This is a genomic window from Apilactobacillus intestinapis (genome assembly GCF_049166695.1).
Classification (GTDB): domain Bacteria; phylum Bacillota; class Bacilli; order Lactobacillales; family Lactobacillaceae; genus Apilactobacillus; species Apilactobacillus kunkeei_C.
This window is the reverse complement of the sequence record NZ_JBMHFD010000003.1, coordinates 57,672-115,342: the sequence shown is the minus strand read 5'-3', so window position 1 is coordinate 115,342 and position 57,671 is coordinate 57,672. Positions and strand designations below refer to the sequence as shown.

Annotated in this window: 47 protein-coding genes and 1 pseudogene (1 of these 48 only partly in view); 16 read left to right on the top strand and 32 right to left on the bottom strand. The window is 35.6% G+C overall.

The genetic code is table 11. The features are described from left to right. Positions 1–36: 36 nt before the first annotated feature. The 6 genes from ACOMA7_RS03360 to ACOMA7_RS03335 all read right to left on the bottom strand — a co-directional run bounded on the left by ACOMA7_RS03360 (position 37) and on the right by ACOMA7_RS03335 (position 4,381). Positions 37–474, bottom strand: coding sequence for an acetyl-CoA carboxylase biotin carboxyl carrier protein (locus ACOMA7_RS03360; protein WP_034532418.1), 438 nt, complete (start codon positions 472–474; stop codon positions 37–39). 46 nt (positions 475–520) lie between these two features. Next, positions 521–1,261, bottom strand: coding sequence for an SDR family oxidoreductase (locus ACOMA7_RS03355; RefSeq protein WP_421391973.1), 741 nt, complete (start codon positions 1,259–1,261; stop codon positions 521–523). 2 nt (positions 1,262–1,263) lie between these two features. Next, positions 1,264–2,163 (bottom strand): ACP S-malonyltransferase, encoded by a 900-nt coding sequence (gene fabD / locus ACOMA7_RS03350; protein WP_034534262.1) that lies wholly within the window; start codon positions 2,161–2,163, stop codon positions 1,264–1,266. 33 nt (positions 2,164–2,196) lie between these two features. After that, entirely contained in the window at positions 2,197–2,439 is a 243-nt protein-coding gene (locus tag ACOMA7_RS03345; RefSeq protein ID WP_034532415.1) for an acyl carrier protein, read from the bottom strand. 38 nt (positions 2,440–2,477) lie between these two features. Continuing rightward, positions 2,478–3,452, bottom strand: a complete 975-nt coding sequence (locus tag ACOMA7_RS03340; RefSeq protein WP_054606926.1) for a beta-ketoacyl-ACP synthase III — start codon at positions 3,450–3,452, stop codon at positions 2,478–2,480. A gap of 272 nt (positions 3,453–3,724) precedes the next feature. Next, a complete protein-coding gene (locus tag ACOMA7_RS03335) occupies positions 3,725–4,381 on the bottom strand; it encodes an NAD(P)H-dependent oxidoreductase (protein ID WP_301945352.1) in 657 nt (218 codons plus the stop codon). A 161-nt stretch (positions 4,382–4,542) separates the two neighbouring features. Between ACOMA7_RS03335 and ACOMA7_RS03330 the strand changes: the two genes are divergently transcribed. The 4 genes from ACOMA7_RS03330 (at position 4,543) to ACOMA7_RS03315 (ending at position 10,284) form a co-directional block, all read left to right on the top strand. Beyond that, the gene (locus tag ACOMA7_RS03330; RefSeq protein WP_421391966.1) at positions 4,543–6,276 is read left to right on the top strand and encodes a phospho-sugar mutase; all 1,734 of its coding nucleotides are present in this window, start codon (positions 4,543–4,545) and stop codon (positions 6,274–6,276) included. A gap of 91 nt (positions 6,277–6,367) precedes the next feature. Beyond that, positions 6,368–7,165 (top strand): methylenetetrahydrofolate reductase, encoded by a 798-nt coding sequence (locus tag ACOMA7_RS03325; RefSeq protein WP_421391963.1) that lies wholly within the window; start codon positions 6,368–6,370, stop codon positions 7,163–7,165. Positions 7,166–7,179: 14 nt separating this feature from the next. Next, positions 7,180–8,391, top strand: coding sequence for a DUF2075 domain-containing protein (locus tag ACOMA7_RS03320; protein WP_421391960.1), 1,212 nt, complete (start codon positions 7,180–7,182; stop codon positions 8,389–8,391). Positions 8,392–8,478: 87 nt separating this feature from the next. Beyond that, positions 8,479–10,284, top strand: coding sequence for a M3 family oligoendopeptidase (locus ACOMA7_RS03315; protein WP_421391958.1), 1,806 nt, complete (start codon positions 8,479–8,481; stop codon positions 10,282–10,284). 37 nt (positions 10,285–10,321) lie between these two features. Here the strand turns inward: ACOMA7_RS03315 and ACOMA7_RS03310 are convergent, their stop codons facing one another. The 8 genes from ACOMA7_RS03310 to ACOMA7_RS03275 all read right to left on the bottom strand — a co-directional run bounded on the left by ACOMA7_RS03310 (position 10,322) and on the right by ACOMA7_RS03275 (position 17,561). Continuing rightward, entirely contained in the window at positions 10,322–11,203 is an 882-nt protein-coding gene (locus tag ACOMA7_RS03310) for a C39 family peptidase (RefSeq protein WP_301945349.1), read from the bottom strand. Positions 11,204–11,376: 173 nt separating this feature from the next. Next, on the bottom strand, positions 11,377–12,999 hold the full coding sequence (locus ACOMA7_RS03305) for an ABC-F family ATP-binding cassette domain-containing protein (protein WP_034532404.1): 1,623 nt from the start codon (positions 12,997–12,999) through the stop codon (positions 11,377–11,379). Between the two features lie 135 nt (positions 13,000–13,134). After that, the gene (locus ACOMA7_RS03300) at positions 13,135–13,785 is read right to left on the bottom strand and encodes an SDR family oxidoreductase (RefSeq protein ID WP_421391953.1); all 651 of its coding nucleotides are present in this window, start codon (positions 13,783–13,785) and stop codon (positions 13,135–13,137) included. Positions 13,786–13,940: 155 nt separating this feature from the next. Beyond that, positions 13,941–14,285, bottom strand: coding sequence for an iron-sulfur cluster biosynthesis family protein (locus tag ACOMA7_RS03295; RefSeq protein WP_034532401.1), 345 nt, complete (start codon positions 14,283–14,285; stop codon positions 13,941–13,943). Between the two features lie 102 nt (positions 14,286–14,387). Next, the gene (locus ACOMA7_RS03290) at positions 14,388–15,854 is read right to left on the bottom strand and encodes a PH domain-containing protein (RefSeq protein ID WP_421391949.1); all 1,467 of its coding nucleotides are present in this window, start codon (positions 15,852–15,854) and stop codon (positions 14,388–14,390) included. Next, positions 15,844–16,311: a PH domain-containing protein gene (locus tag ACOMA7_RS03285; protein WP_301945346.1), complete on the bottom strand. Its 468-nt coding sequence runs from the start codon at positions 16,309–16,311 to the stop codon at positions 15,844–15,846. Before ACOMA7_RS03285 ends, ACOMA7_RS03290 begins: the two co-directional genes overlap by 11 nt. 22 nt (positions 16,312–16,333) lie before the next feature. After that, entirely contained in the window at positions 16,334–16,822 is a 489-nt protein-coding gene (locus tag ACOMA7_RS03280; RefSeq protein ID WP_301945345.1) for an MGMT family protein, read from the bottom strand. A 100-nt stretch (positions 16,823–16,922) separates the two neighbouring features. Further along, positions 16,923–17,561: a C40 family peptidase gene (locus ACOMA7_RS03275; protein WP_421391945.1), complete on the bottom strand. Its 639-nt coding sequence runs from the start codon at positions 17,559–17,561 to the stop codon at positions 16,923–16,925. 203 nt (positions 17,562–17,764) lie between these two features. On the opposite strand from ACOMA7_RS03275, the gene ACOMA7_RS03270 reads away from it, so the two are divergent. The 3 genes from ACOMA7_RS03270 to ACOMA7_RS03260 all read left to right on the top strand — a co-directional run bounded on the left by ACOMA7_RS03270 (position 17,765) and on the right by ACOMA7_RS03260 (position 20,337). Next, positions 17,765–19,072 (top strand): DUF3290 family protein, encoded by a 1,308-nt coding sequence (locus tag ACOMA7_RS03270; protein ID WP_301945344.1) that lies wholly within the window; start codon positions 17,765–17,767, stop codon positions 19,070–19,072. Positions 19,073–19,186: 114 nt separating this feature from the next. Then, positions 19,187–19,492, top strand: coding sequence for a transposase (locus ACOMA7_RS03265; RefSeq protein WP_034534761.1), 306 nt, complete (start codon positions 19,187–19,189; stop codon positions 19,490–19,492). Further along, entirely contained in the window at positions 19,486–20,337 is an 852-nt protein-coding gene (locus tag ACOMA7_RS03260) for an IS3 family transposase (RefSeq protein WP_263518577.1), read from the top strand. Before ACOMA7_RS03265 ends, ACOMA7_RS03260 begins: the two co-directional genes overlap by 7 nt. 91 nt (positions 20,338–20,428) lie before the next feature. Here ACOMA7_RS03260 and ACOMA7_RS03255 read toward each other — a convergent pair whose 3' ends face one another. Beyond that, positions 20,429–21,031, bottom strand: coding sequence for a nitroreductase family protein (locus ACOMA7_RS03255; protein ID WP_421391940.1), 603 nt, complete (start codon positions 21,029–21,031; stop codon positions 20,429–20,431). Between the two features lie 164 nt (positions 21,032–21,195). Between ACOMA7_RS03255 and ACOMA7_RS03250 the strand changes: the two genes are divergently transcribed. Further along, on the top strand, positions 21,196–21,519 hold the full coding sequence (locus tag ACOMA7_RS03250) for a DMT family transporter (protein WP_041153081.1): 324 nt from the start codon (positions 21,196–21,198) through the stop codon (positions 21,517–21,519). 37 nt (positions 21,520–21,556) lie between these two features. Here the strand turns inward: ACOMA7_RS03250 and trhA are convergent, their stop codons facing one another. Both trhA and ACOMA7_RS03240 read right to left on the bottom strand, forming a co-directional pair. Beyond that, positions 21,557–22,246, bottom strand: coding sequence for a PAQR family membrane homeostasis protein TrhA (gene trhA, locus ACOMA7_RS03245; protein ID WP_081006933.1), 690 nt, complete (start codon positions 22,244–22,246; stop codon positions 21,557–21,559). Positions 22,247–22,356: 110 nt separating this feature from the next. After that, the gene (locus ACOMA7_RS03240) at positions 22,357–22,929 is read right to left on the bottom strand and encodes an aggregation-promoting factor C-terminal-like domain-containing protein (protein ID WP_301945341.1); all 573 of its coding nucleotides are present in this window, start codon (positions 22,927–22,929) and stop codon (positions 22,357–22,359) included. Positions 22,930–23,169: 240 nt separating this feature from the next. Between ACOMA7_RS03240 and ACOMA7_RS03235 the strand changes: the two genes are divergently transcribed. The 7 genes from ACOMA7_RS03235 (at position 23,170) to ACOMA7_RS03205 (ending at position 31,412) form a co-directional block, all read left to right on the top strand. Continuing rightward, a complete protein-coding gene (locus ACOMA7_RS03235) occupies positions 23,170–24,084 on the top strand; it encodes an ABC transporter ATP-binding protein (protein ID WP_301945340.1) in 915 nt (304 codons plus the stop codon). Beyond that, a complete protein-coding gene (locus ACOMA7_RS03230) occupies positions 24,084–24,830 on the top strand; it encodes an ABC transporter permease (RefSeq protein WP_301945339.1) in 747 nt (248 codons plus the stop codon). The genes ACOMA7_RS03235 and ACOMA7_RS03230 overlap by 1 nt, the downstream gene beginning before the upstream one ends. Positions 24,831–24,956: 126 nt before the next feature. After that, entirely contained in the window at positions 24,957–25,772 is an 816-nt protein-coding gene (locus ACOMA7_RS03225; protein WP_054608451.1) for an ABC transporter permease, read from the top strand. Between the two features lie 156 nt (positions 25,773–25,928). After that, positions 25,929–26,375: a MarR family winged helix-turn-helix transcriptional regulator gene (locus ACOMA7_RS03220; protein ID WP_041153085.1), complete on the top strand. Its 447-nt coding sequence runs from the start codon at positions 25,929–25,931 to the stop codon at positions 26,373–26,375. A 362-nt stretch (positions 26,376–26,737) separates the two neighbouring features. Continuing rightward, positions 26,738–28,060 (top strand): amino acid permease, encoded by a 1,323-nt coding sequence (locus ACOMA7_RS03215; RefSeq protein ID WP_034532440.1) that lies wholly within the window; start codon positions 26,738–26,740, stop codon positions 28,058–28,060. A 368-nt stretch (positions 28,061–28,428) separates the two neighbouring features. After that, positions 28,429–29,751, top strand: a complete 1,323-nt coding sequence (locus ACOMA7_RS03210; protein WP_054608458.1) for an amino acid permease — start codon at positions 28,429–28,431, stop codon at positions 29,749–29,751. Between the two features lie 200 nt (positions 29,752–29,951). After that, positions 29,952–31,412, top strand: coding sequence for an APC family permease (locus ACOMA7_RS03205; protein WP_054608452.1), 1,461 nt, complete (start codon positions 29,952–29,954; stop codon positions 31,410–31,412). Positions 31,413–31,458: 46 nt separating this feature from the next. On the opposite strand, the gene ACOMA7_RS03200 is transcribed toward ACOMA7_RS03205, so the two are convergent. The 12 genes and pseudogenes from ACOMA7_RS03200 to ACOMA7_RS03145 all read right to left on the bottom strand — a co-directional run bounded on the left by ACOMA7_RS03200 (position 31,459) and on the right by ACOMA7_RS03145 (position 53,624). Beyond that, positions 31,459–32,973 carry a hypothetical protein gene (locus ACOMA7_RS03200; RefSeq protein ID WP_421391932.1) on the bottom strand — a complete coding sequence of 505 codons (1,515 nt, stop codon included), beginning with the start codon at positions 32,971–32,973 and terminating at the stop codon, positions 31,459–31,461. Positions 32,974–33,078: 105 nt separating this feature from the next. Next, complete coding sequence (locus ACOMA7_RS03195; protein WP_421391929.1) at positions 33,079–34,416, bottom strand: FAD-dependent oxidoreductase; 1,338 nt, start codon at positions 34,414–34,416, stop codon at positions 33,079–33,081. A gap of 221 nt (positions 34,417–34,637) precedes the next feature. Then, positions 34,638–35,450 (bottom strand): CPBP family intramembrane glutamic endopeptidase, encoded by an 813-nt coding sequence (locus ACOMA7_RS03190; RefSeq protein WP_263506552.1) that lies wholly within the window; start codon positions 35,448–35,450, stop codon positions 34,638–34,640. 78 nt (positions 35,451–35,528) lie between these two features. Beyond that, positions 35,529–39,878, bottom strand: coding sequence for a glycoside hydrolase family 70 protein (locus ACOMA7_RS03185; RefSeq protein ID WP_421391926.1), 4,350 nt, complete (start codon positions 39,876–39,878; stop codon positions 35,529–35,531). Positions 39,879–40,111: 233 nt separating this feature from the next. Further along, complete coding sequence (locus tag ACOMA7_RS03180) at positions 40,112–44,818, bottom strand: glycoside hydrolase family 70 protein (RefSeq protein WP_421392079.1); 4,707 nt, start codon at positions 44,816–44,818, stop codon at positions 40,112–40,114. Positions 44,819–44,866: 48 nt separating this feature from the next. Next, positions 44,867–44,974: pseudogene (locus ACOMA7_RS03175) on the bottom strand (KxYKxGKxW signal peptide domain-containing protein); the annotation flags it as partial. A gap of 135 nt (positions 44,975–45,109) precedes the next feature. Further along, entirely contained in the window at positions 45,110–45,331 is a 222-nt protein-coding gene (locus ACOMA7_RS03170; RefSeq protein WP_421391924.1) for an IS3 family transposase, read from the bottom strand. A gap of 60 nt (positions 45,332–45,391) precedes the next feature. Next, positions 45,392–45,955 carry an IS3 family transposase gene (locus ACOMA7_RS03165; RefSeq protein ID WP_421391921.1) on the bottom strand — a complete coding sequence of 188 codons (564 nt, stop codon included), beginning with the start codon at positions 45,953–45,955 and terminating at the stop codon, positions 45,392–45,394. 20 nt (positions 45,956–45,975) lie between these two features. After that, on the bottom strand, positions 45,976–46,464 hold the full coding sequence (locus tag ACOMA7_RS03160; RefSeq protein WP_421391919.1) for a helix-turn-helix domain-containing protein: 489 nt from the start codon (positions 46,462–46,464) through the stop codon (positions 45,976–45,978). A 74-nt stretch (positions 46,465–46,538) separates the two neighbouring features. After that, positions 46,539–50,495, bottom strand: a complete 3,957-nt coding sequence (locus ACOMA7_RS03155) for a glycoside hydrolase family 70 protein (RefSeq protein ID WP_421391916.1) — start codon at positions 50,493–50,495, stop codon at positions 46,539–46,541. Between the two features lie 222 nt (positions 50,496–50,717). Beyond that, entirely contained in the window at positions 50,718–51,518 is an 801-nt protein-coding gene (locus ACOMA7_RS03150; protein WP_053796927.1) for a 2-keto-4-pentenoate hydratase, read from the bottom strand. A gap of 468 nt (positions 51,519–51,986) precedes the next feature. Further along, positions 51,987–53,624: a peptide ABC transporter substrate-binding protein gene (locus tag ACOMA7_RS03145; RefSeq protein ID WP_301945335.1), complete on the bottom strand. Its 1,638-nt coding sequence runs from the start codon at positions 53,622–53,624 to the stop codon at positions 51,987–51,989. A gap of 401 nt (positions 53,625–54,025) precedes the next feature. Between ACOMA7_RS03145 and ACOMA7_RS03140 the strand changes: the two genes are divergently transcribed. Further along, a complete protein-coding gene (locus ACOMA7_RS03140) occupies positions 54,026–54,373 on the top strand; it encodes a hypothetical protein (RefSeq protein ID WP_053792079.1) in 348 nt (115 codons plus the stop codon). Positions 54,374–54,545: 172 nt separating this feature from the next. On the opposite strand, the gene ACOMA7_RS03135 is transcribed toward ACOMA7_RS03140, so the two are convergent. The 3 genes from ACOMA7_RS03135 to ACOMA7_RS03125 all read right to left on the bottom strand — a co-directional run. Next, complete coding sequence (locus ACOMA7_RS03135; RefSeq protein ID WP_414827061.1) at positions 54,546–55,955, bottom strand: oligosaccharide flippase family protein; 1,410 nt, start codon at positions 55,953–55,955, stop codon at positions 54,546–54,548. Between the two features lie 36 nt (positions 55,956–55,991). Then, positions 55,992–57,209 (bottom strand): MFS transporter, encoded by a 1,218-nt coding sequence (locus tag ACOMA7_RS03130; protein ID WP_421391912.1) that lies wholly within the window; start codon positions 57,207–57,209, stop codon positions 55,992–55,994. Positions 57,210–57,277: 68 nt separating this feature from the next. Further along, positions 57,278–57,671, bottom strand: partial view of an O-antigen ligase family protein gene (locus ACOMA7_RS03125; RefSeq protein ID WP_421391909.1) — the 3' end only. The gene runs 713 nt beyond the window's last position; 394 of the gene's 1,107 nt are visible here — the last part of the coding sequence; its start codon lies beyond the right edge, outside the window; it ends in the stop codon at positions 57,278–57,280.

The following is a 57,671-nucleotide window of genomic DNA, read 5'->3' as shown; positions in this document are numbered from 1 at the left end:
TTTGAGGAATGAAATCTTGTACGTTATAGTCCAAAATTAGTCCTCCTCAATTTCAAAAATTGGTTGATCGTATTCAACCATGTCACCATTTTCAGCAACCTTCTTAGTAATAGTTCCAGAAACGGGACTCTTAACTTCGTTGATAACCTTCATGGCTTCGATTACACAAACAGTGTCGCCCTTCTTAACGTGATCGCCCACTTTTTTGTAGACTGGTTTTTCAGGACTTGGGGCAAAGTATACGATTCCAACAAGTGGAGCCTTAATCTTTGCACCTGAAGCTGCTGGTTTAGCAGCTGGTTGTTCACTTGCAGTTGCGCCAGCAGCTGGAGCTGGTTGAGCAACGTTTTGAACTGCAGCGTGTTCTAACTTACTGAAGTATAAGTCAGTACCATCATCGGCAGTAATCTTAAATTCTTTCATGCTGGACTTATCGAACTTGTCCATTAACTTTTCAATGTCTTTTTGTTCCATGTTTTTATATCTCCTGTTAATTAAGAATGTTCTTACTTAACTTTGATTACATAGTTAATCCACCGTCAACGGTGATTACTTGTCCATTCATGTATTCGTTCTTGATTAAGAATTCAACAACTTGAGCAACTTCGTCTGGAGTACCAAAACGTTTTGCTGGGATCTTTTCTTCCCAATCAGCGATGTAACTGTCGCCTAGTTTAGCTGTCATAGCAGTCTTAATCATACCTGGAGCAACCGCATTACAACGGATTCCACGTAGAGCACCTTCTTGGGCTGTAGTCTTAGTTAAACCTACGATACCGGCCTTAGTAGATGAATAGTTAGCTTGACCTAAGTTACCGTGTAGACCTGCGATACTTGAAAGGTTGATAATGCAACCCTTACGAGCTCTTTGCATCTTCTTCATAGCAAACTTAGTCATGTTAAATACACCAAACAAGTTAGTGTCTAATACTTGTTTGAATGAATCACCCTTCATTCTAGTTAATAGAGTGTCTTGGGTGATACCGGCATTGTTAACCAATACGTCTAGTTTGCCGTATTTTTCAATAACAGTGTCAATCATTGCTTTAGCGTCATCTTCTGAAGCAACGTCTCCAACCAATACATCAATTTCTGAATCGAAGTTAGCTTGGAAAGCTTTCAATTCTTCTTCATTCAATTGACGGTGTGAGTTAGCGATTACGATATTGTTTTCATCCTTAGCTAGACGAACTGCGTCAGCTAAACCTAATCCCTTAGTAGCACCAGTGATTAGAATTACTTGTTTTTCGTTATTTTCCATAATTATTCTCCTAACTTATCTAATAAGGCATCTAGAGTTTCAACACTTTCTACATTGTATGTATCAGCCTTTAATGTCTTTTTAGCAAGCTTACTTAGCGTATTTCCTGGACCGATTTCGATAAAAGCGTCAATGTTTTTGTCTTCCAATGAAGCAACATCTTGCATGAAGTGTGTAGGATTGATTAGTTGGTTAACTAATGTTTCCTTGATGGTGTCCTTAGCAAATGGTTTTACGGTTGTATTACTGATTACATCTACTTGAGGTTCATCAAATTCAACACTTTCAAGACGTTTAGCTAATTGATCTGATGCAGGTTGCATCAATGGAGTATGTGAAGCGACGGCAACTTGTAGTGGAACTACACGTTTTGCGCCTTTTTCCTTCAATACTTCCATGGCGTTTTGAACCCCTTCTTTAGTACCACCAATAACAACTTGTGACTTGTTATTGTAGTTAGCTGGGTAAACGTCATCAATTTCATCACAAACGCTCTTCACAAAATCAGGGCTAAGACCCAATACAGCAGCCATAGAACCTGGATTTTGCTTACCTGCTTCATCCATGTAATGTGAGCGATCGTGTACTAGCTTTAGCCCTGATTTAAAAGATAGTGCTTTAGCAGCAACTAAAGCACTATACTCGCCTAAACTCAATCCCATCATTGCAACAGGTTTCTCTATTTTGTCTTCTAAAATACGATGAATAGCTACACTCATCGTCAAAATAGCGATTTGAGTATTATTAGGATTATCAAAAATTTCCGGATCAGCTAAGTTTAAATTCAATGTTTCTGAGGCCTCGTCAATTGTACGTTTATACACAGGGTTTGACTTGTACAAATCCTGTCCCATTTCCTTAAATTGACTACCTTGGCCACTAAATAGATAACAAATATTCAAACTTAAACACTCCTAGTTAATTAAAACTAATTATTATTCTTCAACTTTACCAGCAACGTAGTCAACTAATTGTTGTACAGTTGCGATGTCGTTGTCACTGTCAATTTCGATGTCGTATTCGTCTTCTAAAGCATCGATGATTTCAAATAAGTCTAAACTGTCTAGGTCTAGTTCTTCTTTGAAGTTAGTGTCCATCTTGATGTCTTCAGCCTTAACGTCTGATTGATCTACAACGATTTCTTTTACCTTGTCAAAAATTGCGTTCTTGTCTGCCATAATATAATTCACTCCATATATAAAATTAAAATAATAAATTAATACCTTAAAATAATAGTTCCTGTGGTTAGGCCACCACCGAAACCAGAAAGGGCGATAATATCTCCCTTAGCTATTAAACCATTTTCCATCATTTCTGACAACAAAATAGGTTCACTAGCTGCAGAGGTGTTCCCATAAAGATTAATATTGATAGGGAATTTGTCCTTACTAACGCCTAATTTACGGGCTACTGATTTAATAATTCGAGCGTTAGCTTGATGTAACACAAAGTGATTTATGTCACTTAACTCAATCCCAGCTTTTTCTGCTGCTTCTTTAATTGATAATGGAACATTCTTGGTTGCGAAGTTAAATACTTCTCTACCATCCATATGCAAATAACGATCTGTGTCGTCATCATCTCGTGGCCCAAATGTTTCATTTCCCAATATATGACCAGCAAGAAGAGCTTCTCTTCTATCTCCATAATTCTTCAAGTTACTGGATAATACTTCTCCATCACCTTGGTTCGAAACTAGCATTCCACCAGCACCATCACCGAATAACACGGCGGTGGTTCTGTCTTCCCAGTTAATCAAGTTACTCATTTTTTCTGAACCAATTACCATCCCTAAAGCATTAGGCTTTAGTTCAAATAATGAGTGCATCACATGAGTAGCGAAAACAAATCCAGAGCACGCAGCACTGATATCAAATGCAACAGCATTCTTAGCACCAACAATACCTTGAACTGCAGAAGCAGTTGATGGCATATGGTAGTCTCCAGACATCGTAGCTACAATGATAAAATCAATATCATTCGCATCAACGTTTCCGTTCTTAAGTAATTGCGAAGCAACCTCAGCACTTAAAGAAGTGTTAGTTTCCTTAGTGGCGATTCTACGTTGCTTAATCCCGGTTCTTTTACTGATCCATTCATCAGAAGTATCCATGATTTTAGCTAAATCGTCATTGGTAACTATCTTTTCAGGAACAGCTTTAGCAGTAGCTAAAATTGAAAAACTGCTCATGATATCTCCTCTAAACTGAATTTAGTTTACTTTCTCGATAGTATCTATAAAATACCACTCATTTATTTTTAATTAATTTCCCCTTTTTTTCAACTGATAAAAACTCATATCGACGTCTTGTCAATCGACAAACATTGATATATCAACGGTTTAGCTATACTTTTTATCCATATTTTTAAAAGTTACGCATTATATATTATGTAACTCATTAAATATTGGTGTTTCTTATAAAATTAAAAAGCCACCTATAATAGGTGGCTTTTTGTTTTTGATTATTTGATTACTTTATATACTTCATCCATTGGTTGGCGTTTCTTTGGAGTAATGTCTTGGTCACGGTAACCGAAACCAGCCATCACTGAAACACCCCATTCTTTAGGATCTAAGATACCCTTTTGAGTTAAGATATCTTCAATCTTTGAACGGTTGAATCCTTCAATTGCACAACTATCGATATCTAATTCTGCAGCTGCAGTCATCATGTTAGCTAATGCAATGTAGGTTTGTTTGCATGCCCAGTCAAATTGCTTTCTGTCATCAGTTAAATCAAATTGGGTCTTTTGGAAATCATCAAACTTCTTTGAGAATGGTGAGTCAGGTGCAAAATGGTGTCCACTAACATCTTCAGTAATGTGTTGAACATACTTACTTGTAGCAGTGATGCCCTTCTTAGCTAAAATGATTAAGAAGTGGCTAGCACCGTTTAGACTGTTTTGAGCACCCCATGCATCTTCATAGATGTCTTTTTTTACATCATCATTTTCAATTAAAAGGAACTTCCATGGTGAAAAACCAAAGGCACTAGGTGAAAGTCTACCAACTTCCATGATTGTATCCCAGTCTTTGTCAGAAATCTTCTTGTCAGCGTCGAACTTCTTTGTAGCGTAACGACGGTGAGCAGTTTTAATAATTTCTTCGTTTTTATCCATTATTATCTACCTCTTTTACGTATATAGTAGATGTAACTTAACATAAAGATTTATTTAAGTTCAACAATATACACTTAACAGAAGCGTAATAGAATTGACGCGCTATGCTGATTTAACTATACTTAGAATGTAATTTAAATAAGTTTATTGGAGACTTTATTATGAACGCACAAGACTTATATCAAAAATGGGTTGCTCAACCCAACCTAAATGAATCCGTAAAACATGACCTAGCAAAAATCGCTAATAATAATGAAGAAATTAACGATGCTTTTGGTACTAACATGTCATTTGGTACTGCCGGTATGCGTGGATTAATTGGTGCTGGTATCAACAGAATGAATATCTACACCGTTAGACAAGCTACCGAAGGTCTAGCATCTTACATGGATACATTAGATGAAGAATCAAAAAAACGTGGTGTTGCCATTAGTTTTGATTCAAGATATCACTCAAAAGAATTCGCATATGAAGCTGCTCGAGTATTAGGACAACACAACATCAAAACTTACGTGTTTGATGATATTCGACCTACTCCTGAATTATCATTTGCAATTAGACACCTACATACTTTTGCCGGTGTTATGATTACTGCAAGTCATAATCCAATGCAATACAATGGATACAAAATCTACGGCCAAGACGGTGGTCAAATGCCTCCAAAGGCTTCTGACATGATTACCGACTACGTTAGAAAAGCCGATGATGTATTTGCAATCGACGTTGCTGACGTAAAAGACTTAAGAGATAAAGGACTTCTATCAGTCGTTGGTGAAGACGTTGATGATGCATATCTAGCAAACGTCAAGACAGTTAACGTTAACCACGACCTAATTAAAGAAGTTGGTAAGGAACTAAAATTTGTTTACACCCCTCTTCACGGTACAGGTAAGATCATCTGCCGTCGTGCCTTAGATAATGTTGGTTTTAAAAACTACTCATTAGTTAAGGAACAAGCAATTGCTGATCCAGAATTTCCAACTGTGGACTTCCCTAATCCAGAATTCCCAGAAGCATTTAACTACGCTATCAAGTTAGGTAACGAAGAAAACGCCGACGTTTTAATCGCAACCGACCCTGATGCTGATCGTTTGGGTGCTGCCGTAAGACAACCAGATGGTTCATACGAATTAATGACTGGTAATCAAATCGCATCAGTACTATTGGACTACATCCTAACCGCTAAGAAGAATGCTAACGAACTACCAGCTGATGGAACAGTTGTTAAATCAATTGTTTCCACTGAACTAGCTACTAAGATTGCTAACAACTATGGTGTTGAAATGCAAAACGTTCTTACTGGATTCAAGTACATCGCTGAAAAGATTAAGGACTTCGAAGAAAACAAGGATCACACATTCCTATTCGGTTTTGAAGAAAGCTTTGGTTACCTAATCAAGCCTTTCGTTCGTGATAAGGATGCTATCCAATCAACTGTATTACTTGCAGAAGTTGCTGCTTACTACAAGCAAAAGGGTCAAACTTTATACGACGGTCTACAATCAATCTACAAGAAATACGGTTATCATGAAGAAAAGACCATCTCAAAGACCTTTAGCGGTATTGAAGGAAAAGAAAAGATGGCTAACATCATGAACGAACTACGTTCAAACCCATTAAACGAATTCAACAATCAAAAAGTCGAATCACTTGAAGACTTCCAAACATCTATCAAGACCAATGCTGATGGTTCTACTGAAACAATCGAACTACCAGAAGCTAATGTATTAAAATACTGGCTTGATGATGGCACATGGTTTGCTATCCGTCCTTCAGGAACAGAACCAAAGATTAAGTTCTACTTAGGAACTGTTGATGATTCTGCTGAAGCTGTTAACAACAAGCTAAAGACATATGAAGATGCCGTTGATCAACTAATTGAACAACTCGTTTAATATCAAAGCGTTATTAACATAATGTTAATAACGCTTTTTTTATGTTTCGTGATAGAATGTTAATATAAATTCAAGTTGAAAGGAAATTTCCATGAGAAAGCAATCATTCTCTGTTGAAATTGAGGCCAATCCAGGTGATTTGCGACAAATGAAGCATTATTTGCATAAATGGCAACCTGATTTTGTTTCAATTAGCAATCTTAGTCGCTATTCATATGAAGAAATGGTCCAATGTGCCAGATACATTCAAACGGATTTAAACATCCCTGTTGTCATCCACTTAACTGGACTAACGCATACAAAAGAACAAATCAAAAAAGCTTTTAATGAATTAATGGACCTAAACATCCGTAACTTCTTATTAGTTCGTGGAAATATCCATCATAATATGCGTATCGAAAATGATTTTAATTACGCTAGTGATTTGATTAAATACGTGAATCAACTAGACACAGATTCAAAAATCAATGTCGTTGCCGGTTGTTATCCTGATATTCACGTACTCGCTGACTCACTTACAGAAGACATCGAGTATTTAAAACAAAAGGTGAATTCTGGAGTCGATAGCCTAATATCATTAATGTGTTTCGATAACAAACGAATCTATAAGTTTCTAGATAAGTCTCGTGAATTCGGCATCAATGTGCCAATCCGTATTGGTATTATGCCAATCACCGATCCGTTTAAAAAAGATTACCTAGCGCATAATGATGTTAAGATGCCCGAATTCTCTAAAGAAGAGGACAATCTACTCGAGGATGGAATTGATTATGCCGTTAATCAAATCAACGATTTGTACGAACACAACGTTAACGGTATTCACCTATATACTCACAATGATTGGATGGTATCCGATCGAGTATTTGAAAACATCAAGCAAAACCTATAAAGGAGCATCATCCAATGGACAACAGTAATGCTGCTGACAATAAGCTTGCACCAACCAAGCAACTTACTGACGAACAATCTCGCCTAGTCGAACAAATCAAACAGTTTGCAATCAATCACTTAAATGATGACACCCACGCTGTCTTCACCATTTACGGTGATGCCGGAACTGGTAAGTCCGTCATTTTAAGTAAGTTATTCTACGACATCCAACAAATGTCGCATGAAAAAAGCAGTCCGTTATATCAAACTAGTAACTATTTCTTGGTTAACCATCCCGAAATCCTAAAGGTTTACAAGAAGATGGCCGGAAGTCAGGATAATGTCTTAAAGAAGAATTTTAATCGTCCTACTTCCTTTATTAACCAAAACGACAAAAACCATCAAAATGTGGATATCACAATTATCGATGAAGCCCACCTATTATTATCACGTGGGGATCACTACAATAATTTCTATTACGATAATCAACTATCTGAAATCATTAAGCGTTCTCAAATCACCATCTTGGTATTTGACCACCGCCAAGTTCTTAGAACTAAATCGTTTTGGAACTTAGACAGATTGCACCACATAATTGATCCATACACCAATGGTGAATATCACCTAACTCATCAATTCAGAATGACCGCCAGTGACTCGTTGGTCAAATGGATTAATACCTTTACTGATGGTAAACTCACCCCACTTCCTGCTGACGCTAAGAAAGATTACGATTTTCGTATCTTTGATAACGCTGAGGAAATGCGGAAGGCCATCTTTGCTAGAAACCAAGAAGTCGGCCTTTCTCGAATCGTTTCTACTTCTGGATACCCATCAACACTTGATGGTGGCAAACACTATGTCACTGAACCAGACTTCAAGATGCCATGGGATCAATACAACTACACACAAACCCCATGGGCAGAAATTCCAGAAACCGTAAACGAAGTCGGTTCCATGTTTACCTGCCAGGGATTTGACTTGAACTACGTTGGAGTCATCTTAGGACCACCAATCTATCTAGATGGTGATGACGTCCACGTTGAAATGAGTAAGTTCACTGATGTGGAATCACTCAAGAAACGTAAGGACATGGATGATCCAGTCGAGTTTGAAAAGATTAAGGAACAATTGGTATTGAACTCAGCCAACGTCTTACTAAAACGTGGTGTGAAAGGTTTATACATCTTTGTTCATAACCAAGAACTACGTAAACGTCTCTTAGACGACTACAAGAAGTTATAAAAAATGTCACTCAGATAATCATTTCTGGGTGGCTTTTTTGCATAAACTGATATAATTGTTTCAATTAAGTTTTTTGGAGGGGAAAATATGAAATACTCGCTTAACTGGGATTTAGATTCAATCTTTCCCGGGGGATTACATGGTAAGGAATTAACGGATAAACTAGCTGTCATCGGCGAATCCATCGAAACATTTCGCCAAGCGATTAACGACTACGAATTCGATGATGATGACGCGCAATTCTCTAGATTTTCAGAACTAACCGACTTCTTACAAAAAATTCAGGCCGGAATTATTCAAGCTTCAATGTACATAAACGGTAAACATTCCGACGATGTAAACAATGAGGAAGTTCCACCAATGATTGATAAGGTTCAATCACTAGATGTTAAAGCCGCCCAAATCGCCCAACTACTTCAAAAGAAGTTAGCCGATTTATCAGATGATCGTTTCAATGAACTAATCAAACAACCTGGTCTAGACACCATTGCCTTTTCTTTGCATGAAAACAGACATTTTGGAAAAGAACTACTGGATGACACCCAAGAAACCATCATTTCAGAAATGAACCTAGAAGGTTTAAGCTCATGGTCCAACCATTACAGCACACTAATTGCCGGCGTTAACGTCGACTTTAGAGACGAAGACGGTAACCCTAAGACCCTATCAGCTGGACAAGCCGATAACGAAATCTTGGGTAACTCAGATGCCAAATATCGCCAAGACCTAATGCCTAAATGGGAAGCTGCCTTTGAAGAAAAACAAAACCTATTTGCGGACACATTAAACCACCTATCTGGTAGTCGTCTTCTAGACTACAAGTTCCATGGTACTGACGATTTCTTGAAGTACCCTTTGGAACTTAACCGCATGTCAAAGCAAACCCTTGATACAATGTGGAAGGTCGTTGACGACAACAAGGACGTCTTAATTAAGTTCTTAAATCGCAAGGCCCAATTAATCGGTAAGGATAAGATTGGCTGGGAAGACGTCGCTGCCCCAATCAACATTGGAAACGAAAAATCAAAGACATTCACATACGATGAAGCTGCCGAATTCATCATCAAACAATTTAACAGTTTCTCACCTAAGATGGCTAAACTAGCTCAAAAGGCGTTTGAAAACAGATGGATTGAAGCAGAAAACCGTCCAGGAAAAGAACCGGGTGGATACATGCAAGACCTACCGGAAACTGGCGAAGCTCGTATCTTTTTAACCTTCACCGGTTCACCAAACGATGCATCAACCATCGCACACGAACTAGGACATGCCTTCCATAGTAGTGTGATGAATGATCTACCATACTTCCGCCAAGACTACGCAATGAACGTTGCTGAAACCGCATCAACATTCGGTGAACTAATCGTTTCTGACGCCAACGTTAAGGAAGCAAAAACTGATGAGGAAAAAATTAGCCTACTAAACGCCAAGATGGATAATCCTGTCGCAATGTTTCTAAACATTCGCGCTCGTTTCCTATTTGAAACTCGTTTCTACGAAAGAAGACAAGACGGCGTTCTAACCGCTAATGAAATTAACGACTTGATGGTACAATCTCAAAAGGATGCCTATGGTGAATCGCTATCTACCTACTCACCTCACTTCTGGGCAAGTAAGATGCATTTCTACATCGACGATATTCCTTTCTACAACTTCCCATACACATTCGGTTACCTATTCAGTCTAGGAATCTACGCCAAAGCGCAAACTACCGACGACTTCGAAGATCAATACATCTCGTTACTAAGAGATACTGCTAACATGACTACCGAAGAGTTAGCAAGCAAGCACTTAGGTGTTGATTTGACCAAACCAGACTTCTGGGAAGCCGGAGTTAAGTTAATCGAAAAAGACGTTGATGAATTCATCAAACTAACAGAAAAATATGTATAAAAAAAGAAGCGCTCTTATCGAGTGCTTCTTTTTTTGATTAACGAACTACAACGGCCATCTTACCTTCGTAGTTGTATAGGCTCATAAATTGTGAAGTTGAAACCCAGAATACTGGATTACTCTTACCAGTCTTGAATTGGTATCTCCATGATGATGGATCTGCCATCTTGAAGAATCCGTTCTTGTATCCAACAACCACTAGAGTGTGTCCAGTAGGCTTCTTCATACGGTATCCAGTGTATGCGATCACTGGGTTACCATGTTTGATTTCATTGATAATTTGGTTCTTTGATGCACCACTGAAATTGTAAACGGTCTTTCTGTAAGTACGACCGTACTTAGCTAAAGCTCTTGGGAAAATTGTCCAGTTTTGGCTCGTGTTGTTCTTAGCGAATGGGTCTCCTACGAAACCGTAGTTTTGATTGGTAGATCTTGGCATTCTATCTAAGAAGTATTTAATTCCCTTGTCCAAGCCGATGCTTCTAGTTGAAAGAGCCATCTTTAAGGCAGTCCCTTCACAACCGTTTGGTGCATCGAATGGGAAGTGTTGACTTGTATATACGAAAGGAATTTCGTAGACACTAGTCTTGCTTAAATCTCTTGAGTTAATCCATCCTTGGTTAATTCCTTGGTAACTAATCTTGTAGTAAACAGATTTATTTAATTTAGCTACTTGAGTTAGTTGAACAAGTTGGTTTTGAAGATTGATCTTCTTCATCACCTTTACTCCTTCTTTGTAAGGAGAAACGTAAGTATCTACGTTGTTTTTGTTAACGATTCTTGCATTTTGGTTTCGCGCTGAACTAATGGTATAGTTCTGACTTTCTGCGTTTGATGTATCAGAATGAGCTACGCCCAATGCGACGATAACTACACCTAAAAACATTATCACACCAAGTGCAGATAATATTTTCTTCATTATGTCTCCACTCCATCCATAAATTATTATTTATATTAATAATATAATACAAACTAATTTCAAATACTTAGAATAAACTGTTCTGTAAATAAGTTTTAACATTTTGGTAATATTTTTGATATTTCATTAAAAAAAGACATGATTAGTAAGATAATCACGTCTTTTTTACTACATTAGTATAATTCTTCGACTTGCTTTTGAACGTCTGGATGATTTACGAAATCATCGTAGTGGGTGTCGGCTCTTTGAACCATCCCTTTATCAGACACTTCAATGATGTGGTCAGCGATAGTTTGAACAAATTCTCTATCGTGAGAGGTAAAGATTAGTGATCCATCGAATGGAATTAAAGCATCATTTAGTGCAGTAATTGACTCCATGTCCAAGTGGTTAGTAGGATCATCTAGCATCAATACGTTCCCCTTTTGTAGCATCATCTTGGATAGCATACAACGGACCTTTTCTCCCCCTGATAATACCTTGATTTGTTTTTGGATATTATCACCAGAGAATAGCATTCTACCTAGGAAACTACGTAGGAATGGATCATCACTTTCTTCTTTAGAAGCGAATTGTCTTAACCAATCAATGATGGTTAATGAATCATCTTCGAAATCAGAGTTGATATTCTTTGGCATGTAGCTAGTACGAGTAGTTTGACCCCATACTACTTCACCTTCATCAGGTTCCATCTTACCGGCTAAGATTTGCATTAAAACAGTAGTAGCAACGTCGCTTCTACTGATAATGGCAGTCTTTTCACCAGGACGTAGTGTAAATGTGATGTTGTCTAGAATCTTCTTACCATCAATTGTCTTTGAAACACCCTTTACAGAAACTAGGTCGTTTCCTAAATCACGTTCCTTTTCGAACTTGATGAATGGGTATTTACGTGATGATGGTTGAATATCATCTAGTGTAATTTTGTCTAATTGTTTCTTTCTAGAAGTAGCTTGTTTTGACTTAGAAGCGTTAGCAGAGAATCGAGCGATAAATTCTTTCAATTCTTTGATTTGGTCTTCCTTCTTAGCGTTAGCATCTTGGCGCATCTTAGCGGCTAATTGACTTGATTTCAACCAGAAGTCGTAGTTACCAACGTATAGTGAAATCTTCTTGAAGTCAACGTCACACATCATTGTACATACTTGGTTTAAGAAGTATCTATCATGGGATACAACGATGGCGATATTTTCGTAATCAGCCAAGAAGTCTTGTAGCCATTCAATGGTATGGTTATCCAAACCATTGGTAGGTTCGTCAAGAAGTAGAATGTCTGGGTTACCAAATAAAGCTTGAGCTAATAAGACCTTCACCTTTTGTCCTTCGGAAAGTTCACTCATCTTTTCGTAATGTAGTGATTCATCAATTCCCACGCTTTGTAGCAATTGTGATGCGTCGGCTTCGGCGTTCCATCCGTCCATTTCGGCGAATTCACCTTCTAATTCAGCAGCCTTAACACCATCTTCATCAGAAAAGTCTTCCTTAGCGTATAAGGCATCTTTTTCCTTCATGATTTTGTATAGCTTTTCGTGTCCTTGAATTACAGTATCTAGAACTTCGCAATCTTCAAAGCCATAGTGATCTTGGTTTAAACTAGAAATTCGTTCATTCTTACCGATTGAGATACTACCACTAGTGGGTTCAATCTTTCCTTCTAGCATTTTTAGAAAAGTTGATTTACCAGCACCATTGGCCCCGATAACACCATAACAGTTACCAGGTGTGAATTTTAGGTTTACATCTTCATATAGTTTTTTACCTGAAAAATGTAATCCCATATTAGTTACAGTTATCATTTCATACCTCCATCCAATCAATTAAGATAAAAAGGGCCCTTGTTTCTCAATTGAATCAAGGGCGTTTTTATTTATTGATTCTATTAATAACTCAGATAACCATATCATATGAAAACTACTTAGACAAGTTAATTATTATAGAACAGCGTTAATGTCGCTACTTCCACTTGTGATTTCATAAATGTGGTTAATGGTCTTGTCGTCGTGTAATACAGCAACAACGAAGTTAGCAACATCTCTTCTAGGAATGTTCATTCCAGCTACTCGTTGTTCGATTACATCGACCTTACCAGTTTCTTCATCGTTGGTTAAAGCTGATGGTCTAACAATGGTGTATTCTAGGCCACTATTTCTTAGTTCAACGTCTGCGTAGTGTTTGGCGATGTAGTAGCCATGCAAACCAGAATCAGCCCAGAAGCTTCTATCGTCAGCACCCATGGCACTAACCATGACGTAGCGAGTAATGCCAGCTTGTTTAGCAGCTAGCATTGACTTTACGGCACCGTCTAAATCGATAATCAACGTTTGATCATCTCCGGTAGCACCACCTGAACCAGCTGAGAAGACAATCTTATCAATGGCGTTGTCAGTGTAAACCTTAGCCATGTCTTCAATTGTGCCGTTTAAATCAAAGATAACTGGTGAAACACTTTCCATATCCTTGTATTCAGCGAATTGCTTGTCGCTTCTTACTCCGGCAAAAACGTTATCTCCTGTTTTACCTAACTTTTCTACCATATGAATCCCAACGTGACCATGGGCCCCAATTACTAAAACGTTACTCATTATATTCATCCTTTCCATACTTACTTATTAATAGTAATTCTATCAAGAATGGTAATACTCATAAAACGATTTGCTCAAAAAAAGACGACCATCTAAGATAGTCGTCTTTTTACCATAATTGTTTTTTTAAGCGTTTTGTCTTTAATTAATTGTTTTTATTTTCTCTTATCAATAACTGGAACGTTACCATCAATCATACCTGAGTCACCAGATAGGATTAATGCATTGTACATAACGTCGAATTTCAAGTTTTGTTCTAGGAATGATCCACTGTAGTCTTTGTAGTAGATAGGTCCTAAGTCTGAATCCATACTTGCGTTAAAGTCTTTGTCTTCTAAATCAGGGTCAACTGCAATCAAGTCAAAAGATGTATCAATCGCACATGAACCTGCGTCAGAGTAATTTCCAACACCATCATCTAAGCTCAAGAAGAACTTTGCGTCGCCTTGTACTTTGTTTTGAATCTTTTCTTTTGCTGCATCTGTAATAGTTAGTTTCATAAAAATGAACCCCCTTCATTTATATTACAAGTACCTATGATACTCGAATAAAATCTTGTGTCAATAGTTTGTACACGATTTAATTAAATTTTACGCTATTTTTTATTGGCGGTACCAATCATAAATCTTTTTAGCACCGTCATAATCAATATAATGAACTCCAGCAATTTGCGCAGAGTCACCTTTTCTAATCCTGATAACGATGTGGGCCAGTTTATTTCTCTTCATAAACACGCTAGATTCAAAGCGCATACTTTGAATTTCGTGCCATCCAACATAATAAGTCCTTTGTTTGAATAAAAAGCCGTTGGATACAATCAGGTAATCATCTTTAGTATCACCTGTTAACCCAATTGAACTAACCCGGTACTTAAAGTATGCATTACCTAAAGTGTAAAAGAAAGTAAAAACACCGATTACAACTAAGGAATCTGATAATGTTGTCCAACCAACAAAGTAAATCACGATTGGTATGATTAACAATATCCAATCAAAATTTCTGAAGAACAACCAGATTGATCGTTTACGGGAATTGAATTTTTTGACCGTTTTTAACGGTATCCATTCAAAGAAATCATTCATCATTTCAGTGTACTTGTGTGAATTTAGGATTGGTAATACCACCGCTTGTGATGATTCAGCGTCATTCCCGTCTGAAGCCATGATAATCTTGACGGTCATAATCTTTAGCAGCTTTCCCATCACATTTTGCTCTACCAAAACACTTTGAATTCTGTCGGTGGATAGTCGAACCTTGTTTCTAGTAAATAGTCCTTTTTCGTATTCAAGATACTTACCCTCTTTTACCAGGGTAAAATCATAGAATTGAAACATCGTGTAGATAAACGATAGTAATAACGCGATTATAATCGCCATGATTGAGAAGGCAATCAAGCTAACCATGTTAGAGCCAAAGCCCTTTTGGTAGATGCTAATAGCGAAATCTAACACTGCCCCATGGGTAATGTGGGCAATCAAAAACATCGTAATGAAGACCCTAAAACTAGTAAAGGTATATAGCGCAATGTCCTTAGTAGAAATCTTGTATTGAGCATAATCACTGCTTTTAGTTGTTTCTTCTTCGGCCTTATCCTCAATCTTTGCAACCTCAGTCTTTTCTACTTCATCGTTAGCACCAATATCTTGGTTTTGGTATTGTTTGTGCTTTTCTTCTAAAATCGCACCAACATTAGTCTTAACAGCACTCAAAATGATTTGATCGCGAGAACCACTCTTGCTAGCGTTGTTAATTTGTAGTTTTTCAACGTCAAAGGGTCTAAATAAAAAGAACTGACTGTGTTCAATCGATTGGATTCTGGCGTATGGAACGTGGATGACTTTTTTGAAGATAACACCCTTCTTGATTACGATTTGTTTATCTTCAATTGAATAGGTAAAACAAAGGTATGAAAGAATGTCCCATATTATCGTAACAATTACGAATATAATTCCTAATTTAAAGCTATTAATGTGTAATGGATCGCCAATAAAAGAAGCTAAAAACATCGCTAACAAGGTGTCTTCAAGACGACTCACTAAGTTTAATGGACTTAGGTGCTTATCTTGCATTTCTGGCCTCCATCGCTAATCTCATCACTTGGGTCTTAATGTTTTCTGATTCTTCCTTGGTTACTGCAGCAATTTCATGACTGTCAGCAGAAGTATAAATGCTAATCTCATACAGGTTCTTATGTCTTAGAATTGGGCCTTGTTCGATATCAACGTTTTGCACACGAGCAATCGGAACAGTGGCTTGTTCTCTAAAGATAAAACCTTTTTTTATTTCAACACGATCTTCATAGATGGCGTATTGATGAAAAGCATAACGGTATGGGATTGAAATCATGTCCACTAGCGCCAATAACACTAAAATGATTCCTAAGACAGGTAGGATGTATTCAACGTATTTCCAGTCCAAATACTTCACGACAATTGTGGCAATGGTGAAGATAATGATTTCGACAATAATGGTAATAATGGCTGAATATAACCATACTGTTTTGACGCTCTCAGGTAGTTTCTTCATTTATATTCTCTCCTCGATGTTGCTATTTTATTCTCTCTAAATCTAGTAACAAGTTGTTAAAGTCGGCTAACTTACGGTAGCCTTCTGAATAGTCGACGTTTAAAATACGATGGGTTGGAATAATCAGAATTAACGGATTAGTAACCACTGCATCTTGTACGTCTGACTCCTTAAAGCCATATGTATCACAGAACTCCTTGATATCCATGGTATCGCCATAATTGATATCATCAATCTTTTGATAGATTTGTTCGTTTAATTCGCTAGTTGATAAATCGACTGGTACCTCAAAGTGTCTGCGAGTTCCATCGATGTATTCGCGAAGTTGAATTTTGTATTCTTCTGTTTTCCTACGATTAAATACGAATTCAGCATCTAATTTAGGGTAAAAGTTATAAATATTGGAAATTCCTGTATTGGGGTTATTAATGAAGTTAATCCCCTTTCTGGTACAGGTAAAATAGATTTTTTGCTTTTTGTATTCGACTTGATCCCAGTATAGTTTTTCCATTGGTATCCTTCCTATCTCTAGTATTATTAATATCTTACCATAACTTAGTTTTGGTTTTAGACAAAAAAAGACACGACGCTATGTCGTGTCTTTTAAAGTATTAAGCTACTCGAGCGTAGCCAGCAACTGGCCACCAAGGTTCATGAATCTTTTCTGTAATAACACCACGGTTTTGTGCATCGATCATTCTGTCATGACCAATGTAAATACCTACGTGGTAAATTGAATTACGACTGTAACCAAAGAATACCAAATCACCTTTTTTGATGTGTTTTCTACTTACATGTCTGTTGGTGTTGTATTGCATTTGGGCTGTTCTTGCCAAGTATTTGTGCGCACCATGACGGTAAGCATATTGGGTAAAACCAGAACAATCAAAGCTATATGGACCCACGGCACCATATACATATGGGTGACCTAACTTACTTGAAGCTGATCTATATAGACTTGAGAATCCTGACTTACGAGCCTTCTTGTGTGTAACCTTCTTAACAACCTTACGTGCTTTCTTCTTAGCAGCTGGTTTCTTGTAGGCCACTTTTCTGATTTTCTTCTTATGATTAGGCTTCTTTGCGACGTGACGCTTCTTAGCCTTCTTCTTTTTGTATACCTTGTGTGTTCTCTTATGATGAACTTTGCTAGCGCTTGCGTTGGTAACATCGGTTGCAAACAATGTAGCCATCGCCAAAACAGTCAACATTATTAACATGATTGTCTTTTTCGTTTTTGTTTTGTTCATAGCACTTTATTCCCCGCTTTTAAAAATTTTATACTTTCTTAACTTATGACTAAAGTATAGCTACAAAATGCTACATAACAGGAACAAAAGTATTTCAAAAACATGAAAAAATGTTACCTAAATGTTACATCCAATGGTTTTATAATATAAATCGTTCTATAATTAGAACTATACTTAACAACTTTTAAGAATAAGGTGATTTCATGGATTTATATTCATATGACTACTTAATCCATCCAAATACTATCGTTACATATTTGTTATTAGCACTAGCGGTAATTGTTGGATTAATGATTATTTTTAACGGTTTTAAATACATGCGCGATAGAACCAACTTAAAATATCGTGACATATTTATTACCATGATTTTGATTGCGATACTATCAATCAGTATCGGATTCAGTAATATTTTGCAACAACGCAACTCTTCGTCGCAAAATTCTCAAACTACTGAAATGGTTAAGGCCATTAGTCGAAGCAAACATATTTCTACATCAAAGATTTACGTTAGCTCCCCTCAATTAACTAATGGCATGACCGTTAAGGTTGGAGATAAGTTCTACCAAGCAACTTTCAACTCCAGTTTTAACAGTTACCAACTTCAACCAATCCAATTAATTCCTACCAATATTACTTATCACGACAAACCATCACTTCAAATTGGTGACTTGAACAAGGAATACTTGGTAATCCTATTTAAGTTCTTAATCGGATTCGTCGTATTAGTAATTCAAATTAACATTTCTGGTAAAGGAAACTTGGCTCCTTCTAACGCGGTTGATCAAATTCAAAACTATGTTCTTGGGGGTATCATCGGGGGTATGATTTACAACCAACAAATCAGCACACTACAATTCTTCATCGTATTGTTAATCTGGTCATTGGTTATCTTTACCAGTCGTATCCTTAGTCGTCAGTTCTCGATATTCCATCGGATTTTCAATGGTGAACCACAAAACATCATTACCAACGGTATCGTTAACGTTGATACTGCCCTAAAGAATGGTATGTCGGCAGCCGATTTAGCATTCAAACTAAGAACTAAGGGGATTAGCAATTTCCAAGACGTTAAGTCAGCTGTCCTAGAACAAAATGGACAACTTACTGTTACCACATTCGGTGATGAATCACTAAGCTACCCTATCATTACAGATGGGACAGTTAATGCCGAAGTCCTAGAAAAGATGGGCCACGACATGGACTGGATTGAACAATTAGCGAAGGATTCACACAAAGAAATTGCCCAAATTTACCTAGGTCAATATGTTGAGGATCACTTGGTAATCATTCCATATCCTACTCACAAGACTCGTCCTTGGTACTACGAATTGGGCGAACGTGTTGAAAACTTCTCCCACAACCACAAGCTAACACCTGAAAGCATTAAGAATGCGAAGGCATTACAACAACTTAAGGAACTTTCAAAGAAGCGTCATTTAGGTGATAAGTCAAACAAAGATGACAAGAAGCCTACTAACCAACGTGGTACAAAAGGAACAAAACAACAATAAAAAAGATAGGTCATAGGAACTGAAGTTATAATATTGAACAGATAAATAAAAGCACTTTCGATAAAATGATTATTTTAATTTGATAAAATAACATAATTCGGAGGTGTTTTTTGTATGGCTAATAATAGATATTCATATGAAACTAAACTAGAAGCCGTCCGGCTTCTTAATGAAGGTGTTCCAGGTAGAAAGATTTGTAAAATGCTGGGATTAAAGAGTGATGGTTTAATTTATACGTGGCGTAAATATGTAAGAAACGGTGATTATTATCGTTTAAATCAAAAACCTGGAAAGCAATATAAATATAATAAAGGTAATTTGGAGCTACCTAGTGATGTCATAAAAGACATGGAAATTAAACAAATGAAAGAAGAACTTGAAGTTATAAAAAAATATTTAATCATGGAAGGGCTGTGGTAAACCAAGATACTATTAGATTAATCGATACTTTTACATCCAAAATACCTTTAGTTAGAATTTGTCAGTATCTTAATATATCTAGAAGTACCTATTACTATCATAAAAAGCATGCAGATCATTTTAATTTAAATCAGATTGAACGGGAGATTCAACAACTATGTATAAAAACGAAGTTTTTATATGGTTATCGTAAAATTCATGCACTAATTAATAAGTACTTAAAATGCAGTGTTAGTAAAGTTCAAAGAATTATGGCTAAATATGGTTGGGGGTGTCGTATAAAACGTAAAAGATCCCATCGACCTGGTAATCCATTCAAACAATTTGATAATATAATCAATCGTGATTGGAGCGTTAGTGTACCCAAACGTAAATTAACTACTGATATCACTTATATTCCATGCGGAAATAAGATGTTATACCTTTCTACAATAATGGATAGTTTTAATTCGGAAATCATTGCTCATAAAATTTCTAATCATCCAAATACCCAATTGGCCTTAGATACATTAAATCAATTAGGCTATTTAAATGGAGCTATTATTCATAGTGATCAAGGTTCCACTTATACTTCACGTGAATTTTATGAATTAGCACGTAAAAAAGGCGCCATCAGAAGCATGTCCCGAAAAGGAACGCCAGCTGATAACGCCATCATCGAATCATTTCACGCCAACCTAAAGACTGAAATGATATACACACAAGCTAAACCTAAAGGTTTAGCTGATACAATCAAGTGTGTAAATAATTATATCAAATTTTGGAATAATAAACGAATACTAACAAAATTAGGCAACCAATCCCCTGTAGAATACAGAAAATCAGTTGCCCAATTAAATAGTTAGAAAGATGCTTTTATTTATTTGTTCAAAATAATAGTTGCAGTTCCATACGACCTATCTTTTTTATTTATATTTTTATTTATTGGGATTGTTCTTACTTGAATACCTTGAAACGATCTTCGTCGTCCATGTAATCCTTTGATTGTGCAGGTGCTTCGATTGAACCGAATACCATTTCACCACGTAATCTCCAGCTAGCTGGAATATCGAATTCCTTAGCAACGTCTTCGTCGATTAGTGGGTTGTAATGTTGTAGGTTAGCACCTAGGCCGTTTTCAGCTAAACCAGTCCATACAGCGTATTGTGCGTTACCTTGAGCTTGTTCTGACCAGTCGTAGAAGTTGTCAGCGTATGCTGGGAAGTTCTTTTCTAGACCGTGAACAACGTCCATGTCAGTGAAGAATAGGATAGTTGCGTAACCATTCTTGAAACCGTTGATCTTGTCAGTAGTTGCCTTTAGAGCATCGTCATCTTTTAAATGTGGCTTTAAGTTGTCTAAAGTAATGTCCCATACCTTGTCTTGGTTGTCGTTAAATAGGATAACGGCACGAGTTGATTGGCTGTTGAAAGCTGATGGAGCTTCCTTGATTGAAGCTTTGATGAAGTTTGCTAATTCATCTTGGCTTTGTTCAACGTCACGACCTAAAGCGTAAATAGTACGACGGTTCTTTTGTAAATCTAGTAGTTCTGTTTTCATGTTAAGTCTCTCCTTTTGTCATATCTGATTGATTAATTTATATTATATCACTTACTTTTAGTTAGTAAACCTTTTTGTTCAAATTTTTTTAATGAACAAATAAAAAGTTAAGTGATATTATTTAAGTATCAGCATAATATTATTTTTCGATGAGGTAAATTAATATGTTTTATTACTTATTTTTAGCGCTCGCTATTATTGGTGAACTCATCGGTACAAACCTATTAAAGATGTCGATGGGTTTTACTAAGATACTGCCAACAATTGGATCGCTAATTTCATTCGCACTATGTTTTTACTTTTTATCAATTGCAATGGTTAAGATTCCGCTAAACATCGCCTATGCTAACTGGAGTGCATTAGGAATTCTTGCCACCACCGCAATCGCATCTTTAGTGTACAAGGAACAAATTAACGTCATGAGCATGATTGGTATTGTCTTTATCATCATCGGTGTCGTTTTGTTAAACCTATTCAGTGCAAAATAAAAACGCTAAGTTAGAATATCTAACCTAGCGTTATTTTTTATACATAGAAATAAATTGAGAAGTACATTAAGATGGTCCCAATCATTACAAAGACGTGCCAAATGACGTGTCCAAATGGAATTCTTGGGATACTGTAGATTAATGCACCCACAGTAAATGCGATTCCACCAAATAGTAGTAATAAGAAACCGTGAATTCCTAGGTAATCATATAGTTTGACGATTCCTAGTAGGCACATCCACCCCATTACAACGTAAATAATAGTAGAAAGTGTCTTTAATTTACCCATCCACAAGGCCTTGTAGATGATTCCTAACACAGTCATAATCCAGATTACAGTTAGGATGACCCAACCTAGCCAACCACCAATAGCGATTAGACAGTATGGTGTGTAGCTTCCAGCAATTAGTAGGTAGATTGCTGAGTGATCAAAGATTTGGAATAGCTTTTCGACACGCGTAAAATATAGACTATGAAACATGGTAGAAGCAATGTAGAAAACTACTAATGTGATTGAGTAAATGACAAAACTAGTAATTCTCATTGCCCCACCAACGTGAACACCATGAATAATCAATGCGACAGCACCAATTATAGCAAGTAGTTCCCCAATTCCGTGGGTGATTGCACTAAAGATTTCGTTTAATAGGTAGTATGTTTTATCCTTAATCCAGTTAAACTTTTGCTTAACTGAATCGGTAGTCTTTTGTTTTAAGTCGTTGTTCATAAATAAAGTACCTCAATTAATGTTTATTTAATTATATAACTATGTAATCTAGTTTTCAATACTAGATGTTAAAGAGTATAAAAAAAGAACCCTATTCGGGGTTCTTTTTATTAATACCAGTTATGTGATAACCAGAATGATTTGGCATTTACCCATGATCCGTAACGACTCTTAACGTAGTTGTTAGCAGTACGTTCTTGGTTCTTATGAGATAAGTTACCACCGTAGTAACTGATTAATAATTGGTATTTACCGTAACATGAACCGTTTGATGCGGTGTATGATCCACCTGATTCATGGTTAGCAATCCATGCTTTAGCAGCAGCGTTTGCTCTTGATAAATGTTTTCTTACTTTGTAAGTTGAGTGTTTCTTGATACGTCTTGAACTAACAATTTTCTTTACGGCATGCTTCTTAACACGTTTTACAGTGTGTTTCTTAGCTGCTTTCTTGTGAGTTCTTGCTACTTTCTTAGCCTTCTTAGATACTTTCTTGTGTTTACGTACCTTTTTAACATGTTTAGCAGCTTTCTTCTTAGCGGTTCCTTGAACGGTCTTTGTTTGAGCTGGTGTAGTTGGTGTAGCAACTGAATCAGCTTTTGCGGTTTGTGGTATTAAAAACAATGTCGCAATCAATAATGATACCAATACTGCAAAGGTAATCATCTTATTATTCGAATGCATATAATGTTTTCCCTCCTTAAAATTACTTGAATAACATAACTAACCAGTTTTACTATCTTGTTAGAGTTATGTTACAGTAATGTTACATTTTATTTCAGACGTGAAACAAAACTACCTTTAAGTCTGATCTGAAAGCTCTTAAGACTTTTTTAAGATTCATGAAAAAGAATTGACTTTTAAAAGAAAAATGTATACAGTTAGTTACATAAGTAATTAACTATCATTATAAGGAGATGCACTATGAAAACTCTTGAAGTTCAAAGTTTAAACAAGTTCTTCGGAAGAAAACAAGCACTATTCGATGTTTCATTTGATATCGAACCAGGTACCATTCTTGGTCTAATCGGACCAAACGGTGCTGGTAAGTCTACTATTATGAAGAGCATTGTTGGTCTAACCGACTACAACTCAGGTAACATTAAAATTGATGGAAAAGAATTAACTAAAAACAAGCGTAGCAGTCTAGAAAACGTTGGTTCAATGATTGAATCACCTGCTCCATACTTGAACCTAACTGGTCGTCAAAACCTAAAGCTTTTCAATGACGGTTCTACCACCGCTGAAGAAATGCAAGAAATTATGGAAGAAACTCAAATCACTGAATTTGCCGATCGTAAGGCTAAGAAGTACTCATTAGGTATGAAGCAACGTCTAGGAATTGCCATTTCATTGCTTAACCACCCTAAGCTACTTATCCTAGATGAACCTATGAACGGTCTAGATCCTCAATCAACTCATGATTTACGTGACCTACTTGTAAAACTATCAAAACGTGGCATTAGTATCCTTATCTCAAGTCACTTACTTGATGAATTATCACGTATCGCTGATTACTATGTAGTAATTAACCACGGTAAGGTAATCAAGAAGTCAGACGCTAAGTCATTCCTATCAGAAGGTCCTAAGACTATTAAGTTCGAAGTTAAAGACACTGACGCTGCTAAGAGTGCTCTTGAAGCAGCAGGTTTTACTGCCACTATTTACGATAAGACTGTTGAAATCGAAGACAACAATGATTCAACTGCAATGAACGCTGGTCTATCAGCATTGAACCAAGCAGGAATCGAAATTGAAAATGTTTCAAGAAACCAAACTGACCTAGAAGAATCACTATTGAAGCTTCTATCAAGCGATAACAACAAGGAGGCTAAATAATGTTAACTTTAATCAGACAAGAACTATACAAACAATTACACGGTAAGTTTTACATTGGCTGGGGTATCGTTGTTCTAGCAATCACTCTACTAAGTGGATACTTCTATCACAACGGTGGAACTGCTCTTAGTGCTATAAATACCAGTGGACGAGTTTTTGGTAATGGACTATCAATGGTTTTAATCGCGATGATTGTTTTTGCTAGTTCATTATTAACTAAGGATTTCGCAAACAACACTGTTAAGTACCTATTTGCTCGTCAATTCTCTCGTGGTAAGATTTTAATTTCCAAACTAATCACTATGGTATTTATGTTTGTTTACCTTGTAGTAATCACTTTTATTTCAACTGCAATTGCAAATGTATTATTCAATGAAAACCGTGCATTCCTATGGCATGATATTTTCGGATACCTTATCGGAATGGCTTTCTACCTATTCTTAATGCTTTCTATCGTCCTATTAATCAGTAACATCTTTAAGAGTAACGCTGTTGCGATTGCTTTTGGTATCGTCTTCTACTTCGTATCAAATGTTATTAACGTATTCTTAAACATTCTTGTAGACAAGATGGAATGGATTAAGTACAACCCACTTAACTTCTTAAACATCCTAAGACAATACTCAATTCCTGAATACTCACAATTATCAAGATTGTCAGTAACTCAATTAGAAGTTGGATCAATCATTTGGGGAATTATCTTCCTATTAATTACTTACGTTGTTTACAACCGTCGTAATGTCTAATAATAATATAGTAGAAAAAAGCGACTTAATTATTGGTTAGTCGCTTTTTTTATTGGAATGAACGGCCTAAAAGTGATAAACTCTTGTTATTGATTAATTTCGAATAAAGATTTGGAGGCCAACATATTGGTTGATTTATTAAAACAAGAAATGAACAAGAAAAATCGTCTTATTTTTCTTGCAATGGCAGTTTTCTTAGTTATCGTTACTATCCTAATGGCTGTTATTGGGAAAGACACTAGAACCTTAGATGGTTACAAACTAATGAACTCATTTGGTGGAATTACTCCTGTAATCGAACTACTTGCTACTATCATTACTGCAACCAGATTTGCAGGTGTCGACAGTAACAAACAAGTTCGTAAAAACATGGAAAACCACAGCAAGATTACCATCTTCTTCTCGAAGATTTTCACTTGCATGATTGGATACTTCATCCTACTTGCCCTATCAGTTCTAACCATCATCTTCATGAAGTACCTTGTATTTCCTGAAAGTGCCTTTGCTGGTAAGCTAGCACAAGAATTACAATGGGCAACATTAGGTAACATTGCTTACGTATTCATTTTTGAATCATTCGTAATCATGGTTATCGGTTTTTGTAAGACTTGGTACGGTGCCATCGCTTTTGGTGTTGCATTAAACTACATTACAGAAATCATTGCCGGAATCTTCATGATCTTCATCTACAACAACCGTCAATTAATTTGGAACCCATTCAACTTCTTCTTCGTTGAAAAACAAATTCAAGATGGTATGAAGCACATGATGACTCGTCTAACATTGAACCAAATCATTGCCGGTTCAATTGTTTACGCCGGTATCTTCTTTGTAATTGGATTTATCATCTTTGTCTTTATCAGAAAGTTCAAAACAGATGATGAACTAATCGCAAAACGCCAAGCTAAGAAAAACAAAAAGCAAAAATTACAAACTGCATAATATTCCTTATATATTGCACTCAAATAGGCACCGTGAGTAAAATCACAGTGCCTATTTTGTTGACCAATTTCAATTTAGTGATATTCTTTAATATTGTATACAATATAATCATTTGCTAGACAAAATTCACCGAACGAAAGAAAGGAGTTTTGCATTATGCCAAAAGAAGTAACTCTAAACGATCAAATTTGTTTCCAAATTTCTCGTGCACATCAACTATTCAACAAGTTCTATCAAGAACCTCTAGAAAAATTCAACTTAACATACGTTCAATACATTACACTATTATCACTATGGGAAAACGACGGAGTGACTGTTAACTACCTAAGCCAAAAGCTAGGTCTTTCTAACGGTACTTTGACTCCTCTATTAAAACGTCTTGAAAAAGCTGGCTGGATTACAAGAAACCGTGATAAAGCTGATGAACGTCGCGTCCTAATTCACTTAACACAATTAGGTAAGGACAACAAAGAACCAATCTTGGAATCAGTTCAAGGTTGCTTAAACCGTCTAAACTACAGCGATGACGAATTCGCTGACGCAATGGACACCATTGTTGATTTACAACACCGTTTGGAAAAAACTAACGAAAACGACAAATAGTTTTGTCACTATGTAATTGACACCTGTCTTTTATTAGTATACAATATTAGTTGTTAAGAAAAGACATGTCTATTTGATGGTGCTTTCCAGAGAGGATTACATTTTTCTGTAAGTAATCTATCGCATTCAAATAGTTACCACTTTTCTCTTCTATTAAATCGATATTATTTTTAATGACTAATATGAGGGCATTATGGACTTAACCGTAGTGCTAAAGATGGGTGGAACCACGTTAATACTAACGTCCCTGACACATAAGTGTCAGAGGCGTTTTTTGTTTCCCCACCTCAAATAAATTCAAGAAGGTGGAAGTATTGTCAGAAAATAATGATAAGTTAGAAAGAAAGCTTAGCGCCCGTCATATGAAAATGATTGCGCTAGGTGGAACTATCGGGGTTGGCCTATTCATGGGTGCCAAGTCTACAATCGGTTGGACTGGTCCCTCCGTGTTACTAGACTACGCAATCGCAGGATTATTCCTATACCTAATCATGCGTGCGCTAGGTGAAATGTTATATGTACATCCAGTTACTGGATCATTCTCACAATTTGCCTCAGAATACCTACACCCCGTTTTCGGTTACTTAACCGCATGGAGTAATGTCTTCCAATACATCGTTGTTGGAATCTCAGAAGTAATTGCGATTGGTACATACATGCAATTCTGGTGGCCTCATTTACCAACCTGGTTACCAGGAATCATCGCCATTGTCTTCCTATGTATTGCCAACTTAGTATCAGTAAGTGCCTTTGGTGAACTAGAATACTGGTTCGCCCTAGTCAAAGTTGTTACCATCATTGCCATGATCATCATTGGTTTGGTCATCATTGTCTTTGGTTTTAATGGTATTCACCCTACTGGTATCTCAAACATTTGGAGTCATGGTTTCTTCGCAAACGGTTTTAAAGGATTCTTCTTCGCCCTAGCAATTGTAATTGCCTCATACCAAGGAATCGAATTAATTGGTGTAACTGCCGGTGAAGCTGAAAATCCTAAGCAAACACTAGTGAAGGCCATTCAAGATACCATTGGTCGTATCCTAATCTTCTACATCGGTGCCATTTTCGTTATCCTAAGTATTTATCCTTGGGACAAGATTAGCCAAATCGGTTCACCTTTCGTAGAAACATTCTCACAGGTAGGTATCACCGCGGCTGCTTCAATCATTAACTTCGTTGTGGTAACCGCTGCACTATCAGGATCTAACTCAGGAATTTACAGTGCTAGTCGTATGGAATTCTTACTATCTGAAGAAGGTCAACTTCCAAAGGTATTCAAGAAGTTAAACCGTCATGGTGTCCCATATGTCTCAGTAATTAGTATTTCAGCAGGGATTCTAATTGGACTATTCCTAAACGTTTTACTACCAATCTTCTTCCCATCAGCAAACCAAATCTTCGTGTACGTCTACAGTTCATCTGTACTACCAGGTATGGTGCCATGGGTTGTTATCTTGGTATCTCAAATTCGTTTCAGAAAGCAACATCCAGAAGAATTAGTGAATCATCCATTCAAGATGCCACTATCACCTATCAGTAATTACATTACGCTAATCTTCTTAGCAATTACCTTGGTGTTCATGTTCATTAACCCTTCTACTAGAATTCCTTTGATTATCGGAATCTTCTTCCTATTAATCATGACAATTCTATACTTCGTAAAATTCAATCAAAACAACAAATAGGATCTGCGACGTTTGTTGAATAAAATTCATCAATTGTTAAATTCCTTGACATTAATTTTAATATGTAATAACATTTCTTAAATAATAAACATTAGAATTATGTAAGTAAAAAATCTTACTGGGGAATTTTTAACGATTGTCAGCAAGATCGTCGTGAAGTCAAACCCATGCAATATGCCAGCAATTTTAGCGATTATTTAAAAATTATTTAAATATATTGTATTGGTTATGCAATTTTATAAAATCCCTAGTACAATAGACAATGTAGTACTAGGTTTTTTATTACATAATTTCTTACAGGATGGTGAAATATATTGGCAGAAGAAAAGCAAGAAAAGAAACTAGAACGTAAATTAAGTTCTAGACAGATGCAAATGATCGCCCTTGGGGGAACAATCGGGGTTGGTCTATTTATGGGTGCCAAGTCCACAATTGAATGGACTGGTCCTTCTGTATTGCTAGCATATGCAATTGCTGGTGTGTTCTTATATCTAATTATGAGAGCTTTAGGTGAAATGTTATACGATAACCCAATTAGTGGTTCATTCTCACATTTCGCTTCTGAATACATGCACCCCGTGTTCGGTTACTTGACCGCTTGGTCTAACATCTTCCAATGGGTTGTTGTTGGTATTTCAGAAATGATTGCTATTGGTACTTACATGCAATTCTGGTGGCCATCAATTCCATCTTGGGTACCTGGTATTATCGCGGTAGTATTCTTATGTATTGCCAACTTAATCTCAGTTAGTGCCTTTGGTGAATTGGAATACTGGTTCGCTTTAATTAAGGTTGTTACTATTATCGCAATGATCATTGTCGGTTTAGTAATCATTGTTTTAGGTTTCAATGGTGTTGGCCCTACTGGTATTTCTAACCTATGGTCACATGGATTCTTTACTGGTGGTTTCAAAGGATTCTTCTTCGCACTATCAATCGTATTCGCTTCTTACCAAGGAATCGAATTAATTGGTGTTACTGCTGGTGAAGCTGAAAACCCTAAGAAGACTTTAGTTAAGGCTATCCAAGACACTATTGGTCGTATCTTAATCTTCTACATTGGATCAATCTTCGTAATGCTATCAATCTACCCATGGGATAAGATTGCAAACATTGGTTCACCTTTCGTAGAAACATTCTCACAAGTAGGTATTACTGCTGCAGCTTCAATCATTAACTTTGTTGTTTTAACAGCCGCTCTATCAGGTTCTAACTCAGCAATTTACAGTTCAAGCCGTATGTCATACCTATTAGCACAACAAGGTCAATTACCTGACAGATACAACAAGATTAACAAGCATGGTGTGCCATACATCTCTGTTATCTCAATTGCTACTGGTATTTTATTGGGAGTTATTCTAAACGTAGTTCTTCCTCTATTCTACAAGGGAGCAAACCAAGTATTCGTATACGTATACAGTTCATCTGTTCTTCCAGGTATGGTTCCATGGTTCGTAATTATCATGTCAGAACTTAAGTTTAGAAAGCAACATCCTGAAAAACTAGTTGGTCATCCATTTAAGATGCCACTAGCACCTTTCTCAAACTATCTAACATTACTAGTACTATTCGTTACTTTAGTATTTATGTTCTTCAATGATGATACAAGAATTCCATTGATTGTAGGAATCGTCTTCTTAGCATTAATGACAATCCTATACTTTGTTAGATTTAATAAGAAAGCGAAATAATTCATATTAAAACTAATTTAGCCACCCTTTTGCTATTCAAGGGTGGCTATTTTCATGTTAAAATATTAATTACGTTTGTTTATTATTTACAAACACCATTTGACAAATTAACAAAAACGATTAAAATATAATCAATTTCTAATCATTTTTTAATAAACGAGATGCCATCTTGTTTATACATACGAAAAGAGGTAATTTTTATGGCGAATCTATTCAAACGAATGAATCGAAAAGAAGACCCTAGTGTCTATGAGCAAAAGGATTCTAACTTGGTCAGATCATTGACTACAAAGGATTTCCTTGCTTTAGGAGTTGGAACAATTGTTTCTACTGCTATCTTCACCCTTCCTGGTATCGTGGCTGCAAACAATGCAGGTCCTGCGGTAACTATTTCTTTCTTACTTGCAGCGATTGTTGCTGGGTTGGTTGCTTTATCTTACGCAGAAATGGCTTCAGCCATGCCGTTTGCCGGTTCTGCATATTCATGGATTAACGTTGTTTTTGGAGAATTCTGGGGTTGGGTTGCCGGATGGGCACTTCTAGCAGAATACTTCATCGCTGTTTCCTTTGTTGCAGCTGGATTATCGGCTAACTTCCGAGGTCTAATTGCACCACTTGGAATTAACTTCCCTACATACTTAGCTAACCCTGTCAGTGCAAAAGGCGGATTAGTTGATATTTGTACCGTTGTTGTAATTTTGATCGTAATGTTCTTAATTACACGTGGTGACAAGCAAACTTCTCGTGTTGAAAATGTATTAGTAATTTTAAAGGTAGCTGCCGTATTAGTATTTATTGTTGTCGGTGCTACTGCCATCCACTTCGCAAACTACGTTCCATTTATTCCTGCTCACCATGTTAATGCCGATGGTACTAACTTTGGTGGCTTCAGTGGAATCTACGCTGGTGTTTCAGTAATTTTCCTATCATACATTGGTTTTGATTCAATTGCTGCAAACTCAGCAGAAGCAAAGAACCCTCAAAAGACAATGCCTAGAGGTATCATTGGTTCCCTAGTAATTGCTGTTACACTATTCGTCGCCGTATCACTAGTCCTAGTTGGTATGTTCAAGTACACTAACTACGCTGGTAACGCAGAACCAGTTGGTTGGGCCCTACGTCAAGCTGGTCATCCAATCGTTGCTTCAGTTGTTCAAATTATTGCCGTTGTAGGTATGTTCACTGCCCTAATCGGTATGATGATGGCAGGTTCACGTCTACTGTACTCATTCGGTAGAGATGGAATGCTACCTAAGTTCCTAGGTAAGGTTAACAAGAAGAGTCACCTTCCACTAAATGCAATCATTACTATGACTGTTATCTCAGTTGTTATCGGTGCCTTTCTAACATTTACATTTCTATCACAACTAATTTCAGCTGGTACATTAATCGCTTTCATGTTCGTTTCAATTGGTATTTATCCACTTAGAAAACGTGAAGGAAAAGACATCAACATGCCTGGCTTCAAAGAACCATTCTTCCCTGTTATGCCTGCTCTAGGTTTCCTAGCATCACTAGCCGTATTCTGGGGTCTAGACAACGACGCTAAGATTTATGCACTTGTATGGTTCATCATCGGTATGGTTATCTACTTCGTATATGGTATGCACCATAACACTAGAAACCAACAAGCCGAAGTTAAATCAAATGATAATGAATAATTAAAACCACAAAAAAGAGGACTCGTTTGAGTCCTCTTTTTTTGTGCTATTTTCTTACGTATAGGTCAATCCAACCTTCACTATGATCTTGATTGTTGAATCTCATGTGACGAAGTCTGATGTAGTGTTCCTTTAGGAATTTAGTATCAGCTTTCCATAGTCTCCAGCCCTTACGGTACTTGGTAACTACGAATTTGTATTTTAGTGAATGTAAGTAATCACGTTGTGCATCATACATTGGTCTGTATGTGATGTTATTTCTGATAAAGAAACGATTATCAGCATGGGTTCTCGTGTAGGTGTATAGACCCACGTCTAGGAATCGGTAGTTCAATAATGACTTATCCTTAGACTTATTGATGATCTTTGAATATTCATATTGATATGATTGGCTAGGCTTTGAGTAATGTAAGCTTGTACGGTAATTTCTGTTTGTAACAAAGATTCCCAATAAAGCAATTACGGATAATGCCCAGATTAAATACTTCTTGTTATATAGATACTTATCGACTAGTAATCCTAATTCGAACAAGTAGAAGATGATGAATGGTTCACACGCGAATAGGTAGTATGAAAAACTAGCGCCACCAACTTCGTAAGTTGCTAGGATATCGATGAAGACAATTAGGACAAGTAATACCTTGTTACTATCGTGCATCTTGGCTTCACGCATGTATCTAACCACCGCACAAATGAATAGTGCAATCATTAGGTAGTAAACAGTTCGAATAATCACTAGGTGATGTGAAAAACCAAATGTTGGGTATTCCATCTTAAAAAGCGTGTATGCGAACGATGCGTTTTGCACATGGTAATGTGTCAAGTTTAGGTAGAAGTAGTCGTTAAATAGGAATTTTAAGGCTCCTGTGGCCCAATAAAGAATAATGATTGGTAATGTAATGGATAAGAATCCGATTAACGCGTCTAAGATGATCACAAACAACTTTTTAAAGCGTTTAGTGAATAGACATGCTAAACCAACATAAATAAAGAAAATTACCCATGGAATAACTAATGAATATTTAATCCAAAATAGAATTGCAACAAAGCATCCATTAACTATGTAGTAACGACGTGGCATTTCAAACCAGTTGTATTGAATACATGAGTATAGCAAGATTAATACAAAGGTCATAGCGTATTCTTCTGGTAAGTCACCATAGTAGAAAATACGGCTGGTAAATGCCAATGGGATAAATAAGAAGCTACAGAACATTGCTGTTCTAGCACTTAATTTCATTGATAGAATTCTGTTAATGTACGCGATATCTAGGAACAACAACAATGATTCAATTACATAGATAAATGTAAATGAGTTGTATGAAAAGATTGCATTCGCGGAATGAATTAAGTAAATTAATGGTCCCCTATTATCAAATAAATCTTTATAGGGAAGTAATCCGTGTAGTAATCCTTTTCCAACAGTATACATTGTATTCGCATCTACTGATCTGTTAAATTCGTAGAACGGCGAAGCTGTTGTTAAAAAGAACATACAAACAAAACTAATCACTAACATCAAAATATTCTTAGCGGTTAGTCTATTTATAATTTTTTTCATTTTCTCACCTCATCTTGTAATAATAATCCAATAAAAATAAAATAGCTATAAAAAAATTCCCTAAAATGAAATTTTTAGGGAATTTTTCAACTTTAATTAAGAATTTTACTTTTCTCCTTGCGCTTGAGCAGCTTGACCCAAAATGTTTAGGTAGTGGAATGGACGGTCAAAGTTTGGTTGGAATAACATATCAACCATTGCTAAGTCATCGATTGTGTTCTTGTTTTGGATAAGAACTGATAATGTGTTAGCTGATTGAGAAATGTCGTAACGACTCATTAATGATCCACCTAAGATACGACGAGTGCTTGGGTCGTATACTAGTTCCATTAATACCTTTTCAGTTGTTGGCATGAATTCTGGACGGTAGTTATCTTCAACAACTACTGAGCTTGCCTTCATACCTTTTCTTTCGGCCATACCAACTGTCATACCAGTTGAAACTATTGCGTAATCGTATAGTTGTAAACCAGATGATGATTGAGTACCCATGTACTTAGTTGTTGGCTTTTCAATGTTTTGGCCAACTAGAATACCTTGACGAACAGCGTTAGTTGCTAGTGGAATGTATTCGTTAGTTTCACTTGGGTTGAAGTGCACAGCAGCACTGTCACCGGCAGCGAAGATGTCTGGGTTTGATGATTGCATGTATTCGTTAGTGATGATAGCACCGTTATCCATCATATCAACCTTACCAGTTAATAGTTCAGTGTTTGGTTGGAAACCAACACATAGGATAGCCATGTCAGCCTTAATGTCGTGATCACCAGTTGATAATGTTAATTCGTCATCACCTGAGAACTTTTGAACACGAACACCTAGTTCTAGTTTTACGTTGTGGTCAGCGTATAGTTCTTCAATCTTGTCAGTGAACTTCTTGTCGAAGTACTTTGATAGTACGTGGCTGTCACTGTTAATCAAAGTAGTTTCGTGACCGTGGTTTGAGAATGCTTCTGCTAATTCAGCACCGATGTAACCAGCACCAACAACGGCGATACGCTTGTGGTCCTTAGCCTTTTCAAATAGGATTTGAGCATCGTGCCAGTTCTTGCAGAAGAATACGTTCTTGTTATCGCGACCTTCGATTGGAGGAAGAACGGGACGTGAACCTGTTGTCATAACAAGCTTGTCGTACTTATCAGTAAATACGTCATGTGAATCCAAGTTTTCAACTTCGATTGTCTTAGCGTCAGTATCTACAGACTTAACACTGTGTAGCATTTTAACGTTTGCACCTAAATCAGATAGTTCCTTAGGGGTTGAGTAGAATAAACCTTGAGGATCCTTAACCTTACCATCTAGATATAAAGCGATACCACATGATAGGAATGAAATGTTGTCATTTCTTTCGTATACAGTAACTTCTGCATCTGGGTGTTCTTTTAAAATTTGTTTAACAGCGAATGTACCTGCATGTGTACAACCAATAACAATAACTTTCATATTGTAATACCTTCTCTATTCTGTAATTTTTCGTTTATATTTTCTTTACACCTCTAATTATATGTATTGTGAATAAAAACACAATAATTTTATTTGTCCTTAAGATAAATTTAACATTTTATATATTAACAGTAGTTATAGAGCCTTCTAACTTTGTGTAACATCTCACTGATTTGACAAATGTATAAAAAAACAACGGAATTATTCCGTTGCTTAAGCTTTTAAAATAGTAGATCTTTCTTACCTTGCTTACGATTATAGACAAGTAGTGATAGATATGATGATACAAGGCCAATTACAAAAATCGCAATTGATAAGATATCAACCGTATTGGATGTTGCTGTATTGGCATAGATTGAATGCATTGAAAAAACAAATGAGGAGTAATCCATCGCCGCATGAAGCAGGATAGATACCCAGATATTTTTACTTACATAGTAGACAGTCGCTAATACAAAACCTAACCCGGCTGCGTAAATTACTTGGTTGGTAGTGTCCCAGAATGGTGATACAAAGTAATTCAACATGTGAAGAGAGCCAAAGACAATACTTGAGAAGAAGATACTCTTCATAACTGGGTATTTTTTAAAGCCCTTTAACATGGCACCCATCATGACACCACGAATAGAGATTTCTTCAAACATCCCCACAAACAAAGCTTCAATCAATCCAATTGCAAACGCTAAAACGATGTTGAAGGCATTCATGTGGTATAAAAGACTCTTCCATACGATTGTGTCGCTGGCGACTGTGATGTTCATAACGGTTAGCACAATCATTAGCCAACCATCTTTAAACATGTGCATGTAGCCGCCCTTTTGATGTAAGACGTCAATCTTCCATTCACGTTTAGCATATATCAATAGCGCAATCGCAAATACCGCTCTTAGGATTCCTGGATCCATTTGACCAATCACCTTATGCGCGGTGGTATAAATGTTGAAATTGATTGAGGTCATCCCTACAAGATTCAATGCAATAAAATCGATCAGCAATACCCAAAAAGTGATTGCCCACATCTTTCTTAATTTCATATTATTTCCTCGCTTTAATTGATGAAAACATCATAACACACAAAAAAAGAATGCCAAAATGACATTCTTTTTTATTGATTACTTACGCTTATTAAACTTTGAAATGTAAGCATTAAATTGTTTTACAGATGCTTTTAAGTCTTTCAAAGCTTTTGTAGCCTTTTTGTATGTTGCTTTGTTTTTCTTAGAGTTGTATCTCTTAACTGCTTTCTTAGCAGCAGATACTTTCTTTGCTTCAGCCTTTACAGCTTTTTTCTTGGCAGCTAATTGTTTCTTAACGGCCTTTAAATCCTTGGCACTAACAACTTTACCTGTCTTGAAGTTAATAGTTCCGTTCTTTCTTACATTGTAAGTTACGGATTTAAATTTAGCAGTTCCAGATGTCTTCATCTTTCCACTACCATCAAATGAATAGTAGTGTCCTGAAACCTTATGAACACCTGGGTTAGCATGGTTCTTAGCATTTAATAAGAACTTACCAGCAGGAATAACAACTAACTTATTAGGAGCGTAGATAGCACCATTCTTAATGGTAATCTTCTTACCCTTGTACTTAAATGTCTTAGTTACCAATTGTGCATTAGAAAGAGCATAGTATGATAAAGTCTTATTCTTGTTAACAATAACTGTGTTTCTAGCTTGAGCACCATTGCTGTAGAAGAAGTATTTCTTACCATTAATAGTTTGATGACCCTTAACAAGGTATCCTGACTTGTTGGCATAGTACCAGTTGTTGTTGTAACCAAAGAATTGGTTCTTAACAAGGTTACCTGATCCTGCAGCAAAGTATTGAGTACCCTTCTTGGTAGTTACCATACTATCTTTTAGTTGATAACCATTTTGATCGAAGTATTGGGTAACCCCACCTGTGGTCATAAATCCTTTGTATACATATCCATTCTTATCAATGTATACAACTTGACCAATATTGTTACTTACATAGTAACCAGATGTTTGAGCCTTTACACCATTTGCTTGGTAATAAGTCATGGTACCATCACTATTCTTAAGCATTGCATCTCTGACGTTCATACCATTTGGTAAGAAGAAGTATTGGTAACCATTGATAATTGTTGGCTTAGTTACGAAATTACCTTGAGCATCAACGTAGTACCAGTTACCAGCATCATCCTTTAAGAATGAGTTAGTAGCAACGTATCCACTTGGTGTAACGTATCTTTGTTGACCATCAATAGTAGTTAAACCATAGTTAACACTTTGACCTAGAAGTTCCTTAGGTAATACAGTTGCCTTGATTCCAGGGTTGTCTGATGTAAGAACAGTGAAGTATCCAGCACCGTATGAGTTACTTAATACGTATTCAGCACCACGACCTTGGATGTTAGAACCGTTTAGATACTTAGCATCCCATGTCTTAATCTTAGTTGATGGATCAATTGTCTTACCAGTTGATACTTGTTTAGTTGTAAACAAGTCTGGGTACATCTTTTGTAGATCACTTAAGAATTCTCCACCATACTTAGCTTGGTAATCAGTACCTGAACCTTGACTGTATGAGTCATATAGCATGTTAATTAGGTTAGTCTTGTCGTTAAGAACACCTAATTGGTTTACACGAGTTGCAGAAACAACTTGTTGTTTTGGCAACATGTAAAGTTGATCTGGAACAAAGTCCATCAATACCTTAAGTTTTTGTGCATGCAATGCCTTAATTGCAGTAGTTAATTGTTCAGCAGTACCGTACTTAGTTGGCGTGTTAAATCCTAGGTCATATCTATCATTGAATGAGTATCCATTTTGAACAGTTGAATCTAGGAAAGTACCGTCATTAGTTGAACGGTATTGTGGTGGCAATTCGATGTTAGTGAATCCTAATCCACTGAACAATTTACCTTTCTTAGCAATTACAACGTTTGAATATTGTGATTCCTTAGTTGGCATGCTTTGGAAGTTAGAGAATGCTTCAAAGATAACATTGGAATCTAAAGCTGCGTTTGAGTGGTATGACTTGCCATCCTTAGTAGTCTTTGTACTTGGAGCAGTTCTAACGTCTTGTTTTGCAGATGCGCCAACTGGTACCCACATTGATAAGTAACCAGATACTTGTGGGTTCGCATATCCCTTAATAGCTGAACCAGTAAGAACTAAGCGACCCTTTGAATCGGTGTAGATAACACTCTTCTTAGCACTCTTATCAGTAGCATAAGTAGCAATACCCTTCTTAGTTGTATTAACTAATGGTCTGTATGCTTGGTTCTTGTGGGCAGCACCCATGTAAATAACAACCTTATCCTTCTTACCTAACTTAAGTTTAGGATTGTTACTTTCAATCACAGCGATACCAGATGTTCTAGTGTGCTTAGTACCCTTAGCAGTAACAGAGTTAGCACCCTTACCAAAACGAACTGATACTAATACCTTGTTCTTACCGTTGTTAACGGCTACGGTCTTCATAGCTTGACCACCAGCTACATATTTAACTCTACCCTTTAGCATTGCGCTAATTGAGTTGTAGTATGGTGTCTTTGTTGCCATAAATTGACCGTTATCAGTGTACAAGTCACCATAGTAAACACGTGGTGTTGTATCCTTGTTGGTTAACATTAAGGCGTAAGCAGCAGGAATGTTGTATTGTGTGTACTTCTTGTTAGTACTCTTTTCATCAGCATTGTAAATCTTAAATGCTTTGTTAATTTCATCCCATGTTGGGTTCAATCCATTAGCAGTTGGGTTGATCTTATCTTGAATAATTTGAGCAATAACGGTTTGAACACCGGCATCATGGGCTCTTACGATTGAATAGTTAGGAATAGCAGTATTGTATGTGCTATCTTTTCTTCTATTAACAACACCGGCTGTAATTAACTTGGCAATATCTGTACGGCTCTTAGGATCATTAGTTAACGCATTAGCTAGCGCATCCTTGTAACCACCATCGATGGTCATTTGGTTAGAACCTTTGTCTTTTAGATATTGAGGATCATTAGCACTCCAGTCTTCTAGGATGGCTAAATGATCATTAGCATTTTTATCATTTTTGTTGATTCCATATGCATCTTTATAGTAATCAGCAATGATGTCTAAAATATCTGAGTTCATGTTATCAACGGCATCAACACGAACACCGTCAAAGTTAGCATTCTTATCATGTTGGGTGATGCTACCGAAGTTCATCATGTAGTGTAGCCAGTTAAGTGTTTCGGCTTGAACAGTTGGGTTTGAATTATCCACATCATTAGCTAGTAAGAATTCGTAACCTATGTAACTAGTTTTATTATAGTTCAATACACCATTTTGTTGAGATGGGTTTCTATTGATTAGACGGTAGTTAGAGTTAGCATTTGGTGTTTGAGCATTGTTACCATATACCAGTGAACCACCTTGGAATCCATCGTTTAAGTCGTAGTTTTCACTAGTCATGTTCCATTGTGATTGAGCATTTACAAAATTAGTGAAAATTGACTTAATCTTATCAACGCTACCGTTGTTTTCTTGAATATTTTTTTCGATATTTAATCTTACAGTGGCAGCTGCAGCATTCAATTGATCAGAAGTATTGTTTGAACTGAAACTACCAGAAACTAATCCTTGTTGGCTCATGTAGTTTAAGTAATCAATTTCTACTTTTTGTGTTGGCCACCATACACTTAATAGTGGTCTAAAATCATTTGAATTTGAGTCTCTCCACTCGTTATCATTTACTTGAATTTGCTTTGGACGATACCATGAATCGGCAGTAATAAATCCATTAACATTAGTGATATTCTTATCATCTGCTGAATAGATAGCGGTCTTGTCTGATGCGGCAATGTTACCTGAAGCAAACTTACTTGTTACGTCAGTTAATGCACCATCAGGTCCAAAGTAATATACTGTTGAGTTATCAACAACTACTTGTGACTTAAGCTCAGCGTTATTATCAAAGTAGTAAGTCTTTCCATCAACAACTTTTGTATGTGCCTTAAATTCATCTGAAGCATTTGAAGCAATAGTCTTATTGTTTTCAGATGATTCGTCAGTAGTAGCTGGTGCCTTTGAACTTTGTTGTTCGTTTGCACCAGCAACTGTTACAGATGATGAATCAACTGTTGACTTAGTTGTGGCATTAGAAGTTGCTGTAGATGACGGCGCAGCTGAAGAAACTACAGTTGAGCCACTACCGCTGTTCGCGTTGGTACTAGCACTTGAAGAAACAACTGAAGATGCAACTTGTCCTGATGTGCTTGGTACTGAATTGCTACCTGATTGAACGTTAGCGCTACTTCCTAATTGAGTAGAAACACCACTACCCTGTTGACTAACTGTTGGTGTTGGTGTTGATGTTGAGTCAGCTTTAGCAGATACATTATTGTTAATTCCTGTTAATGTAATAACAACGGCTCCGGTCATGATTCCGGCAGTAATCCATTGTTTTCCAGATTTATACATTTTAAAATGTAATTTTCTTTCATTATTACTGAAATTCATATTTATCCTCCATATATATTTTGATATACAACAATTGAAATTATATCAAAAAAAAACTGAAAAAATAAGCAGTTTTTAATATTATTTTAAGAAATTTAATAATTTACATTTATTGAAATAATAGTTTTATAATTGTAATAATTGTAATGATACGACATAAAGACACATTATATAAAAAGGCACAACCAATAACGTTTTCGTTTTATTGGTTGTGCCTTTATTTATAAATACTCTTACTTAGCTTTTTTTATAGAAGATTTACTTGCGATTACAAAACGGTTATATCCTAAATCAAAGTATGACTTCTTATTTGACAAAATAAGTTTCTTCACTTTAATTACTGATCCTTTTTTAATCTTCTTTACTACTTTTTTACTATTTGGTTTCAATGAATTATATACGGAAGTTGATTTGATAACTTTAACCTTTTTCCCTATTTTATCGAAATCATAATAATATCTTTTAGTGTAATTACCAGTCAAGTTTAGATAAGTTTTTTCTGCATCGTAATATTTTTTCAATGCATCGTTATACTTCTTTTGACTTTGCTTTGTCTTCTTTTTAGCAAGTGCTTTTTTAGCAGTATTTAACGCAGATTTAGATTTATCTAAATCTTTTTTCTTAATTACCACGTAAGATTTCTTAGCATTACGATATTTGTTTAAAGCAATACTATATTTCTTCATATTAACCTTATTATTTTTCTTAGAAAGGTTTTTCTTAGCAGCGTTTAGTTCTTTTGCAGCCTTTTTATATGATGAAACCACAGACTTATTCATCTTCTTTTGTGCATTTTCATAAGACTTCAATGCCTTTTTATATTTATTAATATTAGTTTTATTTGGCTTCTTATCTACCAACTTTTTAGCTTCTACTAATGATTTTTTGGCATTGTCATATGCAGCATCTTCTTTAGATACTTCTTTTGATTTTTCATTAGATGTTTTGGTGTCTGTTTTTTCTGAAGGCTTTCTTACATCGTTTGATTGATTTTTGTTTTCATTCTTAGATTCTACTGACACTGAATTTTGATGATTTTGAGATTCTACTGAAGCTGAATCTTTATTGTTTTGAGATTCAACTAATGGTGAATTTGATTTTTCTTCGGATTGATTGTTATTAGCTTGTTGACCGCTTGGTTGTGAATCAACATGCTTAGCATCTTTTACAAGATGACCTAAATTAGCATCATAATATGCCCAAGAACCATCGTTATTTTGCACCCAGTTACCCTTAACCTGTTTACCATCAGCATCAAAGTATACATTTTGTCCATCGATAAATTGAGCACCCGTTAACATGGTACCATCATTAGCATTGTAGTATGAATAACTACCATCAGTGTTAGCTACCCATCCACCTTTAACTTGCACTCCAACATTATCAAAGAATACATGTCTTCCGTCTACTAGTTGAGAACCTACCAAAAGTTCACCGCTATTTTTGTCATAGTATGAATAAGTTCCATCTGGATTTTCTACCCATCCACCTTTAACTTGAATACCATTGTTATCGAAAAATACTCTTTGATCATTAACAATTTGTGCTCCTGTTAATTTATCAAAACTGTTATTTGCATAGTATGACCAGGAGCTATCTGGATTTTCTACCCATCCGCTTCTATAAGTTAAGCTCGTAGGAAGAGTAGAGTCATCACCACTTATCTTGAAGTAAGCGCCAGTGTTCCAGTCTTTTAGAACATATCCCATACCACGACCAAGAATATTGGTACCATTCATATACTTAGCTGACCATTCAGTAATTGGTTGATCAGAAGGAATTGCAGAACGTTCTCCATCAGTCATAACAAGTAAATTAGTGTCGTAATTCTTACTATTATATTGATATTTTTCCGAATTAAACAAGCTAGGATATTCATTATATAAATTTTGTAAGAATGCCCCACCATATTTCTTTTGGTAATCACCACCACCAATAGTATTAACAACATACAACTGATTTCCAAAAGGTAACGAAACTGTATTTCCTGTAAATCCTGCTCTAACTGCAGACACGACTTCTTGACCTGGTAAATTATATAACTGATTATAAACTACGTCTGCCATAACCTGCATACCCTGTGCATGAAGTGCTTTAATAGCGTTTCTTAAATCAACATCTGTTCCATATTTAGTCGGTGTTCCATAACCTAAATCATATCTGTCAGAGAATGCATATCCGTTATTAATGGTAGCATCGACAAATGTATGATCACTGCTTGATCTATATTGTGGTGGAAGTTCAAAGCTTGTTATTCCCCAGTCCTTAAACAAGGATGCATTTTTTGAAATTACAACATTTTCATATTCATTTTCATTTGTTGGTTCTGGTTGAAAATTTGAGAATGCTTCAAACATAACATTAGAATCTAAATCAGCTCCTGAATGAAGCACCTTACCATCATTAATAGTTTTATTGCTAGATTCAGTTCTAGCGTCCTGGTTATCAGCGGCTCCAACTGGTACCCATGCTGCAACATATCCAGCAACTTCAGGATTTAAAACTCCCCTAACGTTTGTATCTGACTGCCCATTAATTTCTTTATTACTAAACACCAGATCACCATTGTCATCAGTCTCAGCAACAGGTGCATTTTCATCCGAAGTATAATTTTTAATTCCATCATTTGTCGTTAGCATCAATGCACGGTATTTTTGGTTTTTGTGAGCGGCACCCATGTGCAATACAACGGTATCGCCATCACTCAAAACTTTATTTTGGTCATTTCCTACAATCAAACCAATACCTTCATTACGTGTTTCATTATCACCAGCGTCACTTACGCTGTTAGCACCCTTCCCAAATCTTACACTTTCTAAGAAATTATTCTTATCAACAGACATTGATTGTCCACCGGAAACATATTTTTTTCTGGCATTAAGAAGAGAAACAATATCATCATAATAAATACTCTTATTCTGCATAAATTGTCCATCATCTTGATACATATCACCATAATAAATACGAGGAACCGTACCTTTATTTGTTAACATAATTGCGTAAGCACTTGGAATATTATAATCATTATATTTCTTTTCTGAGCTTCGTTGATCATCATAATATAATTTTAAACCTGCAGATAGCTGAGAGGGAGTGAAGTTGGTCCAATCTTTAATTCCTGTCGCATCAACAATAGCCTCTCCAACTCTATCTTGTATATCCTTATCATGTGCATGAACAATTGAATAATTAGGTTGACCAGATTCTTGTGAATTATCATTATGGTCAGCAATAACAACCCCAGTATCAACTTCTTTTATAAAATTATTCATATCTTGGGGAGTTCTATCATTGTGTATTAATCCATATGATATTGTCCTAAATGGTGATTCAACTAATTCATCATTATTAGTTGATGTTGTTCCAGCGTCAACACCCGCTTCGACAATTGATAAATGACTATTAGCATTAGCTGAACTCTCAGTTAAATTATATTTTTGTCTCATGTAGTCATTACTTCGTTGCACAATGTCATTATTTATAAATGCATAAGCATCTATTCTAATACTATCAAAATTTGCATCTGGATCATTTGCAGTGATGGAGCCAAAATTTGTTAAATAATATAGCCAATTTAAATCTTCTGCTTGAACCGCTGGATTTGAATTATCTACGTCATTAGCAAGTAAAAAATCACATAAATTATTCGAAATTCTATAATCAGAATTAGTATTTGGAGTTAAATCACTATTAACGTATTTAAGATAACCATTTTGTAGTAAAGCATCATCTTGACCAGGTGATTCTGAAGAAATATTCCAAACATATTGTTGATTAACAAATGACGGGTGATCACTATCTCCTGTAAATAAAAGATTATTTAGCCAGTCAGTATTACCTTTTTGTGATATTTTCTTTTCAATATTTACTTGAGCGCTCTGGGCGGCTTGATTTAAAACTTGTTGATCTGATTGCAATGTATAAGTAACACTTTTATCTAAAAGTCCATTGTCTTGCATCAATTTCAAATAATTAACTTGAACATCCTTATTTGGCCACCAAGCGGTAATCATTGGACGCAAGTCATTACTATTGGAATTTCTCCATGTTGTACCGTTATCGAGAATTTGTTTTGGTCGATACCAAGTATCTGCGGTGAAAAATCCATCTACTACATTTTTGTAATCACTTGGATTTACACTATTTGCAGCGTTACGTTGTGAAAAATCATTAACGGCACTATTGCCTGTATTTGTGAACAAGTATGTTCCGTTACCACTTGCATCAAAATAATATGTGACACCATTAGCAATCACTTGTTTATTTTTAACTTGATCACCAGTAGAAGGATCATAGTATTGTAATGTTCCATTATTAACTGTTAATCCTTTTACTACATTTTTATTACTATCTAATAATTTATTATCACTATAATTGTTTGAATTTACAACTTGATCAACTTTACCAACTAAGTTTCCCTTGTTTGGATCAAAATAGTAGTCGGCTCCTCCTACTTGAACCGCTCCACCCTTTAGTTGAAGTCCAGTTGATTGATCAAAATATTGAACATTACCATCGATAGTGGCAATTCCTTTTACTTCAGTATTGTCAGTAGCTTTATAAATCCAACCATTTTCATTATTGACGTTAGATTCAACATAATTTCCACCTGAGTAGTTATCTATCTTATGTCCTTGACCACTACCACTATCAAAATAATAGTTATTATTATTAACATTTACGATATCACCCTTTGCTTGAGTTCCATCATATTCATTAAAGTATCTTAGTTGGTTGTCACTATCTTTATAAAGTCCCTGTATGTTTTTATTTTGTTCAACATACTTCCAAGTTTGACCGTTATCTCCAGTTGAATATGTACCATCTTGAGGAAGTGTTGCAATTTGATTGTCATCATTTGAATTATTAGTACTAATACTATTTGATGAATCTTTTGAATTATCAGAAACTGATGTAGTTGCTCGTGTAGTGCTTTGCACATCTGCCTTTGCTGTTATTCCACCATTAATAATTGAAGAGCCACTGTATATTGCAACTGATACAACAGCTGTTGTTAAACCTGCAACAACCCAATGCTTTCCAGATTTATACATTTTAAAACGAAGTTTTTGTTCACTATTATTATTATTATTCATAATATCCCCCATCTTGAAATTATTAAATAGTTATAGATTTATTGTAACAATATTCTTATATGATTAAAATGCAATTAGAAATATTTTATCAAAATAAAAAAAGACATGACCTGAACCCCTAAAATTGGAGGATGGTTATGCAATTTTCTGGGAGGAATTGTTCCGGTATTCAACCGGTGACATTCCTCCCAGTTTTTGTTTTATACGATAATTGTTGTAATAGGATATATATTCCTTAACCGCTTGGTTAAGGGAATTATAATCTTTAAAATTATTATTATGAACAGTGCCGACCTTTAATTGATTAAAGAAGCTTTCTATGCATGCATTGTCTAAACAAGTAGCTTTTCTACTCATACTTTGAAACACTTTATTACTTTTTAAAACATTGATATATCTACCGTTTTGATACTGAAATCATTGATCTGAATGAACAGTCATTCTGTAATTAGTTTTGGGACGTAGTCCCATTAATTCATTCAATGGAGAAACTACAAAATCAACGTTTGGGTGTAATCCTATATTCCAAGAAATTATTTCACCGTTGTATAAATCCATAAACGCTGTGAAATATGCTCTTTCTAAGGTTGTTTTGTTTCCCCATCTAAGTTCAGTAACGTCTGTAACTATCTTTTGATATGGTCGATCTGTTTTAAATCTTCTTCTTAGTCTATTGCTTGCGACCTTGCCACAAGTTCCTTTATAAGAATTATATTTTCTAATTTTTCGTTTATAACTATCACATAAGAGTCCTTCGTTCTTCATGATACGAAGGACTTTTTTATGATTAATATTATATCCTCGGCGTTTCAATTCAATAGTTACTCTTCTATATCCGTAATCTTTAAATTCGTTTCTAATGACTTTCATCTCACTGATGACCTCTTGGTCATCAACTTCGTACTCACGTTGACACGCATCGTAATAACTACTACTAGACATCTCGGCAATATCTAATAACACAAATAATGGAACGTTCATTTCTCGCCTTAACTCATTTATTATTTGCGCTTTTTCTTTATTGGTGATTTTTTGCTTTGAATCAAGGCGTCCAATTTTTCCAAGTATGCAACCTTAGCTTGTAAGTATGTTACTTGTTGTTCAAGTTGCTTATTCTTTTCTTCCAATGACATATCTTTATTATTTTTCATTTTGGGCGGTCTTCCTTTAGGTTTATTTAGGCGACCTTCAGCTGCTAAGCGTTCCCATTGATATATCACAAAAGGAGCGCTTATTCCGAAATGCCGTGCGGCATTTGTTAAAGATTCATGATTTTTAAGTCGCCAATTTATGACCTTTATTTTAAATGAATATTCATAATATGTCTTTGTATTTTTTGAGAAATATTCAATTCCAAATTGTTCAACTTTTCTGATCCATTCATAAAGGGTCGCAGACCCTTTAATACCATATTTATTAGTGATTTTTGTAAATCCTAAACCATTATAATAATCTTTAATGGCAGCTAATTTTAATTCTTTAGAAAACATAAAAGAACCCCTTAAGTTAGATTTCTCCAACTCAAGGGGTTCAGTTCAACACCGAAAGTGTCTTTTTTTATTTTCTATCTAATTGCTTTTATGAAATCTTTAGATGCGGTTACAAACTTACCGTTACCAATATTAATTCTTGTAACTTTTCCGTTAAGAACTAATCCCTTAACATTTAAAACAGTTCCTTTTTTAAGCTTTTTAATCCTATTATCTTTGCTGAAATCAGTTGATTTATATGAGTAAGTGACCTTAGCTACTTTAACTTTTGAAGGTAATTTATCAAAATCATAGTAGTACTTTTTATTGTAAAGTTTAGCACTGCTCAAGTATTCTTTTTCTGCTTTGTAATAAGAGTTTAGAGCATTGTTATATAGTTGTGTATTTTCTTTTGATTTCTTTGCAGATAATTTCTTTTTAGCGTCTTTTAAATTTGAAACAGACTTATTATATACATCTTTTGAAGATGTAGAAACTTCATTAACCCAACTACTCTTATCTGTTAGTTCAGAAGGAAGAACTGTCTTTAGTCCGTTCAACTTAAAGTATGTTCCTGTATTCCAATCCTTCAATACATAACCCATACCTCGACCTAGAACATTAGTACCGTTCATGTATTTAGCTGACCATTCAGTTATAGGCTGGTTAGATGGAATAGCTGACATATTACCACTCTTTAAAACTAAATAAGGTGATCCATCAGACTTATAGTTCTTATAATAATATTTATACTTATTAGCCTTAAAAATATCGGGATATTTTTTCTTTAATTGTTGAACGAATTTTCCGCCATATTGTGCTTGATATTTTCCACCACCAATTGTATTAACAACGTATAATTGCTTTCCAAATGGTAAATCATTGTCATCACCCGTTAAACTAGCTCTAGTTGCTGACACTACTTGTTTACCAGGAAGATTATATAGTTGATTTAATACAGCATCAGCCATAACTTGCATACCTTGATCATGTAGCGATTCAATAGCCTTTCTTAAGTCTTTATCAGTACCATACTTGGTTGGCTTACCGAAACCTAAGTCATATCTATCTGAGAATGCATATCCATTGTTGATTGTTGAATCAACAAAAGTTTTATCATTACTTGAACGATATTGTGGAGCCATTTCAAAACTAGTGATTCCCCATTTTTTGAATAGCTTTGCATTTTTGGCAATTACAACATTTGCATATTGGCTGCGTTTCTTTGGTTGTGGTTGGAAATTGGAGAATCCTTCGTAAATTAGATTAGAATCTAAAGCATCATTTGAATGAAGCACTTTACCATCATTTCTATTTTTCTTAGATGGTTGAGTACGGGCATCTTGGTTATCTTTAGCGCCTACTGGTACCCATACAGCAAGGTATCCAGAAACCTTAGGATTTAAAACTCCTCTAACACTTGTATTAGCTTGACCTTTAATATCCTTGTTAGTAAATGTTAAAACACCATTTCCATCTGTCTTAACTACAGGAGCATTTTTATCTGAAGCAAATGTTTGAACTCCCTTGTTAGTTGTTAACATTAATGCACGATATTTTTGGTTCTTATGAGCAGCACCCATGTTCAATGTTACTTTTTGTCCATTTGATAGAACTTTCTTAGCATCATTTCCAACAATTAAACCAATACCTTCGTGTCTTGTTTCTTTTGTTCCCTTAGAATTAACTGTCTTTGCGCCTTTACCAAAACGAACACTCTTCAAGAATCCGTTAGAATCAACGCTCATTGCTTGACCACCGGCAACGTATTTCAATCTAGCGGTCATCAATTTGACAATATCATCATAGTAGAAACTCTTCTTTTGCATAAATTGACCATCATCTTGATACATATCACCGTAGTAAATACGTGGAACTGTGCCCTTATTTGTCAACATAATTGCATATGCACTTGGCATATTGTAATCATTATATTTTTTAACTGTCTTTCTTTGATCAGCATAGTATGCTTTTAATCCTTGCGTAAGTTGTTTTGGTGTGAAATTAGTCCAATCTTTAATTCCAGTAGAATCAACAATAGCTTGACCTACTCTTTCTTGAATATCTTTATCATGAGCATGAACAATTGAATAATTAGGAATTCCGCTATCTTTAGAATTGTTCTTATGAGCCGCAACTAATACTCCTGAATCAGTTTCTTCAGTTAATCCTTTAAGAGATTGAATATCACTAGACTTATGCAATAAAGCGTATGCAAGGTTTCTAAATGGTGACTCTATGAGTTCATCTCCATATGTAGAAGCTGTTCCGGCATCTACACCAGCTTCTACAATAGAAATATGCTTGTTGTCATTAAAATCATTTTTACCAAGCTTATATAGGTCCCTAATAAAATTATTACCTCTTTGTATTACATCGTTACTTACGAAATCATATGCATCAATCCTAATACTATCAAAATTAGCCTTATCATTTTTTCCGGTAATTGTTCCAAAATGAGTTAGGTAATATAGCCAATTCATATCTTCTGCTTGAACTGCTGGATTGTAATTATCCACATCATTAGCTAATAAAAAGTCACACGAATTATTAGCAATACGATACTTTGAATTAGTTGTAGGCGTTAAAGAACTATTACCATATTTAAGGTATCCGTTTTGTAATAATGCTCCTCCTTGACCCGGATACTCTGACTGAAAACTCCAAACATATTGTTGGTTCATAAATGATGGATGAGATGAATCTCCCTTGAATAATAAATCATATAACCATGATGATGCTTTTTGTTGAGTGATTCTCTTTTCGATATTAACTTGAGCTGATTGAGCTGCTTCATTTAAAGTTTGTTGGTCAGAAAATACAGTATATTTAACACTATTATCCAATAGTCCATTATCTTGCATTAGTTTCAAGTAATTAACCTGTACGTCTTTGTTAGGCCACCAAACTGTAATAAGAGGTCTAAGATCATCTTTATTTGAGTTGCGCCACTTAGTACCATTATCTAAAATTTGTTTTGGACGATACCATGTTTCAGCTGTCAAGAAACCATCTACAGTATTGGTAAAATCAGATGGTTGATTACTGTTAGCAACGTTGTGCTTTGCAAAATCAGTTACTGAAAATGAACCTGTGTTATTAAATAAGAAAGTTCCGTTACCATATTTATCAAAGTAATATGTGGCTCCGTTAGCAACAACTTGTTCACTATTAGCTTGATATCCTGTTGTTGAGTTAAAGTATTGTAAATTACCCTTTACCACATTCAATCCCTTAACTGTATTGTTATTATCATCAACAAAAGTAGTATTGTTGTTCTTATTGACATAATTTCCAGAGTTAATAATTGAATTTACTCTTCCGACAACGTTTCCTTGAGCGGGGTCAACGTAATAAGCAGCCCCACCAATCTCAAAAGCTCCACCTTTTAATTGGATACCTGTAGTAGGATCGTAATATTTAATTTGTCCATCAATAGTTGCGATACCTTTAACAAGGTTATTATCAGATGTCTTATAAGTCCATTTATCTTGACTTTGTTCAACATAGTTTCCACCAGAATAGTCTTTAATTAAATGGCCATCACCATTATTACTATCAAAATAATAGTTTTTGTTATTTACATTTACGATGTTTCCTTTTACTTGTGATCCATCATTTTCACTAAAATAACGAATGTTATTATTTTCTTGATATAGACCTTTAACATCATTGTTTTGATATGAGTATTTCCAAGTCTGACCATTATCTGATGATGTATAATTTCCACCTTCTGGTAATGATTGAATGCCTTGAGCATCAGCGTTAGATGTAGTTTCTACAGTTACTGAAGCTGCAGCTGATGAAGTGCTGCTAGGAGTTGCAGAATTAGAAGAAGCACTTGCAGCTGAAGATTGATTAGTATCAGCATTAGAACTTTGTGCAGATGTAGCTACTGCGTCAGCCTTAGCTACAACACTATCATTAAATACTGTTGTTCCACTATAAATAGCAACAGCAGCTACTGCTGTAGTTAGTCCAGCAATAACCCATTGCTTTCCAGATTTATACATTTTAAAATGTATTTTTCTGTTGTTTTTTTCTGAATTCATAGAATCCCCCTTAGAAATCCTTTATTAAAAATATATTAATTATATTATATCAATTTTTAATATTCTTTTAAACTACATTATAATCTATAATTAACTATTTACTAATAAATTTTAAGCTTAATTATATTTTTGTTAAGTTCCACTTTATAAGTATCTTTTATAAATAAAAAAAGCGCCGTCAGTTCAATTAAACACAAACAGAACTGATGGTGCTTTTATTTTTTATTTAACGTCTAGGTTTACATCGCTAAAGCCTTGGTTAAAGGTTGCTCGCCACTTTCCTTTGGTTAGGTGTGGAGGTAACAGGAATGTTCCTGATGATACCCTTTGACCTGCCTCTAGTCTTAGATCTTGTTCATCTAGTTTTTTGACTAGCCATTGAAGAGCATTCAGTGGATTACTTAGCACTTCTGATGAAGTTCCAGTCGCCACCTCTTTACCGTCATGGGTTAGAGTAGTTGTCACGTTCTCTAGGTTTTCCAGTGAGAAACTGTTGGTATCGAATTCCTCTCCGTAGACTACGTATCCGCCGACCGCGGCGTCTGACATGACCATGTATTTAGACAGTGATGGGAACCAGTCAGAAAATCTTGAGTCTGGAACCTCGACTCCTGAGGCTACAGTGGTCTTATTGGCCAAGTCCTCTAGGCTATCTGTTGGTAATAATGGCTCTTTGGCCTTAAAGACCAGCTCTACTTCCGCCAGTGGATCCATTAGTTCACTGTTCAGTGATAATGATACCGGTGATTGAACAAAGTGTGATTTAACTTGAGCTCCGTATAATGGTTCATTTGAATCGAACATGTCTTGGGTTTGCTTACTGGTCAAACTGACTTTGTATCCTCCCAGCTCCTCATTTTTTAGCTCCATTAATCTTCTTTGAACTCTATATGATGCCTCTTCGTCAGACACCATGTCTTCCCATTCATCCATCTTCAATGGCTTCTTGGTCTTGTATGCTTCAAATAATGCGTTTGCTAATCTTTCTTCGGTTGCGGTTAATTCTAATGTTGTAGTTGTCATAATAATACGCTCCTTTTCTAGCAGCGTACCTTATCTGGTGACGCTGCAATCCAAAATAAAATATTAATCTGTCCATCATCTAATTCACTAATCGGTAATTGCATTGTCACCACTTCCTTTCCTAATCCAGATTGATAAATAAAAAAAGCGTCCTCAAACCCATACTTAATATGGGTCTAAGGACGCTTCCGCGTGTTACCACCTTTAATTTAATAGTCTAAAAAGACTATCCTCTACGTACGGATAAAAATCGATACGCTGTCAACTTAACGGTTGCTACCGGCGCCACTTACTGTTGTTTCAGTGGGCTAACTAAAGAATGATAACTTTTGATCAGCTTCGTTATGCTGTCACATCAACCCAGCACTCTCTTGAAACGATTCTGATTAGTTGTTCTTATAATCGCTATTTATTTATCTAATTGACCCTTATTATAAGAGCTCAATTAGAAAAGTCAACACTTTTTAATTATTTTTTAATAAAAGTTTTCGTATAGTTCCATTGAGGACCAGCAGTGTTGTGAATAACATCTTTTACGTAGCTCTTTTGTAAGTAGTAAGTTCTTACTTGATATAGTGGAGAAATTCCTTGATCATCGTTCAGTTCCTTACTTGCATCGATTAGATCTTGCCAACGCTTGCTTGCATTATTTGCATCTGTAGTGCCGGCCTTCTTCAATAGTGCGTTGAACTTAGTATCGTTGTACTTACCAAAGTTGTAAGGTGTGTTTTGTTCAGGAATTTGTAGGAAAGTGATTGGATCTTTGAAGTCACCACCCCATGATGATAGGGAGATTTCAAAGTTACCCTTGGTTAGGTTATCGTTTGCTAACTTACCAGGGATTGTTCTTAGGTTTAGAGTGAAACCAGGAAGAACTGATTCAAGTTGAGCCTTCAAGTATTGAGTCGCAACTGGAGTGTTGGAATCGTCAGTTGATGCCATTAGTGATAATGACACGTTCTTGATGCCTAATTCCTTTAATCCCTTTTCGTAATATTGCTTAGCTAACTTCTTGTTGTAGGCTAATGAGTTCTTGTCACCTTGTTGGTCAGCGAAATCCTTGCCAGTCTTCGGATCATTAGCTAGACCATAAGGAACGAATCCAGTAATCTTCTTGGTGTTAAAACCTAGAATACTTTCATTTAATTGATCTCTATCGATTGCTAAAGAAATCGCCTTACGAATGTTTTTGTTATTGATAATCTTTCTGTTTTGTTCGTCAGGATCATTAAAGTTGTAACGTAAGAATGTAGTCATTGAGTATGAGTAATCATGCAATTCTGAATTATTCTTGAAGTTCTTTAATTGTTCTGATGATAATGCAGTCACGTCAATCTTACCTTGGTTGTAAAGGTTCAAACTAGTAGTTGGGTTAGCTACAACGGTGTAGTTAATCTTCTTTAGTTTGATATCCTTGGCATCCCAGTAGTTATTGTTCTTTACATATGACCAAGTATCATTGGTTCCGTTCCATCCCTCAATTGAGAATGGTCCAGAGTAAACCATGTACTTAGCGTTAGTTCCATACTTGTCACCATACTTCTTAACAGTAGCTTGATCTTGTGGTCCAAATAAAGGATATGCCATCAAGGTCTTGAAGTATGCGATTGGTTTAGTTAACTTAATTTGAACTGTATGTTTGTTAAGCGCCTTAATTCCTAACTTATCAGGACTCATCTTACCGTTAGTAATAGCTTCACCATTTTCAACATCGTTAAATAGGTATGAGTATTCGGCCTTAGTTGCTGGTTTGACAGTACGACGCCATGAATATACGAAATCATTGGCGGTAATGTCCTTGCCGTTGCTCCACTTTGCATCCCTTAGCTTAAAGGTCCATGTCTTACCATCCTTACTAGTCTTAGCACTTTGTGCTAAATCTAGTGTTGGTTTCCCATCATCACCAAGTTTGTAAAAACTACTAAACGCATTTCCAGTTGATCCATAACCGGTAGATGTTGAAATATCTAAGGTACTTAATTGTGATGTGGCTGCTAAATTCAATGTTTGTGTCTTGGCATCGTTGCTACCTGAATTATTACCACATGCTGCTAGCGTTACCCCTGCTAACGCCGTCATTGCTGATGCTACTAATAACTTTTTCATATTTTTCACTCCTATGTGTTTATATGTGCTCAATCAAAAGAAAAAGACCACTGCCCGAGGTTAACAATAATGTTAGCCTCAAACAGTGGTCTCTTATTCGTATAACTCAATTTTTATTAATTTCTGTCAAACTATCTCGAGTTACACGATTAAAAAGGTTACCACATTTGTGCTAACGACAGTTTGACAACAACATGAAATTAAAAATACGTTCTTCAAATGGATAACCTTCTTTCGTACAGATTGATCACCTTGAATAATACACACTTACAAATGAGAAGTCAATGATTAATTCTCATTATTTTTTAATATAAAGTGAAAGCACCTACTTTTTCATTGCTCTATCAGTAAAAGTTGTATACTATGAAGTAGCAAAGTAAACATGAGAAGGAATGAAAAAAATGAAAAGTACATTTTCAAAAATTGTAATCGTCATTATCTTGTTATTCATTGCTATCATCGCTGCTATTAGTATTGCTACCAAGAATAGTAACGTTGATTCCACATTGAAGGCAGTTAACCAAACCGTTGCTGTAACAAAACAAAAACACGATGGTAAATACGAACTAGTTGTCAAAAATGATCAAACCAGTCAATACAGTTTCCCTCGTCTTGATTCATTGAAAAAGGATACCTATAAAAAGGGAACTAAACTAACATCTACCAAGTTAGTCCAAGATGAACAAACAAACTTCTACAAAATCAACGATAATACTTACGTGTTATCTTCCGATGTAGACGTTAAATAAAAAGAGACCTCCGAAGAGGTCTCTTTTTTTAATTATGGATTAATAAACGTGGGACAAAGTCCCTGGAATAAAGTAATCTATCTTCTCTTACCTATTCATCAATTAATATAACATCTGTTGATTAATTCCCTAAAAAACGTCGATTATTTTAGGATTAGTTTTTAATGCTACTTTATAAATTTAAGATAATAGTTTTAAATGTTTTAAAATAAAAAGCTAATGTAACAGCAACATACGTAATGACGTATGCCATCAGGCTAATCCAGATATTACTGATGTGGCTAATGACAATGAATGCAAAAGCCATGATCATCAAGTAATAGAAATTCTTAATGAACTTCACTCCAGATTCCGCGTTCATAAACCATTCGAGTGTTAGATACCATATCATTAATAATGGAATTGATAATAGCGCAATCTTAAGCGTACTATGACTCAATCTAAATCCAATGTAGTAAACAGCAAAATCAAATACTAAGTTGGCTAATGAGATATAGCAGAAGTCCTTAATTTTCTTCGCCATGATGTAGTCATTGAATATATAAGACTGCACAATACAGGTAATCCCGACTCCCGGAAAGACGATACTTAAATATTGAACAGATTCACTATAACTAGCAATAAAGTTGTTAACGATCCAAGCGATTGGATAGTATGAAGCAATGACGAAAAAGACAATTGCGTTCATGACTGCCATGTTGGAATCATGATTAGATACAACCGCTGATTTCCCCGCCTTTTTCATGTACGGTAACATTACCGAAGAAACGGCATTAAACACTGTTAATAACAAGGCAGCTAATGAGTAAGCAAATGCATACTTACCGTATTCACTAACCTTAAAAAACATTGAGATAAATTGATTATCAGCGTTAACCATCACCATCGTAATTTGATACGATATCATAATTGCGAAACCAACTCTGAAAAATACCCGGATATTTTTAAATTGGCTAGCCATCGTTTTTCGTTCACCCAATATAATTTTCTTATATCTGACGAGATAGTAGCAAAGTAATATAAACACAGCAAAGTTCATGTAAAACATGTAGTAAGTAACGTTTACATTGAAAGCTGTAAATTTATATAGGTACAAAGCTAATAGTAAAAAGAATAGATTGATAAATGATTGAAGTCTTGCGATAGATGCCAATTCACTGAATCGCATAATACACTTAGAGAAGAACTGAAAGTATGTTAGTGCGTTCAATAAGAATGAATATATAGCAATCGCAATAATGATTTCCCGATTAATTTGCGGGATATTGATTAAGCATGCAATGATACTCATCACAATACTTAAGAATAACTCAAATATTAACAAGAACAACGTATAAGTTCTAAACTTCTTAAACGAGATATCCTCTAGTCTTTTACCAGCATTTCGAATTAAAATCCCATCGATAAAACCGATGTGAAGCAATGGTACGTACGTCGTATATAGTGAGAATATTTTATAGTAACCATATCCATCATGGCCCAAGATAACAGGCGTAATAAATGATGATAAGACACTAATCATCAGTGATATTAAGTTACTGATCATTAGATTGATTATATTTTTAACAAATCCCTTATTCATTTATCCTTTTACACCTACATTCTTAATGAAAAATACTTATTCTGCGTTTGAATCTCTCAATTCCGGTACTTTAATCTTAACTAGGATAAATGTGACTAATACCACTAAGGCACTAACGTAGAAGACCACATTGTAATCCCAGATAGATGAAATAATACTTCCCATTAATGAACCAATACAAATACCAACAGCTTGAGCACCTTGGTTTAGACTAAATGCCATCCCTGTAGATTCTGATGGTGTTCCTTTTGCCAACAATGTTTGTACAGATGGAAAAACTGCTGCATTTGAAACCCCAGTTAGGAATCTGAATACACCAAAGAATAGTACTGTTGGCGCAAATCCTTGAGGAAAAATAAATAGAATTGCCAAGATGAATCCAAGCGTTAGGATTTTGTTGGTACCATATCTGTCCCCTAGTCTTCCGAACCAAGGAGAAACCAGTACCATCCCAATACCTGGCATAGCTGCAACAATCCCTGATACAACTGATACATTTCCAGAGTTATTCATTAACTCCTTAACGTATAAGGTAATCAATGGATTAATTGAGTTGTTCATAATTTGAAGCGCAATTGAGATAATTAAAATCCACACAACAAAGTGTGTGTTTGGAAAACGCTTGATGATTTTAACAAACGATTCCTTCTTTTCTTTTAGCTTAGCTGGATCTGGCTTGAAGTGTTCTTCTACGAAGAAGTAAGTTAGTAAAAAGAACGAAAATAATAGTAATCCCGTTACCATAAATGAAACACGAATACTCAATAATCGTACTAATAAACCACCAAAAATTGGTCCAACTAAGAATCCACTTGTGTATCCAGTTGATAGCCAACTTAATGCGTAACCTGTCTTATTTCTAGGTGTACTAGTTGCAACCAAAGCGATTGAGTTAGGGATAACTCCGTCAAAGAATCCTTGTAGACACTTTAGGATTAGAAGTTCCCAAACATTAGTACAAAACGCCATTAAGAATAGCGTAACAGCTGAACCGAATGATGTTTGTAACACCATTCTTTTTCGTCCATGACGATCAGCAAATCGTCCCCACATGGCCGATGTAAAAATTACGACAATAAAAGAAGAAGCATACACAATTCCACTAAGTAGTGAAAGTTGACTCTTACTAAAATCGCCTAATTCAGAAATATATAGCGGTTGAAATGGAATAACTTCACTAAAGGCAATTCCTGTTAGAAAAGTACCAAATAGCAATATCCAAAGATTCTTACGCCAATGTTTATTATCGTCCAAAATTATTCCTCCTCTGTTTAAAGCAATTGTCTATAATAACATATACCCAAAGAAAAAATAATACCCGATTATTGCTTCATGCTAATTTTATTTACCATGAAGAATGAACAGATAATTGGTAACAATGCATAGTAATCAATTAGTGTTGATTCAAAGCTACCCTTGAAGATTAGCGCAATTAAAATGATATACAAAATATAGCAATTAGCCTTATGTGCGTTAACGAATGACTTTGCGTATATATATGTATAAATTAGAGAACCGATAATACCAGTCGAAATCAGGTTATAAACGTATTGGTTATCTACCCATATTGGATTTCCCTGCGCAAAATCACTAACGTTGAATAGATTAAATCCGAATACCTTAAAAGCCTCATTTTGGAGGAATAAACGGTTGGAAGTTAAATCGTTTAACTTCACGAAAAAGGTACTGAATTGATCATAGTAGAAAACCACCATG

Bases quoted from the DNA above. Each gene is read 5' to 3' on its own strand.
- ACOMA7_RS03360 (WP_034532418.1), bottom strand. From the start codon at position 474: ATGGAACAAAAAGACATTGAAAAGTTAATGGACAAGTTCGATAAGTCC.
- ACOMA7_RS03355 (WP_421391973.1), bottom strand. From the start codon at position 1,261: ATGGAAAATAACGAAAAACAAGTAATTCTAATCACTGGTGCTACTAAG.
- ACOMA7_RS03345 (WP_034532415.1), bottom strand. From the start codon at position 2,439: ATGGCAGACAAGAACGCAATTTTTGACAAGGTAAAAGAAATCGTTGTA.
- ACOMA7_RS03340 (WP_054606926.1), bottom strand. From the start codon at position 3,452: ATGAGCAGTTTTTCAATTTTAGCTACTGCTAAAGCTGTTCCTGAAAAG.
- ACOMA7_RS03335 (WP_301945352.1), bottom strand. From the start codon at position 4,381: ATGGATAAAAACGAAGAAATTATTAAAACTGCTCACCGTCGTTACGCT.
- ACOMA7_RS03330 (WP_421391966.1), top strand. From the start codon at position 4,543: ATGAACGCACAAGACTTATATCAAAAATGGGTTGCTCAACCCAACCTA.
- ACOMA7_RS03325 (WP_421391963.1), top strand. From the start codon at position 6,368: ATGAGAAAGCAATCATTCTCTGTTGAAATTGAGGCCAATCCAGGTGAT.
- ACOMA7_RS03320 (WP_421391960.1), top strand. From the start codon at position 7,180: ATGGACAACAGTAATGCTGCTGACAATAAGCTTGCACCAACCAAGCAA.
- ACOMA7_RS03315 (WP_421391958.1), top strand. From the start codon at position 8,479: ATGAAATACTCGCTTAACTGGGATTTAGATTCAATCTTTCCCGGGGGA.
- ACOMA7_RS03310 (WP_301945349.1), bottom strand. From the start codon at position 11,203: ATGAAGAAAATATTATCTGCACTTGGTGTGATAATGTTTTTAGGTGTA.
- ACOMA7_RS03305 (WP_034532404.1), bottom strand. From the start codon at position 12,999: ATGATAACTGTAACTAATATGGGATTACATTTTTCAGGTAAAAAACTA.
- ACOMA7_RS03300 (WP_421391953.1), bottom strand. From the start codon at position 13,785: ATGAGTAACGTTTTAGTAATTGGGGCCCATGGTCACGTTGGGATTCAT.
- ACOMA7_RS03295 (WP_034532401.1), bottom strand. From the start codon at position 14,285: ATGAAACTAACTATTACAGATGCAGCAAAAGAAAAGATTCAAAACAAA.
- ACOMA7_RS03290 (WP_421391949.1), bottom strand. From the start codon at position 15,854: ATGCAAGATAAGCACCTAAGTCCATTAAACTTAGTGAGTCGTCTTGAA.
- ACOMA7_RS03285 (WP_301945346.1), bottom strand. From the start codon at position 16,311: ATGAAGAAACTACCTGAGAGCGTCAAAACAGTATGGTTATATTCAGCC.
- ACOMA7_RS03280 (WP_301945345.1), bottom strand. From the start codon at position 16,822: ATGGAAAAACTATACTGGGATCAAGTCGAATACAAAAAGCAAAAAATC.
- ACOMA7_RS03275 (WP_421391945.1), bottom strand. From the start codon at position 17,561: ATGAACAAAACAAAAACGAAAAAGACAATCATGTTAATAATGTTGACT.
- ACOMA7_RS03270 (WP_301945344.1), top strand. From the start codon at position 17,765: ATGGATTTATATTCATATGACTACTTAATCCATCCAAATACTATCGTT.
- ACOMA7_RS03265 (WP_034534761.1), top strand. From the start codon at position 19,187: ATGGCTAATAATAGATATTCATATGAAACTAAACTAGAAGCCGTCCGG.
- ACOMA7_RS03255 (WP_421391940.1), bottom strand. From the start codon at position 21,031: ATGAAAACAGAACTACTAGATTTACAAAAGAACCGTCGTACTATTTAC.
- ACOMA7_RS03250 (WP_041153081.1), top strand. From the start codon at position 21,196: ATGTTTTATTACTTATTTTTAGCGCTCGCTATTATTGGTGAACTCATC.
- trhA (WP_081006933.1), bottom strand. From the start codon at position 22,246: ATGAACAACGACTTAAAACAAAAGACTACCGATTCAGTTAAGCAAAAG.
- ACOMA7_RS03240 (WP_301945341.1), bottom strand. From the start codon at position 22,929: ATGCATTCGAATAATAAGATGATTACCTTTGCAGTATTGGTATCATTA.
- ACOMA7_RS03235 (WP_301945340.1), top strand. From the start codon at position 23,170: ATGAAAACTCTTGAAGTTCAAAGTTTAAACAAGTTCTTCGGAAGAAAA.
- ACOMA7_RS03230 (WP_301945339.1), top strand. From the start codon at position 24,084: ATGTTAACTTTAATCAGACAAGAACTATACAAACAATTACACGGTAAG.
- ACOMA7_RS03220 (WP_041153085.1), top strand. From the start codon at position 25,929: ATGCCAAAAGAAGTAACTCTAAACGATCAAATTTGTTTCCAAATTTCT.
- ACOMA7_RS03215 (WP_034532440.1), top strand. From the start codon at position 26,738: ATGAAAATGATTGCGCTAGGTGGAACTATCGGGGTTGGCCTATTCATG.
- ACOMA7_RS03210 (WP_054608458.1), top strand. From the start codon at position 28,429: ATGCAAATGATCGCCCTTGGGGGAACAATCGGGGTTGGTCTATTTATG.
- ACOMA7_RS03205 (WP_054608452.1), top strand. From the start codon at position 29,952: ATGGCGAATCTATTCAAACGAATGAATCGAAAAGAAGACCCTAGTGTC.
- ACOMA7_RS03200 (WP_421391932.1), bottom strand. From the start codon at position 32,973: ATGAAAAAAATTATAAATAGACTAACCGCTAAGAATATTTTGATGTTA.
- ACOMA7_RS03195 (WP_421391929.1), bottom strand. From the start codon at position 34,416: ATGAAAGTTATTGTTATTGGTTGTACACATGCAGGTACATTCGCTGTT.
- ACOMA7_RS03190 (WP_263506552.1), bottom strand. From the start codon at position 35,450: ATGAAATTAAGAAAGATGTGGGCAATCACTTTTTGGGTATTGCTGATC.
- ACOMA7_RS03185 (WP_421391926.1), bottom strand. From the start codon at position 39,878: ATGAATTTCAGTAATAATGAAAGAAAATTACATTTTAAAATGTATAAA.
- ACOMA7_RS03170 (WP_421391924.1), bottom strand. From the start codon at position 45,331: ATGAGTAGAAAAGCTACTTGTTTAGACAATGCATGCATAGAAAGCTTC.
- ACOMA7_RS03165 (WP_421391921.1), bottom strand. From the start codon at position 45,955: ATGAACGTTCCATTATTTGTGTTATTAGATATTGCCGAGATGTCTAGT.
- ACOMA7_RS03160 (WP_421391919.1), bottom strand. From the start codon at position 46,464: ATGTTTTCTAAAGAATTAAAATTAGCTGCCATTAAAGATTATTATAAT.
- ACOMA7_RS03155 (WP_421391916.1), bottom strand. From the start codon at position 50,495: ATGAATTCAGAAAAAAACAACAGAAAAATACATTTTAAAATGTATAAA.
- ACOMA7_RS03150 (WP_053796927.1), bottom strand. From the start codon at position 51,518: ATGACAACTACAACATTAGAATTAACCGCAACCGAAGAAAGATTAGCA.
- ACOMA7_RS03145 (WP_301945335.1), bottom strand. From the start codon at position 53,624: ATGAAAAAGTTATTAGTAGCATCAGCAATGACGGCGTTAGCAGGGGTA.
- ACOMA7_RS03140 (WP_053792079.1), top strand. From the start codon at position 54,026: ATGAAAAGTACATTTTCAAAAATTGTAATCGTCATTATCTTGTTATTC.
- ACOMA7_RS03135 (WP_414827061.1), bottom strand. From the start codon at position 55,955: ATGAATAAGGGATTTGTTAAAAATATAATCAATCTAATGATCAGTAAC.